Origin of the sequence: Paenibacillus sp. FSL H3-0329, assembly GCF_037963285.1 — a bacterium.
GTDB lineage: Bacteria > Bacillota > Bacilli > Paenibacillales > Paenibacillaceae > Paenibacillus_AQ > Paenibacillus_AQ odorifer.
The window spans coordinates 1,903,160-1,960,830 of sequence record NZ_CP150150.1 but is presented as its reverse complement, the minus strand read 5'-3'; the positions used below and the strand labels follow the sequence as shown (position 1 = coordinate 1,960,830).

50 protein-coding genes and 1 other annotated feature (2 of these 51 running past the window's edge) are annotated in these 57,671 nt (G+C 44.4%); of the genes, 5 read left to right on the top strand and 45 right to left on the bottom strand.

Annotation, left to right across the window (positions count from 1 at the left end; genetic code table 11):
• From NSQ66_RS08400 to NSQ66_RS08265, 28 genes are all read right to left on the bottom strand, one after another.
• Positions 1-836 carry the start of a hypothetical protein gene (locus tag NSQ66_RS08400; protein WP_076141380.1) on the bottom strand. The gene continues 1,891 nt to the left of window position 1, outside the view, so only the first 836 of its 2,727 coding nucleotides appear in the window; it begins with the start codon at positions 834-836; the stop codon falls past the left edge of the window.
• A gap of 13 nt (positions 837-849) precedes the next feature.
• Positions 850-1,713, bottom strand: coding sequence for a copper amine oxidase N-terminal domain-containing protein (locus tag NSQ66_RS08395; protein WP_076101575.1), 864 nt, complete (start codon positions 1,711-1,713; stop codon positions 850-852).
• A 42-nt stretch (positions 1,714-1,755) separates the two neighbouring features.
• On the bottom strand, positions 1,756-3,672 hold the full coding sequence (locus NSQ66_RS08390) for an Mbeg1-like protein (protein ID WP_038569548.1): 1,917 nt from the start codon (positions 3,670-3,672) through the stop codon (positions 1,756-1,758).
• Positions 3,672-4,502 (bottom strand): hypothetical protein, encoded by an 831-nt coding sequence (locus tag NSQ66_RS08385; protein ID WP_038569547.1) that lies wholly within the window; start codon positions 4,500-4,502, stop codon positions 3,672-3,674. Before NSQ66_RS08385 ends, NSQ66_RS08390 begins: the two co-directional genes overlap by 1 nt.
• A 40-nt stretch (positions 4,503-4,542) precedes the next feature.
• Positions 4,543-5,682 carry an Mbeg1-like protein gene (locus NSQ66_RS08380; RefSeq protein ID WP_038569545.1) on the bottom strand — a complete coding sequence of 380 codons (1,140 nt, stop codon included), beginning with the start codon at positions 5,680-5,682 and terminating at the stop codon, positions 4,543-4,545.
• A 95-nt stretch (positions 5,683-5,777) separates the two neighbouring features.
• Entirely contained in the window at positions 5,778-6,077 is a 300-nt protein-coding gene (locus NSQ66_RS08375; RefSeq protein ID WP_038569544.1) for a WXG100 family type VII secretion target, read from the bottom strand.
• Between the two features lie 46 nt (positions 6,078-6,123).
• Positions 6,124-6,471: a WXG100 family type VII secretion target gene (locus tag NSQ66_RS08370; RefSeq protein WP_162164277.1), complete on the bottom strand. Its 348-nt coding sequence runs from the start codon at positions 6,469-6,471 to the stop codon at positions 6,124-6,126.
• Positions 6,472-6,487: 16 nt separating this feature from the next.
• Positions 6,488-10,372: a type VII secretion protein EssC gene (essC, locus tag NSQ66_RS08365; protein WP_076141379.1), complete on the bottom strand. Its 3,885-nt coding sequence runs from the start codon at positions 10,370-10,372 to the stop codon at positions 6,488-6,490.
• A 5-nt stretch (positions 10,373-10,377) separates the two neighbouring features.
• A complete protein-coding gene (locus tag NSQ66_RS08360; protein ID WP_036684488.1) occupies positions 10,378-11,205 on the bottom strand; it encodes a DUF5050 domain-containing protein in 828 nt (275 codons plus the stop codon).
• Positions 11,206-11,219: 14 nt separating this feature from the next.
• Positions 11,220-11,468, bottom strand: a complete 249-nt coding sequence (locus NSQ66_RS08355) for an EsaB/YukD family protein (RefSeq protein ID WP_036684490.1) — start codon at positions 11,466-11,468, stop codon at positions 11,220-11,222.
• On the bottom strand, positions 11,468-11,965 hold the full coding sequence (locus NSQ66_RS08350; RefSeq protein ID WP_036684491.1) for a hypothetical protein: 498 nt from the start codon (positions 11,963-11,965) through the stop codon (positions 11,468-11,470). The genes NSQ66_RS08355 and NSQ66_RS08350 overlap by 1 nt, the downstream gene beginning before the upstream one ends.
• A 14-nt stretch (positions 11,966-11,979) precedes the next feature.
• A complete protein-coding gene (locus NSQ66_RS08345) occupies positions 11,980-12,462 on the bottom strand; it encodes a hypothetical protein (RefSeq protein ID WP_036684493.1) in 483 nt (160 codons plus the stop codon).
• A gap of 17 nt (positions 12,463-12,479) precedes the next feature.
• The gene (locus tag NSQ66_RS08340) at positions 12,480-12,674 is read right to left on the bottom strand and encodes a hypothetical protein (RefSeq protein ID WP_036684494.1); all 195 of its coding nucleotides are present in this window, start codon (positions 12,672-12,674) and stop codon (positions 12,480-12,482) included.
• Positions 12,675-12,703: 29 nt separating this feature from the next.
• Positions 12,704-13,504, bottom strand: a complete 801-nt coding sequence (locus tag NSQ66_RS08335; RefSeq protein ID WP_218641693.1) for a hypothetical protein — start codon at positions 13,502-13,504, stop codon at positions 12,704-12,706.
• Positions 13,505-13,581: 77 nt separating this feature from the next.
• The gene (locus NSQ66_RS08330; RefSeq protein ID WP_036684498.1) at positions 13,582-14,565 is read right to left on the bottom strand and encodes a hypothetical protein; all 984 of its coding nucleotides are present in this window, start codon (positions 14,563-14,565) and stop codon (positions 13,582-13,584) included.
• Positions 14,543-16,015 carry an ATPase, T2SS/T4P/T4SS family gene (locus NSQ66_RS08325; RefSeq protein WP_036684499.1) on the bottom strand — a complete coding sequence of 491 codons (1,473 nt, stop codon included), beginning with the start codon at positions 16,013-16,015 and terminating at the stop codon, positions 14,543-14,545. The genes NSQ66_RS08330 and NSQ66_RS08325 overlap by 23 nt, the downstream gene beginning before the upstream one ends.
• Before the next feature lie 13 nt (positions 16,016-16,028).
• Complete coding sequence (locus NSQ66_RS08320; protein ID WP_036684503.1) at positions 16,029-16,856, bottom strand: hypothetical protein; 828 nt, start codon at positions 16,854-16,856, stop codon at positions 16,029-16,031.
• A complete protein-coding gene (locus tag NSQ66_RS08315; protein ID WP_036684504.1) occupies positions 16,835-17,716 on the bottom strand; it encodes a hypothetical protein in 882 nt (293 codons plus the stop codon). Before NSQ66_RS08315 ends, NSQ66_RS08320 begins: the two co-directional genes overlap by 22 nt.
• On the bottom strand, positions 17,716-19,080 hold the full coding sequence (locus tag NSQ66_RS08310; protein WP_038569542.1) for an AAA family ATPase: 1,365 nt from the start codon (positions 19,078-19,080) through the stop codon (positions 17,716-17,718). Before NSQ66_RS08310 ends, NSQ66_RS08315 begins: the two co-directional genes overlap by 1 nt.
• Positions 19,081-19,302: 222 nt before the next feature.
• A complete protein-coding gene (locus NSQ66_RS08305) occupies positions 19,303-20,214 on the bottom strand; it encodes a 5'-3' exonuclease H3TH domain-containing protein (RefSeq protein WP_051491346.1) in 912 nt (303 codons plus the stop codon).
• A 48-nt stretch (positions 20,215-20,262) separates the two neighbouring features.
• On the bottom strand, positions 20,263-20,628 hold the full coding sequence (locus tag NSQ66_RS08300; protein WP_038569540.1) for an arsenate reductase family protein: 366 nt from the start codon (positions 20,626-20,628) through the stop codon (positions 20,263-20,265).
• Between the two features lie 193 nt (positions 20,629-20,821).
• The gene (locus NSQ66_RS08295; protein WP_036684512.1) at positions 20,822-21,808 is read right to left on the bottom strand and encodes an RluA family pseudouridine synthase; all 987 of its coding nucleotides are present in this window, start codon (positions 21,806-21,808) and stop codon (positions 20,822-20,824) included.
• A gap of 1 nt (position 21,809) precedes the next feature.
• Complete coding sequence (locus NSQ66_RS08290) at positions 21,810-22,376, bottom strand: cob(I)yrinic acid a,c-diamide adenosyltransferase (RefSeq protein ID WP_036684514.1); 567 nt, start codon at positions 22,374-22,376, stop codon at positions 21,810-21,812.
• A 170-nt stretch (positions 22,377-22,546) separates the two neighbouring features.
• Complete coding sequence (locus NSQ66_RS08285) at positions 22,547-22,804, bottom strand: aspartyl-phosphate phosphatase Spo0E family protein (RefSeq protein ID WP_036683524.1); 258 nt, start codon at positions 22,802-22,804, stop codon at positions 22,547-22,549.
• Between the two features lie 181 nt (positions 22,805-22,985).
• Positions 22,986-24,206: an aminotransferase class I/II-fold pyridoxal phosphate-dependent enzyme gene (locus tag NSQ66_RS08280; RefSeq protein WP_036683526.1), complete on the bottom strand. Its 1,221-nt coding sequence runs from the start codon at positions 24,204-24,206 to the stop codon at positions 22,986-22,988.
• 13 nt (positions 24,207-24,219) lie between these two features.
• On the bottom strand, positions 24,220-24,720 hold the full coding sequence (locus NSQ66_RS08275) for an Lrp/AsnC family transcriptional regulator (RefSeq protein WP_036683529.1): 501 nt from the start codon (positions 24,718-24,720) through the stop codon (positions 24,220-24,222).
• 259 nt (positions 24,721-24,979) lie between these two features.
• Positions 24,980-25,363 carry a spore coat protein gene (locus NSQ66_RS08270; protein ID WP_076126401.1) on the bottom strand — a complete coding sequence of 128 codons (384 nt, stop codon included), beginning with the start codon at positions 25,361-25,363 and terminating at the stop codon, positions 24,980-24,982.
• A gap of 30 nt (positions 25,364-25,393) precedes the next feature.
• A complete protein-coding gene (locus NSQ66_RS08265; protein WP_036683535.1) occupies positions 25,394-25,627 on the bottom strand; it encodes a spore coat protein in 234 nt (77 codons plus the stop codon).
• Positions 25,628-25,802: 175 nt separating this feature from the next.
• On the opposite strand from NSQ66_RS08265, the gene NSQ66_RS08260 reads away from it, so the two are divergent.
• The gene (locus NSQ66_RS08260) at positions 25,803-27,053 is read left to right on the top strand and encodes an FAD-dependent oxidoreductase (protein ID WP_076141378.1); all 1,251 of its coding nucleotides are present in this window, start codon (positions 25,803-25,805) and stop codon (positions 27,051-27,053) included.
• Between the two features lie 426 nt (positions 27,054-27,479).
• Here NSQ66_RS08260 and NSQ66_RS08255 read toward each other — a convergent pair whose 3' ends face one another.
• From NSQ66_RS08255 to NSQ66_RS08245, 3 genes are all read right to left on the bottom strand, one after another.
• On the bottom strand, positions 27,480-28,025 hold the full coding sequence (locus tag NSQ66_RS08255) for a hypothetical protein (RefSeq protein ID WP_051491295.1): 546 nt from the start codon (positions 28,023-28,025) through the stop codon (positions 27,480-27,482).
• 211 nt (positions 28,026-28,236) lie between these two features.
• Positions 28,237-28,656, bottom strand: a complete 420-nt coding sequence (locus NSQ66_RS08250) for a DUF350 domain-containing protein (protein ID WP_036683543.1) — start codon at positions 28,654-28,656, stop codon at positions 28,237-28,239.
• Between the two features lie 31 nt (positions 28,657-28,687).
• Positions 28,688-31,054, bottom strand: coding sequence for an endonuclease MutS2 (locus NSQ66_RS08245; RefSeq protein ID WP_036683546.1), 2,367 nt, complete (start codon positions 31,052-31,054; stop codon positions 28,688-28,690).
• 152 nt (positions 31,055-31,206) lie between these two features.
• Here NSQ66_RS08245 and NSQ66_RS08240 point away from each other — a divergent pair, with 152 nt between their 5' ends.
• Positions 31,207-31,554 carry a phage holin family protein gene (locus tag NSQ66_RS08240; RefSeq protein WP_036683548.1) on the top strand — a complete coding sequence of 116 codons (348 nt, stop codon included), beginning with the start codon at positions 31,207-31,209 and terminating at the stop codon, positions 31,552-31,554.
• Positions 31,555-31,625: 71 nt separating this feature from the next.
• Here NSQ66_RS08240 and NSQ66_RS08235 read toward each other — a convergent pair whose 3' ends face one another.
• The gene (locus tag NSQ66_RS08235) at positions 31,626-32,693 is read right to left on the bottom strand and encodes a GGDEF domain-containing protein (protein WP_036683551.1); all 1,068 of its coding nucleotides are present in this window, start codon (positions 32,691-32,693) and stop codon (positions 31,626-31,628) included.
• Between the two features lie 315 nt (positions 32,694-33,008).
• Here NSQ66_RS08235 and NSQ66_RS08230 point away from each other — a divergent pair, with 315 nt between their 5' ends.
• On the top strand, positions 33,009-33,362 hold the full coding sequence (locus tag NSQ66_RS08230; RefSeq protein ID WP_235219496.1) for a cupredoxin domain-containing protein: 354 nt from the start codon (positions 33,009-33,011) through the stop codon (positions 33,360-33,362).
• Positions 33,363-33,500: 138 nt separating this feature from the next.
• Here NSQ66_RS08230 and NSQ66_RS08225 read toward each other — a convergent pair whose 3' ends face one another.
• From NSQ66_RS08225 to pheS, 3 genes are all read right to left on the bottom strand, one after another.
• A complete protein-coding gene (locus NSQ66_RS08225) occupies positions 33,501-35,591 on the bottom strand; it encodes a hypothetical protein (RefSeq protein WP_076101561.1) in 2,091 nt (696 codons plus the stop codon).
• A gap of 199 nt (positions 35,592-35,790) precedes the next feature.
• Complete coding sequence (gene pheT, locus NSQ66_RS08220) at positions 35,791-38,235, bottom strand: phenylalanine--tRNA ligase subunit beta (RefSeq protein ID WP_036683558.1); 2,445 nt, start codon at positions 38,233-38,235, stop codon at positions 35,791-35,793.
• Positions 38,236-38,417: 182 nt separating this feature from the next.
• Positions 38,418-39,452, bottom strand: coding sequence for a phenylalanine--tRNA ligase subunit alpha (gene pheS, locus NSQ66_RS08215; protein WP_036683561.1), 1,035 nt, complete (start codon positions 39,450-39,452; stop codon positions 38,418-38,420).
• Between the two features lie 60 nt (positions 39,453-39,512).
• Positions 39,513-39,798, bottom strand: a binding site (T-box leader).
• 588 nt (positions 39,799-40,386) lie between these two features.
• Between pheS and NSQ66_RS08210 the strand changes: the two genes are divergently transcribed.
• Positions 40,387-42,000 carry a sensor domain-containing diguanylate cyclase gene (locus NSQ66_RS08210; protein WP_076141377.1) on the top strand — a complete coding sequence of 538 codons (1,614 nt, stop codon included), beginning with the start codon at positions 40,387-40,389 and terminating at the stop codon, positions 41,998-42,000.
• A gap of 63 nt (positions 42,001-42,063) precedes the next feature.
• On the opposite strand, the gene pulA is transcribed toward NSQ66_RS08210, so the two are convergent.
• The 7 genes from pulA to NSQ66_RS08175 all read right to left on the bottom strand — a co-directional run bounded on the left by pulA (position 42,064) and on the right by NSQ66_RS08175 (position 52,648).
• On the bottom strand, positions 42,064-44,451 hold the full coding sequence (gene pulA, locus NSQ66_RS08205; protein WP_076141376.1) for a type I pullulanase: 2,388 nt from the start codon (positions 44,449-44,451) through the stop codon (positions 42,064-42,066).
• Between the two features lie 383 nt (positions 44,452-44,834).
• On the bottom strand, positions 44,835-46,547 hold the full coding sequence (gene ptsP / locus NSQ66_RS08200; protein ID WP_036683566.1) for a phosphoenolpyruvate--protein phosphotransferase: 1,713 nt from the start codon (positions 46,545-46,547) through the stop codon (positions 44,835-44,837).
• Complete coding sequence (locus NSQ66_RS08195; protein ID WP_036683569.1) at positions 46,540-46,815, bottom strand: HPr family phosphocarrier protein; 276 nt, start codon at positions 46,813-46,815, stop codon at positions 46,540-46,542. The genes ptsP and NSQ66_RS08195 overlap by 8 nt, the downstream gene beginning before the upstream one ends.
• Before the next feature lie 98 nt (positions 46,816-46,913).
• Positions 46,914-48,983 carry a glucose-specific PTS transporter subunit IIBC gene (gene ptsG / locus NSQ66_RS08190; RefSeq protein WP_036683572.1) on the bottom strand — a complete coding sequence of 690 codons (2,070 nt, stop codon included), beginning with the start codon at positions 48,981-48,983 and terminating at the stop codon, positions 46,914-46,916.
• Positions 48,984-49,248: 265 nt separating this feature from the next.
• The gene (locus NSQ66_RS08185; RefSeq protein ID WP_036683575.1) at positions 49,249-50,127 is read right to left on the bottom strand and encodes a PRD domain-containing protein; all 879 of its coding nucleotides are present in this window, start codon (positions 50,125-50,127) and stop codon (positions 49,249-49,251) included.
• A 401-nt stretch (positions 50,128-50,528) separates the two neighbouring features.
• On the bottom strand, positions 50,529-52,112 hold the full coding sequence (locus NSQ66_RS08180; RefSeq protein WP_283160350.1) for a flotillin family protein: 1,584 nt from the start codon (positions 52,110-52,112) through the stop codon (positions 50,529-50,531).
• Positions 52,112-52,648 (bottom strand): hypothetical protein, encoded by a 537-nt coding sequence (locus NSQ66_RS08175; RefSeq protein ID WP_036683577.1) that lies wholly within the window; start codon positions 52,646-52,648, stop codon positions 52,112-52,114. Before NSQ66_RS08175 ends, NSQ66_RS08180 begins: the two co-directional genes overlap by 1 nt.
• Positions 52,649-53,414: 766 nt before the next feature.
• Here NSQ66_RS08175 and NSQ66_RS08170 point away from each other — a divergent pair.
• A complete protein-coding gene (locus NSQ66_RS08170) occupies positions 53,415-53,639 on the top strand; it encodes a hypothetical protein (RefSeq protein WP_339279648.1) in 225 nt (74 codons plus the stop codon).
• A gap of 253 nt (positions 53,640-53,892) precedes the next feature.
• Here NSQ66_RS08170 and NSQ66_RS08165 read toward each other — a convergent pair whose 3' ends face one another.
• From NSQ66_RS08165 to galE, 3 genes are all read right to left on the bottom strand, one after another.
• Positions 53,893-55,056 carry an iron-containing alcohol dehydrogenase gene (locus tag NSQ66_RS08165; protein ID WP_036680996.1) on the bottom strand — a complete coding sequence of 388 codons (1,164 nt, stop codon included), beginning with the start codon at positions 55,054-55,056 and terminating at the stop codon, positions 53,893-53,895.
• A gap of 163 nt (positions 55,057-55,219) precedes the next feature.
• Positions 55,220-56,800 carry a UDP-glucose--hexose-1-phosphate uridylyltransferase gene (locus NSQ66_RS08160; protein WP_036680995.1) on the bottom strand — a complete coding sequence of 527 codons (1,581 nt, stop codon included), beginning with the start codon at positions 56,798-56,800 and terminating at the stop codon, positions 55,220-55,222.
• A 54-nt stretch (positions 56,801-56,854) separates the two neighbouring features.
• Positions 56,855-57,671, bottom strand: partial view of a UDP-glucose 4-epimerase GalE gene (gene galE / locus NSQ66_RS08155; RefSeq protein WP_036680993.1) — the 3' portion only. Its footprint extends 170 nt past the window's final position; the window shows 817 of its 987 coding nt (coding positions 171-987); its start codon lies beyond the right edge, outside the window — the gene reads right to left on this strand; it ends in the stop codon at positions 56,855-56,857.

Sequence of the window (57,671 nt, the reverse complement as noted above, 5' to 3'; positions counted from 1 at the left end):
ACCGCGCCGGTTGGCAAAGTTTCGAAATGAGGGGATAAATCATTTACCTGCAAAATAAACGGTGCGATAGGAATGCCTAAGTAAGTAATATTTCCGTTGGAACCTTGGATGTAAATCCTGCCTGATCCCCAAGACAGATAGGTAGGCGGTTGCAGGACGTGGACATAATCTATCCATCGCCCTCCCTTAGACGGTGTAGTATTCTGAGTGTATACAACCCTGTCTTTATACTCCTTGTCTTGATTGTTATAGATGAACCGTTCATATTTCTTTCCGGCATAGCTCAAGTTTAATCCAGTAACAATCGCCTGCTCAAAAGTCCCGCCGGAATTTGCTAGATACTCAATATCCCGACCTACAAATGCATCAAAATCATTTTTTCTAATTTTGTAGCTTGATTTTACGCCAGAGTCCTTCCAAGGTTCCTTAATCATATTAAAATTCTGAATTTGAATCCCGCTCCATCCAGCATACCATGGAGCTCCCTCAGTTGAGACCGAGTCCCCATCAATCGAATACCCGGAAAAAGCAAACATATTGCTATGCTCCAGCCATTCATGATTTCCACCATAAACAATCTCAAAATTACTATTGTTAGATTTTATCTGGTTTTGCAACAAATCCTCTCTTAACTTTCCTTTATTAGTCTCCATTGTGTAATAATTAGATTTTTTATAGAGCTCCGCCATATCTTTATTGATCTTCTCGATAACATCTGTCGCTGTTTTTGGAAGATTGTTAGATGTATCATTCACTGACTCTTCAGAGAAAACTGAAGAAGCTATAGATTGGAATAAGAATATTGTCACTATACTAAGCCATATCGATTTTTTCATACCTTCACCTCTCCTACTTCGGCCATACTGCGATTCCTATATCCCCCATACCAGGAGAGTCTACATCAATTTTATAATCTTTGCTTTGGAAGACTTTATAATCTAGCTCATCCATTCTTTTTGTTTTTGTTCTAACATACTTCATAATCGAATCTACGACATCGCCCTCAATGTTTTGTCTAAGAATATTCTCCGCTTCCTTCGCTTCCAGTGCAGGGTCAGAGCCTATATTAGTAAATGTAATTGTGATTTGAAAAAGATACTGACCTGCTTTCCGATCATCATTGTTGTATACTGTCAGCTGTGAATCGGTAATATAAGTCGACTCTAGATTGGCCCCCAATTGAGTATACGGGATTTCAAACCCATGAATCGTTACCGTCTTCGCTCCATTCGTTGATTCTCCCGTAGCAGGCTTATCAGAGGTAGCTATTTCACCTGAAGGAGTAGTGATGTAGACCGTCTTCACAGCATCATCCCATTTCACGTTTACACCGAGTCCTTCATATACAAATCGAAGTGGGACAAAGGTTCTTGACTGTTTGAACAATGCTGCCGTGTCCATTTGTTTTGTTTTTCCATTGAGCTCATAACTCTTTTTCCCGATATAGACACCCATTGTTTTGCCTTCAAGCGAGATTGTTGCCTTTTTGGCCTTACTGTCCCATAACACCTTAGCTCCAAGCGCTTCACTTATAAAACGCACGGGTAGCTGTACTCTTTGCTGCGCATCGATAAAAGGCTGGGCGTCTGGAAAAATAACTTTTTCTCCATTTACTACTACCCTCAATGGAAGACTTGCTGCAAAACCTGAAAATGCAGAAGTCATCAGGGATACCATTAGTAATAAAAGTAGAGAACTGATTAATTTTTTCATATAATTACTCCTCTCAATTTATCTTTCTATTTCCTGATATAATTAGTTAAGATGTATTGTGGTAGTACTTGCACGGGCAGCTGCAACAATTTTGGATTCAATCTCTCGATATTTTGTAACTGTGTATCTTAAACCTGCAGTTTTTCCGTTAATCGCTGTTGTTACACGATTTTTCTGTGTCCGGACTTCATTGCTTAAACGTTGAACTTCTCTTAATTGAGCTTGAACATAAGATTCACTGTAAGTCCTGCCCACGTTAGAACTGACTCCAGAAGCTATAGATAATATCCTCTCGACGGCTTCAGCAATGCTCTCTTCCTTACGCACCAGACTTTTCTGCAGACTCTCCAGTTTATCCATATTCGCCAAAATCTTGGCTCCTTGAATGACACTAGCAGATGCAACTGCAATCTTCGTTATGGTTTTCGTTACGGTCGATTTGACTTTGCTGATCGCTGAATCTTTAATCGTGCGTACGCCAGCGATAAATTCTTCCTTAGTTTTCTTAATTTTAGATTTTACACTTTGGAATATATCCCCCATTTTCTTCATTGCTTTGTCTTTTACACTAATCCAATATTCCTTCTGAGCTTCAATATACTGAATGGCATTCTCTACAAAACGATTAAAGCCCTCTTTTAATTTCGTCATAAAATCAGAGACTGCGTGCTTTACCTTTTGTGAAAACTCCTCAATTTTATCACCGATCAAATTAGTCACTCGGACAGCTTCTGTCACCATATTCGTTACAAATTCAACACTTTGATTATAAAAGGAGACCACTCTCTCCTTGATATCCTCCACCTTTTGCTCAATCCAGGGAATCACACTGTCAATTACAAAACCAATCACATAAAGCGCAACCAGAGCTTTTATAGTGACAACGAGCGCAGCTAACGCTGCAGTAATCGCCGCAGTAACAACTGCAACGGGCCCAACAGTCACCATTAAAAGCCCAACTACGGCTATTCCCGCAAACGCTAATGGTCGCAGATCTACTTCCCCATCCAATACTTTAAAAATCCCTTCAACCAATGCTTCCTTTAGTGGCCCCGGCACAATTTCTAAACCAACTGTAATATTATGCACAAGGTTAGGAACCAAAGCCCGAGTCTGTGACTCTGAACGTTGAAAAGACTCATTGTTCCCGTCGATCTTCAGTGAGAATAAGGAATGATGTGGCAGCACGGTATTCCTTTCAGATTCAGTATCAATGTAAATACCTGCTGATGGATTTTGAAATAAGGCCGGAACGATGTCATTTTTATTTCTGAACTCTTTAATTTTGTCATTCTCATTCAATTCATCTATAGTGGCCCTGTGTTTATCAAGCAAGATTCCATTAAATCCCGGTGCATTAAACGTTGATGCGGAAGTTAGTTGATTCCGTAAATTCTCAGGTAATATAAAAGAGGAATATAGGGCTAGATTACCTCCTAGCGAGTGCCCAGTCAGAAACAATTCATAACCCGCATCTATTTTGAAATTATCCATATATTCTTTAGCTTCCGCCTGTTGTAAAGATTCAAGGGCATATGCAGTTGTTCCGTTGTTTTTCCAGTCATTATGGTAAAGCGGGTTATCCATTGGTTCACTACCCCGGAACGCCGCTACCTTTGCCCCGTTCTTGGTATCTACTGTAAATGCAACAAAACCTGATTCCTCTTTTTTATTATGAGAGACGATATTGGAGATTTCCCAATTCTGATAATCAGATATATTCATCTGCTCTATGAGATCATTCCACTGCTTGTATTCTTTGACTCCGTTAAGATCGTCAGGAAAGCGTTCTTTTAATTGTTGCTGACCTGCGGGAGAAGCGTAGAAGTTGAGAACTTCGCCGAGAGTGATTTTTTTATATAATGCATATGTTTTTTCCAAATCCTTAATGTTGAGTATATCTAAATAAACAAGTTGTGAGATCTGCTTTAACTCTACCTCTGTAAGCGTATCGTCCATTACAATCCCCCTCTTTGTTCCATTCTTTTTATTCTGTCCTCTTTCCATATATCAAAGAATTCTCTAATCTTGTCTTGAGATTCTACAATCTTTCCATCAACTCCTAATTTGAATCCAGCCATTGTAACTATATTAATAATTCCTGTTTTTTGGGTTTCGTCACTAAAATATATGTCAACACTTTCCTCTGCCTTTTTGACCTCTTCTAATCGACCATAGGCCTCTGGAGTGAGGTATCCTATCCCTATCAGACTACTCACATATTTATTTTCTGCTAGTATTTTTGCAAAATCCATATATTTTCTCATTTCTGCCTCTTGGTCCATATCTCCATTACCATCAACATAGTTATCACTATTTAAATAGACTGAAATCACCAGCGTATTCGTTGGATATAACTTCAGAAATTGCTCGTAGGAAATCTTTGTATCGTTATGCTTGGGGTAAACCAACCCCGTTTCGTTGGCAACGATAATTTTACTGTCAGGCCAAATGCTAGCAGCGATTGCTTGAATCATTGGTTCGTCTTTTTTTGCTACCACCTGGTTTAAATAGTTGTCATACACCTTTTCCAAATCCTTCGTGATTTCCACCCGTACATTAATCGTGTCATCCTTCTTAGGATGCACAGTCGCCTTCAATGTATTGTTGTTCATCGTTCCCCAACCGCCGCCTATGCCATCAAGGATGAATTCCTCGCCATACTTTTCCTGCAAGGAGCTCAAAATTTTCTTTTCACTTTTCTCCTCTCTAGAGCCACATCCCATAAAGCTGAACATTGATAATATCAACATCAGAGTCAACACCTTCCTTGTATAAATCTTTTTCATGCTGGCTTCACTCCTTTTTGATGGCGATTCCAGTTAGTAATCAGAACTCAAAATCCAGCTTCAATTCTGGAAATTTGAGCATTTGATTCATGGTTGTTTCAACCACCTTATCGAGATGTAATGTCATTTGGTTCGTTAGTTTCTCCATACGTTCCATGAGGGCATTTGTCAGTTTATTCAACCATTCCTCTACATGGTCCATCAGCTTATCCCCTACCGGACTGCAAATCAGCAGGATGGATAAGACAGCTTGCGTGATTTCATTAAGCTCTTCTGCTATTCCCGCTGCCTCTAGCATGGATGCTTCAGATAGTTGTTCAAATTTCGCACGGATGTCATCGAATAAGAAGGATTCCGGAATATTATTCATTTCGGTTCTCCACTCGCTGAACTTCGCATCCAACATTCGTTCATATTTGTGGGCAATTTCAATCAGTGCACCTCGCACTTTTCCTACATCCAACTGATCTATTAAGGTAAATATCACGTAACCCAAATGATCCGATGCAGATTCTGTTAGTCCGACGGTATCCCCAAATCCACTCATAACAGCATCAAAAACAGGCGTATGCTCTTCCGTTAGGATATTAATCTTGGATAGCAAAGCATAGGCATTCCCTTTTTCACCTATAATCACGCTCCCCTCAGAGTCAAAGGTATAGCGCTGCCAAAGCGAATCAGGAATTAGAAATTCCGTTTCTTCTATACCCGATTTAGCAAATACAATCTCTTCGTTGTGTTTGCCTAACGCGGATACAAGACTGTTATAAGCCACAATATTTTTAACCTGAAGCTTTCCCCTTTGCTCCGCAGTCAGAATGTTTGCTATACCTGGTGCGTCGAATACCACACCACCAATCCCCTCATTAACCGCTGCTGCATAAAGAGCTAAGGCACCGCCCATGGAATAACCAGTAACCTGGCAATCCTTCTCCCCTTTGTTTTTTAATAAAAATCTTGATGCTTCCTCCGGCATGCTGCTCTGACCGCTTAACAGAGACTGCAGATCCGCAAGCCAATCTTTTCCTTTATATGTAAAGATAATTAATCTATCATCATGCTCATCTCTATAGGCATAGGCTGCTGCACCAGCAAAAGCCAGACTATCCGTCAGTTCGAGACCGTCTGCTGCTTCTACAACTGATGCCAGTGTTATGTATTGTTGTTCGGTCAGCTTCACTTACAGATCCCCCCAAATAAATTCACTTCATACTTACTTAAAATCATACTAACAAGGCAGATAGCTCAAAATCTGCCTTGTTATGTATGCCAGCATTATTTTCCACGCAGTTTACTTGCCATTTCTTGCTCGGCTTCTTGCTTGATGTTAGCAATTTGCGTTAGGTTCTTACTGATGTTCTCTACACAGAGAACCATTTCCTTAAAACTAGGCATAAGTCCATCGAATTGTTGTATAAAAGCAGTTTGTGATTCTCCTTGCCACCAACCGCTAACAGCATGAATTTCAGATTGCAATTGTTTGATAAGAGTATCTGCATTGTTTGCTTTGGTTTTAATAGACTTAGCTACACCTAGTGCCTGATCCGGATTAAATGTAAGATTGTTTCCCGCCACATTATTCACCTCCTTTCAAAGCATTTCTATCTCAACACCCCTGTCATTACTTCTGGCTTTGCTTTTGCTTTTCTAATTGCTTTTGTTTCAGTGCCTCTTGCGCCGCTTTCTCTGCTAGTCTTCGCTTTTCTTCTCTTTCCTGTTCAGCACGGATCACTTCTGAAGCCACTCTTTGGACCCCACTTTCGAGCCTATCCAGCATTGTAAGCAGGGTCTTCATTTCGCTATCCAGCTCGTTGTATTCACTTTGAAATGCTTTAGAAGCCGTACCGGTCCAATAGCTGGCCGATTGTGTATAATCACTTTGCAGTTTTTTTGAAGTACTGTTCACTTCATTGATTAGACTATGGATTTGTGAAGCGTTTCCCCTGATTTCTGATGGACTAACTGACACTAGCTGCACCTCCATCCTAAACTCCTACTCCCGCATTAACTCGATTCTCCTTACTCCATACGGCACATCTTAATCCGGTATATTTATTCTTTACAATGAGATAGCCATCACCTTGCTCCCCATCTTTCTCCTGGATTCCGTAAGGTAAGGACACATTGTAAAGATTTTGTTCTTTCATTCTACCTAGCAGGATCCCGGTCTGTTCCTCTCGGATAGTCTTGCCCAAGGAATCCCAATTAGAGGTAAGATCATTTGTGTTATCTGCCGCTAGAACAGCTACCTTCATGCCGCGTTCTTGCTTCACAATTCGTTCAATCAGCTCATGCAGCATATACTTGTCTCCGCTCGTAAATTCACTTAGACGATCAATAACGAAGATTATCTGCTTCCACTGTTTCATCAGAGCGCCAACGTCACCACCGGACATTCTGCATGAGAGAAGCTCACTGCGTCTAGTTTCCAATTGTTCTTTGATCCCATCAATGAAATTGTCCAAATCATCCACGTTCGATAAATCCGTTACGTAAGACTGTTGTATCAGTTCATAAATGCCCATAGCAGATGAATCCAGCGCATATACCTCTAGATCCTGCTTTTCGCTCAGCAGCTTCATCCACGATACAAGTAAAGTGCTCTTTCCTGACATAGCCTCTCCAGCTATCATCAGCACTGGTGTTGCAAGAAGGTCTATAAACACAGGCTGTAAATCATTGTTGCCCAAGCCTATTGCCAGTTGCTCTGTATTATTATTGAGCTGCCGCAGATCAATCGTAGAAGGCATCACCGGAATTGGTGCGGCTCCAGTTAGATTCAAAGCCTCCATTCTCTTCAAGATGAGCTCGGTAGCGGTATGTTGATATTCAGGAAGCGAAGTCTGAAATTCCAAAGGCGGCTTGCCTCTTACCAATCCTCTGCCTGCAACCTTAGCGGGTTCCAAGCCTTCCGTTCGTCCTACAATACCATCATATTCACTCTTCTCAGTCATCTGGAAGCTGATCGCCATTTTGAAGTTAACCGAAAATTTATATCTGACCAAAGCACTATTGGTTGCTGTAGCGACCATATAAATACCGTATTTAAAACCTTCACGAGCCAGCAGCACCATTTGAGCGTCAAAATCTTCGTAGGTCTCCGATAAAGCAAAGTAGTTGTCGATTATGACTATAAATGCGGGCAGTTTTCGTCCACTTCTACGGTAATCATTGAACCCTTCACTTCCATTATTTTGAAACAGCGTTCTTCGATCCTCCATAACCCTGAACATAAAGCGCATAAATTGGTCAATTTTATCTTCTTGCTCCAGTGTCATTACCCCACCGACATGAGGGAGTTTCTCCATAGCTTTGAGTGAGCTTCCGCCAAAATCCATAATATAGATATTGACGTCATCCGGCGGATACATTAGAGCCAGCGATAAACATAACGTTTTGAGGAACACGGTTTTACCTGTACCCGGCGTTCCATAGACAAACAGATTCCCCTCAGATGCAAAATCTATCTCCAGCGCTTCCTGTCTCTGTCCTCTTGGATCATCCATGATCCCCACTGGCACACTGAGCAGTTTCTGCTGCTGCGGCCATCTACCATCTGCTAAGCTATTCGGCAGCAATAAATCGAGGTAGACTACTTCAGGCAGTGGCGGTAGCCAAGGCCCTTTCATTGGAGAAATCCCATATTGCTTGGCGGTTTCTGTAATGTATTCAACCATGGCATGCAGTTGGGAAGCAGACTCATTTTGGGAGAATTTCTCTTCCTCAAGCGGAAAGATCTGCTCGCTTCTACCATTCAGAGCTACCTTATAGATTCGTTTGGTCTTGTTCTCCTGTTTCTGCAGTTCGCCTTTCGGATCATAATCAGCACCAGAATACGCAGATTGGAACAACTCAAAGATCTCATCATTTCCGACCTGTATATACGCCCTTCCCGGTTCCTTAATCATGGCCGCATCAGGACGTTTAATAACATCCCGACTGTCAGCCTCATCCTGCACTTTAAGACATATTTTAAATTTCGAGTTACTCCATATCTGGTCATCCACTACGCCGGCAGGCTTCTGGGTGGCAAGGATCAAATGGACGCCAAGGCTTCGACCTACCCGGGCCGTACTTACAAGCTCTTTCATGAAATCCGGTTGATCCTGCTTAAGCTCCGCGAACTCATCCGCAATCATAATCAGATGGGGAATGGCTGGCATGTCACCTTTTACATTTTTGCTATAAAATAATTTCTGGTATTTATCAATATTGTTCACGCCATATTCCGAGAAGACACGTTGCCGCCGCATGAGCTCACTTTTGATAGATAGCAGCGCTCTCGTCGTTTGATTCCCATCCAAATTCGTAATGGTACCGACCAGATGAGGCATTCCCTTGAATACATCTGCCATGCCGCCCCCTTTATAATCAATAAGAACAAAAGCAATATCATGCGGATGGTAATGAATGGCTTGGGATACGATGATACTTTGTAATAATTCACTTTTGCCAGAACCTGTTGTCCCGGCTACAAGACCATGGGGCCCGAACCCCGTCTCATGCATGTCTAAATATAAAGCTTCTCCACCAGCCCTCACCCCTATAGGTACACTCATGCCCATATAGGTTTTGTTGCGGGTCCAGTTCAACATTACATTTACTTCAGATACCTTTTCGTTCTGTAGCATTTCCATCAGTGTGATGGAGGATGGAAGTGAGAAATTAGCACTTGAATTTTTGATTCGTAGCGGTGCGAGCTTTCTGGCGACTAGATCTAAATCTTTTATATCTGCCTGATCCGGAGTAAATACGATCTTCTCCCCGGTTAATCGATTGGCCATTTCACCGTTTTTTCCGTTTAAATGAATAACCGTTTTACAGTTCATGGGCAAATAAGCGGAATTCTTGGCGATAAAAAGGGTTGATACTCCAAGCTTTACACTGCCGTTGTACAAATATTTACTGATTAGCTCATTCTCAAGTAAGGAAGCGTCCTCTACAATAAAGAGATAATGGGGCAATACACCACCGCTCAAAGACCTCATCTCCCGCTCCTTCAAAGAGCCATAAATCTCGGACAAGGTCTGATGGGCAATGGCTTTACCACATAAAAGAAATCTGATATTAAAACCGTCATCCCATAGGTGGGGTACAAATTTCAGCCAATCCCATTTCTCCAATTCATCCTCTGCGGCAAGAACAATAACCCTGACATCGTCATAACCATGATGAGTCACAAGCTGTAGCAGCATCAGTTTTATTAGCACAGCTGTTTTATCGCTTTCACCGGCAATCCCGCATATTTCGGTAGTCAACAGATTAACCGTTATAGGAACGTTCGGGACCTTCTCAAATTCCATGGCCAATCTCTGCGGCTCCATCAGCAGCGGGTCTGTTTCAAGGATGATCGCCTGTTTGGTGTATTTGATGTGCAGTTCCAGGGGTACACTTCCCACCCCGATCCGCAGAGCCAGAAAATCATTATGTGAAGGCGTTTTTTCCCATAGCTTGTTATCCCTGCGCGAGATTCGTTGCACACATTCCGCAGGATCCGGGCTCATTTCATTCATGGCTTTCACCTGTTGTTCGCGAGCTATCGACAAATCGCTGCGGACATCGGTTATAAATTGAAGATATTTTTCTTCCCGTTCCTTCTTCTTTAGCTTATATTTCCGAATCTGAGAAGTTGCTCCTGTCAATGAGCCAATCAGTGTCATTACTGTGGTCGCAACTGAGATCAGTAAATAGATGGACTGTGAAGTCATTGCGATTAATACGGTAATAATCAACATTACGATAGGTGGAAGCAATATTCCGAACCAAGAGATCTCTGGTTTCTCGTTAATCATAGGTGGATTAGGAACATCAATTTCTCCCCGGGGCATATCCGGTAGAAAACGGGGCTGACGACTGAATTCATAGCTCATTAGATCTACCTTCCTATAAAGGTTATTGTCTCCGCCTCTCCACCAAATAGAGAGATTCGATGCCATTCACGACCACTGCAAAAATAAAGATCATTGTCCAGAACATGTAAATAGTCCGCGCTTTCCCCAGATATTCGAATACTCCCTCCATGCAATGGATCTACGCGATATATACTGTTGTCATTTAATCGGTTAGCACAATAAATATATTTGTCATCCGTGCTTATACTAAGGGCAACTATATTGTCTACCATAGTTACCGTATGACGCTCCACATCAAGTAGCGTCAAGCGATGTCCATTCTCGGCATCTGAAAAACACAGCTTATTTCCTATCCGAATCAGTAAACTTGTAACCAATTCACTAATCTTTTCACTTGCCTCACCGGATTCTGTGCTCCTCTTAATCCCATTTGGTGTAGCATAGTAGATTTGTCCTTCGTACAAGAGAAAACTCTCCACATGCTCATCAATCAGCCTCATATCACGTTTACCACTAGTAGAACAGCGATATAATCGATGGTCCTCCTCGTGAATATAGTAGATCCAATCTTCATGTCGCTGAAGCTGATAACAAGGTTTGTCTAACAATACTTCTGAATGTTGCTTTACAATATCAAGCTTACAGAGCACATTTCCCTTTAACTGATCACTGTAATAAAGGAAATTGCCAGCCTCATTCATGAACCAGAACAAACCCTCATAATGAATAGGCACAGCTTGATCATTCGCTCTGTCCAAAGAATAGGTTCCTGAATAGTTTTTAATATCCGTAATAAAAAGAGATTCATCAGCCTTTAGGATTAATCCGCCACTTTGCAGGTTGCCATTCATTTCATTGCCCCTTCTCAGATAAGTGTGAGCAGTGCGCCTTGGGCTACACCTTCTTGATCCAAGGTTTTACTATTACTTAATATTCTGCCTAATGGCTCAGCCTGAAGCTTAGCCCCGCTTCTCTCCTTTAAGCTCAAGGACTCCGTTAACATGTCTAACAGTTCTTCTATAGTCACAAACACCGGGACTTTTAGGTCCATTCTTAGACCTGTATCCGTTTGAAAAGTAACCATGATATAGTCCATTCTGATTATTCCTTTCATCAATTCTTAACGGAGAGAATATATTTCCTCTCGCTAATTAACTGATAATCTACTTCTTTGTCTGCTTCTTCAGCGAGCTTTAAGTATCTGGTTTTAAATTTGTATGTTGCCTGTGCTTTCACATTAACTTCTGATACCCATTGGCTGGTTTGGGTGTTCTCTATGTTAGAAAAATCTAAATTTACCGTAAAATCATTGTATCTATCATCATTGGAGGTAAATGTAAGCACGTTGCCATTATCGGTCTGTTCCGATACATTTAGAGCACTTTCGAACGCATCTGAAAAGTATTCTTTGAACCTCTCCTCGTTAATCACCGCATCCAGTCCACGTAGCAGTTCATACTCTAAACTCCGATCCTTGGCTGCCCGGCAAGCATTAGAGATCGCAGTGCTCAGCACTACCTTCTCTCTAAATACAATGCCCATCTCCACCAAAGGCTCCACAACAATTGACACTAGAATAATCAACAATACTCCTACTGCAATATTTTTCACACAAAGTCATCCTATCAATCTATATAGTAGTCCAGATCCTTATAATGTTTCAGGCCTGTCGTTGACATGGAGAAGTGGACCGGAATTTCACGCTCCAGCTTCTTTCCCCATAAAGTGATAGAGAAAGGATATACAGCTTTAATCTCAACCGTAAGCGGTTCGCCTCTTTGCCGATAAGGTTTATTCCATTCGTTCCCTTCATCGTAATATGAGGTTTCATCATCATTTCCAATCGCATTATCATGATCTGCATTAGTGACCGTAATGACAATATCATCGGCTTTATCTCGGTAAATAGGGCGCTCCTGTAATCTCTCCATAACATCCTCATAATACGATTCCTTCAAGTAGTTATCACCAGCTACAATCTGCGAAACACTATACGTCTCTGTGACCAGCGTTAAATACCATGGGAAAAAGAAAGCCAAATTTACAAACAGCAAAATCGTAACCGAGGTCAGAATGGTAAGTAATACTGCCTTTGCTATCCCTTGCATTGTGTTTTCACCCCAAATTAGCTAACCATCTTTCCAATCAAATCATCGAATAAGAATTCCCAAACATCATCGACCCATCCTGTCAGTACTCCACCCTTTAGATAGGTCACTACCACTCCAATTAAAATAATAACGCCAACCGTGATGGCAATTTGCTTGATCCCTACTTCTCCTTTTTCCTCCACTAGCAATTCCTTAAGATCTGTCTTCATTCGTTTATCCCCCTATAAATAAATTTGGCTTATTGAAACATCTTCATTGAACTCAGAATGGTAAACAAATAGTACATAACGATATAAATAGCCAACACTATAATAAGTAGAAACTGGATCCTTGCGCTGCTGCGCTGCCTACTCTCCAGCTCTTCTTCCAAAGCCCTGATTCTGAAGCCATCTAATTCATTCTTGAGATATGCCATCTGAGACACATTATCGTATCCTTTAAGCCTCGTCTCCATAATGTCGCAGAACTTGATCACGTAATGCATCGGAATCCGTTTCTTTAGCTGCTTAAAAGCGAATTCTTCTCCGTAATCAATATTGTCCAGCATCACACCGAGCTCCTCGGCTATATCAGGATTTGCACTAGGAATGTAATCCTTAAGCACATCTGAGAAATGAATGTTAACCGACTTTATATACTGGTAATAGACCATACTATAAAAGGCTGGGAAATCCAGGGATATATTTTTGTTCTTCTTATCGATAATCTTCTCCAACTCGACCACCGGATAGAGCCAGCCCAGCATGATGAAGATGGCAGAGATACAGCCAAGCAGGATGTTCACCTTCCATAGCAACAACATAATCACAATAGCACTTAGCGTGTACATGAATTGCTCGGTCCGTATTTCCTCTGGAGTTTTTTGTAGATCAAGTCGGTCAATGATTTTCTTGAATCTTAATCTTTCAGCACTTCCCAATAACCCTTTAACATATTTCATTGCAATTCTTCGTTTATATTGGTTGAACTTCTCTTTTAGCGCCGCATTTTTACGCTGCTTGATATATTGACGTGCACGTTTTTTCTGTTTTCTGCTCACAGGCTTGAAGAAGGGGTATAACAATATCTTGATCAAATAAAGGATGGAGAGCATGGCTATCAGCTTAACTAGGAATATCATTTGCGCTCACCACCCATGCCGACGTTCCCTTGGAGTACCTGACTGCGTGCAAAGCTTAAACAAATGACACTAATCAATATCGTGTTGATCAATTTCCCAACATTGCTTTCAAGCATAAATTCTCTAAAATCCTTTACAGTTAATGCGTACAAGAAAAAAAGCACAATGATTCCGGTTTTAAACATAAAATCTCGATTCATCTTTCTAAAAATCCGTTCCTTTTTAGAGTTAATCTCGCGCAGCACGGCATTTTCATCTACAATATCGAGGAAAATGTCTGCCATACCTTTTCTTTCGTTATATTCGAAGACCACTGCTTTTTTTGTGAAATTATCAAATTTGGGACCAAGCTGTCTATTTAATAGCGTAATAGCTTGCTTAAAGGAATAGCCGTTGTTGTCGCAATTATCTATAAATTGCTGAAAATATGGCCTAAGATTAGGACTGATATATTCATCGCTCTCCATCACCTTTTTAATGGCTACTAGTACACCTTCACGGGCTAACGGACAAATCACATCTTCGGCATCCATTATATTTTCAAGCCGTTCTGCTTGGATGGCTCTAGACTGCATCACGAAAAAAGTAAACAATCCTACAAAAATTGAAATCGTAATCACAAGCGAAAGCGTAACGCTTTTCATAAGCAGAACCACTAGCAGAGCTATAATCGCAAAGCAAATGCACAGCATTGAGGTAAAGCTCTCCAGCGTAAACGGCATATTAAAGTCTAAAATCAAACCCTCTACCATTCGATTGTATTTCGCATAAATATTTTCCTTCTGCCTGACGATTCGCTCCTTCTTGATCCGGTCAACATAACGCTTCGTGTTATACTTGCCTAGGTACTCTGCGAGGGTATCCATAACGTCGAGAACATATCTTACAGAACCCTGAAAAAACTTGACCTCAAAGATGGCGTTAAATAGTACAAATGCAGCCATACCAAGAAGTAGACTAATGATTAAAGTTGTATTCATCGAATTCGTACACCTCTGTTTCGCCCTCCAACGGATCCTTGGTAAAGAACTCAAACCTGCTTTTCTTAATTCCGGCCTTGAGCATTAGCTGCTGTACATTCTCCGAGATCTTTCCTACACGTAAATGTCTGCCAACAATTTTGATCATCTTCTTGCCTTCAATCATCTCTTCAATCACATCATCACAATCAAATCTATAGATTTGATTAATCAGTGGATTCAAGCCATCTGAGCCCAAAATCTCTGAAATTGAAGTCACTTTACGAGTACCATCTGCCAGTTTCTCTTGAAAGATTACAAATTTCACAGCACTGCAGATATTTCGTAGAGCAAGTTCCGCTGGCTCATTAGAGGCCATTAGATAGGCCGTTAGAAATCTAAAGATCGCTTCCTTATCCCCCTCTGCATGAAGTGTGGAAAAGAAATAGTGTCCCGTCTGTGCTGCTCGAAGCGCTGTGGCGAATTCACCGGGTGTTCGAAGCTCCCCTGGTCCAATCCAGTGAGGTGATTGTCTCATCGCATTAATAAGCAAATTTTCCATAGTCGCTGGGCTTGAGTCATCATCATCAGGGACCGACTCGTATTGCAACACATCATTCAGCACTCTACCGTGTTCGCTGTTATCTTCTCTTTGAATCAATCTCATCTCTGAAGGATTTTCAATGGTAATGATCCTTGATAGAGGATTGATCTCCTTCACAAGAATTTCATTTAGCGTAGTCTTTCCGCTTCCTGTCGGTCCCACTGTAATCCAGGATAAGTCTGATTTCGGGATCAAAGACAATAATTTATACATATTTGAGGAGAAGGATTTATTCTCAATGAGCATTTTCGGAACAATACTCTTCTTGCTGAACTTTCGGATCACAAACGCCGGTTGGTCATACGGTGAGATCTCAGCATGAGTGGCATTCACACGATACCCCTCAATCGTTCTGGCATTTACCATGGGTATCTTTGGAATCAGCCGAACCTTGGAGATACCTATAAGCTTGGCGATAATCCGTTCCATATGATCACGATCTGTAAAATTTTGATCCCACTGCAGGCTTCTTCCGCCGCTTTCCACAAAGATTTGATCAGGCCCGTTGGCTCTGATTTCATCTATACTAGGGTCCTCCATAGCCTTGGTAATGGGACCATAATGAGTGATTTCATTGGTGAGTGCGTTTTTCAACTCTGCTAGATCATAAAATCCCTCGACAGAAGGTTTCTGCGCGTCTACAAATTCATTTATGTATGCCTTAGTCATTTCGCGTTTTCGAGCAGGGTCGTTTTCTCGCCTATAGGCATGTGTCGTTATTTTCGTAATATATTTTTGGCATAACTCCAAAGCCTCATCAAAGCTTATGGTCGTATATTTACTAGCCAGATCCTCCATGTTCTCCTTCGGCCCTACCTGATGCAGTACTTTTTGCTGCATATCGCTAATTTTCGCACGTGTCAGCAAGTCGCTCTCCCCTTTACTGATCCGCCAACCGATCGGCCAGCTTTTGGATCTCTTTTTTAAAATATTTATTAATTAGGGGGTTATCTTTTATGTACAGCCTGCCCTCATGTGCACGAACTACGGCATCCTTCACAAGTGGCAGTACAGAAACTATGTTAAAACCCATGTCCTTCATAACCTTATAATCAAATTCAATATGCTGAATATTCATCATCACCACACTGGTGAACTTAGCCGTACTTATCCCCACCGATTTAGCATAATCCAGCAGCTTCACCATATTTATGGTAGCTTCCATCCTCTCTGTTGCCGTAAAGAATCCTATGTGACAATACTTCATGGCACCCAGACAAAATTCCAATGGAGGGTTGTTGGGAATGTCGATCAGCACAATATCAAACATCTGCTTAAGTGTAGTAATTACACGCTCTAAATTTCCAAACTCAAAATCAAAATACTCCTCCATTAGATCCTGTGGACTAGCTGATAACAGGAACAGCTTCTCGTATTTGGTCCGCTGCAATTCATCTCGGAAATCTACCTTGTCGCTTTTTAACACCTTAATTAATCCTTGCCCCTTCTTATGTGCAGGGACATCTAGAAATTGATATAAGTTCGGATAAAACACCTTAAGGTCAACCACACAAGTATTTAGACCCTTTTGAGATAATAAATATCCTAAGTTGCTTATGAGCATGGCATTATCTACACCATCACAAGCAGGTATAAAACCTACTACACTATAAATCAGATTATTCTCTTGAAGTTCGGCACCGACGAGATCCTTAGATGATATTTTCTGAAAAATGCTGTCGATTCCTAATCCTCTTTTCCGATCCACGATTCCACCTCTTTCTCCAAAGTGGGCAGTTGGTCAATGATGACATCACTACTTTTTCTGCTCAGTATGGTAATCAGAAATGAATTTCCATTAAGTCCTTTGTATTTGGCATAATTGTTAATTTGTGCACTCGTCCCCTCGAGGAGTAATGCTTTAGGTTGAATGTTCTTTAAGAAATCTTTACTCTTCATAACATTTTGTTTCTTATCCTCATCCAGTTTCTGCACCTCTTTATATACTTCGTAGATGGAATGACTACTTGCGTTGAGCATATCCTTCACAACAATGCTTTCAAACAATACTTCAGTTTTTTTGATCGTATTCGTGGACTCGGAATAAATAGCGTTTGGATTGCCACCCGGGGCATCCTTCTCCTCTACCTCATAGGACACACGGATACGAACACGGTCTCCTGGCATTAGAATATCTCCACCAACCTCCAGAAAATTATAAGGAAGCGTCAAGACCTCATTTTCCTCATTCACTTGATACAGCCATTCATTTTTTTGCGGTTTTTCATCCAGCAACTGATCTTTGTAGAGCACGCTGTTTTCTCGAAGATAATATGCGGACAGTTTATCCTTCACCGAATCTATATCTTCAGACAACACCATGTCCTCCGTGTATTCTTTTTTGATAATATTGTATTTCTCAATCATAGGCTCCGTAATGACTACGTAAGCCGGAATACCATCACTCTGCTTCACCCGCAACACCTCTACCACATCGCTGGCATCTTTGCTGGCTTTCGTAATGAACATATAAGAAACCACGATGATCAATAGACTAAAGAGCAATGCTGCAACCCGCTTGAACATTTGCTTATTGGGTGTCGCGTTTTTAAGCCCACTTAAATCCATTAACTACTCCCCTCCAGTAATCTAAGAAGTATATTTCCATATGCCCGCTCATGGTCTTTGTTTGAATATACAAGCGGCACATCGGTTTCAATCTGAGTATCAAAGTCCGTGTCATAAGAGATATGACCTGCCACTTTCATTCCGTATGTAAAGCTTTCTAAAAGACCGGATGTAGCAACTGCACTTACCTTGTCTGGTACGAAAATTTCACCTTGAAATCTGGAACGGTCATTATATTTGGTGACAATTACTTTTGATTTAGCATTCAAATAGGCCGTATTTTCCTTATTCAGTGTCTCTTCCACATTCCTCAGAGTGCTTAAAACAGCATATAGATTATTGGGAATACAGAGGCCAAAGCTGTCGATATGGATTAATGCTTCTCGAAATCTGTCTAATAAGTTCAGTGGTAGATCCAATAGGATCAAATTAAATTTGTTTCGGAGTAAGGACAACAGACCGACAAGTTTAGAGCTGGTGTAAAATTGCTGGATTAACTTGGGATCGGAAAAGCTGTAACCCAGTCCAGCCAGCCATAGGTTTTCTTTCAAATGAAAAGCCGTAGTCAAATAATCCTGAGGTCTTGCTAACGTTCGGATGAGAGATGCATTTATATCTTCATCCCGCTTGGTTCGTTCATGAAAGCTGCTAAAATACATATTCGTACTTCGATATTCGATATCCATATCCACGATTAATACATTCAGCCCCCGTTTACTCGCTTCACTTGCAACATTGATAGTTGTGCTGGTAATTCCGCATCCACTATGCCCGGTTATCGCTACAATACGACTAATCCCTCGGCTAATCTTATCAAGCTCCCTAGTAAGGGTATCCGTAGCCTGTAATTCAGTTGGGGCTTTCGGTTTCGGTTTAAAGCGATCCAGAAACGACCCTTTTCTGTCTGTACTCTTTTGGTGATTACTCTTATCGTCGTGAGGTCTGGAATGTTGTTTCAATTGAGGTTTGGTATCGGATAAATACTCAAGAGCTTCCTGAAATAGTACTGGTGTAATGCGTATGTATTCGTAATTCTTAATTTGGAGATTCGGATATCTATAGCTGAGATTCTCCCATTCTGTATCTTTCCTTATGTACCTGGTGAGGATTAAAATCTTTACATTTGACTTTTGATTAGCTACGAGCCAATTGATTAGGTTATTTAAATCACTCCTGTTCTGTTCCATCCTCAGAGATAATGCATCATCTGTTATTAATATGCTATCTATAGAAGGATTGATGTTTTGCAAAAACTCCAAAACACCTCCAAGGACTAATTCAGACTCGTTCACTACGTCCATGGTCCGACTGCAATAATTACCTACTATCTTCTGAAACTTGTGCGTGACCAAAAGTATCTTCATCTCATCATCACCTACTATGGAAAATAATCCCTATGTATTTCCTTTGAAATTTCATTAAACCAATATCCATGATTAGAAACCTTAATTTGTAATTCAGTCAAAAAAAGACATATATTGATAAATTTCCACATGAATTCGACAACAAAAAAAGCAGGTCAAGGATAGTAACCTTGACCTGCCATTATGTTTATTCACATTTTCATCAGAAGAGAACCTCTCTCCTTAACCCAGATCACCTAACTCAATCTGTACAATTCCCCGTTCGTCCTGCACCTCAGCGATCAAATGCATCAGGCTGCCGAATTCCAGTTCTTGAAATTTACGCACGGCTGTTTCCCGCTGTAATTGCCATAAAGCTTCTGCCAGCTCACAGACCACAGGCACATCACAACGGATTTCAGCCAGCTCCCTTGATAGATGCAGCATATCTAGGTCGGCTTCAATTTTGGACCGTACACCTTTAGGGAGCAAGTGAAGATTCTCAATTACACCTTCAACTGTACCGTATTCTGTTAACAGCTTCAGCGCGGTTTTCTCACCAATCCCTTTTACACCAGGGTAATTATCACTTGTATCGCCCATAAAGCCCTTCAGGTCAATAACCTGTCTAGGGGTTAGACCTTTATCCTCAAGCAATTCTGCAAGGTCATAAACTTTATAGTTGGAGCGTCCTTTTTTCATAATGACGACTTTAACATTCTCATCAATAAGCTGCAGCATATCATGGTCACCCGTCAGAATGTAAACCTCAGAATTATCGCTGTAACAGGATGCCAGCGTACCTATGCAATCATCTGCTTCATAGCCGGCAAGACCAATGTTTGGCACACCTAGCTCAGCCACCACTTCTTTTACTAGGTCAAACTGCGGAATTAATTCCAGCGGAGCTTCGATCCGATTGGATTTGTATCCATCATATTTCTCGGTGCGGAACGTTCCTTTGCCCATATCCCAGCAGCATACGACGTGAGAAGGCTCAAACGTACTTACTGCATCAAAAAAATACTGCAAAAATCCATATACCGCATTCGTTGGCAATCCATCTTTTGTCTTGCGAATATATCCTCCATAAGAGGTCGCATAAAAGGCCCGGAACAGCAGAGCCATTCCATCTACAAGCATTACCCGGCCCATTGTTTCTGTTCTCACTTATAAACCTCTCCCTTGATCGTTGTATTGATATTAAACATTAGTCCAAGTATCGGCATATTGGTCTTCTTTGAATCCCACCGTAACTTTAACTCCATCGGTGACAATCGGACGTTTGATCAGCATCCCGTGGCTTGAGAGCAGCTCTAACTTCTCCTGTTCCGTAAGCTGGGGCAGCTTGTCCTTCAGACCTAATGATTTGTATACTTCACCGCTTGTATTAAAAAACTTCTTCAGCTCAAGGCCGCTGTTCGCGAGCAGCTCACGCAGCTCGTCCACCGTAGGTGGCTGCTCTGCGATGTGCTGAAGCTCCAGCTCATGACCTTGTCCCTGCAACCATTTCACTGCGCTGCGGCAGGTGCTGCATTTGGGATATTGATATACTTTTAATTTGCTCATGCTGTGCTCCTTTAATAATCGGCTAATAATACCGTAACTACAAGGAATGTTTGGACTTCCGGCCGCTGTTGTCTACAGATTTCATCAATTTTACCGTTAAACACGGTTGAAATCCGCAGACAAAGGCGGTCGCTATCGCTCCTACAGTTCCAAACTTCCCCTTCGCCACTCTATCGCCTGAATCATAATTTTATCACAAATTCGCTGTCAGACCTTGCTCCAATATTTTCTCCAAGACTGCCATGTCAGGTGGCAACGGGGCTTCGAATATCATTTCTTGCAGAAGCACCGGGTGCTTGAACGTCAGACGCACTGCGTGCAGTGCCTGACGCGGTATGGAAGCATCGAGTGCTGCAACGGACTCCAACTGCTCGCTTTGCGTTGAAGTAAATTCTGGTAGATTGTACAGCTCATGACGATACATGCTGTCTCCAATCAGTGGACAGCCGATAGAGGTCATATGGACCCGAATCTGATGCGTACGTCCACTCTCCAGCTTTAGTTCAACTCTGGAGCCGGCCGAATACACCTGCTTAACCTCATAGCGGGTTAGGGAAGGATATCCATCCGGTGTCACGATACGCCGATGTGGCTCCTCAGGATCACGGTCGATAGGGCCGTCGATATCACCGGATAGCTCCGCAGGAACCCCATGAACAAATGCAGCGTAACGCTTATCCACAGTACCGGCGATCATCTGCTCGGAAATATGCTGATGGCTGTATGGATTTTTGGCGATCACTAACACACCGGAGGTTTCCTGATCCAGGCGGTGAACAGGCCGGAAACGGAAGCGTTCATTCTTCTGCGCCCAATAATAAACCACGCCATTGGCAAGCGTGTCGGTGTAATGTCCATGTGTTGGATGAACTATAATTCCCGCTGCCTTGTTAACCACTAGCAGATGTTCATCTTCAAATAGAATCTCGAATGGAATCGGCTGCGGTAAAATATCATCCGAAGTCTCCGTTTCCATGCGGATCTGCACGGTATCTCCTGCCTTAACATGCACACTAATGTATACACGTTCACCATTTAATGTAATGCCTTGTTCCGTCTGCTTCAGCCGGGAGAGTAGCTTGCGTGAGACATCCATCCGTTTGTGCAGGATTGTCTTCAGCAGGAAGTCATCCTCTTCTGGCGGTATGATATAAGTAATGGGTGAATAATAGCTTGTCATATTAGTCTCGAAACACCTTTTTACTACGGATGTATTCTACATCAGTAATCCCTGACCGTGTATTAGCCGTTCTAGCCAACGCGAAAAAATAATCCGACAATCGATTGAGATAAATCACCGCTTCTGGGTTTATGTCCGCATTTCGCCCTAAGGTAACTGCCCGGCGTTCCGCACGACGGCAAACCGTGCGGCATACATGTAGAACCGAAGCCAGCTGACTACCTCCTGGCAGGATAAATTTCTCAAGTGGTGGATTCTCCTCTTGTAGAGAATCTATCCAGCCTTCCAGCCGCTGAGCCATCTCACTTGTCACCATATATTGACCACCGTCAGCAAGTTTAACAAATGCTAAATCCGTACCGCAATCAAACAGCTCATGCTGTATTTCGAGCAATTGCTCGCGGACATCGTCGAAATTATCACTTTCCATCAGGCTTCGTGCTTGCCCTACAAAACAATTCAGCTCATCGATCGTTCCGTAGGCCTCGACGCGGACATCATCCTTGCCGACCCGGCCGCCAATCACTGAAGTCTGACCTGCATCACCCGTACGTGTATAAATCGCCATGGTTTAAGCCTCCTATCCATTCTTGAAATCACATACTGATAGTTTAAGCTTTCTGCTATAAGGAAGGCAATAAAGATAGCAAATTAAGAGTATACACAATAACACCGTCATTAGTAAGAGTGAACAACAAAAAGAGGACCCTAGGGTCCTCTCAAGAGCATTCAGCAGCACTATTTTCCAGCCGGACGCCCCTTCATGTACTCATTTATTTTGAGGTCCAATAAACTGCTAATTTCAATCACATTATCCGAAGTGAATGATTTTTCCTGCAGGAAAAGCTGCTCCATCTTGCTGCGGAGTATTCTAATTTCATCTTCCAGAGAGAGTATGCGAGCAGAAGCATCACCCTTGGGGGGTATTTTCCCATTTCCAGAGAAACATTTCCCACCATAGGAAGGTAAGTAATAATCGGCGCTAAGCACAATCATCCCTCCCAAAAGTATTATTGAGCGCGTGCTGCAAAATAGCATAAAAGTTAAATAAAGCAACTTCAAAGCAACGCTTAGTTCCAGAGTAAATGGATCCTTGTAAGTTCTATTATAGGGGCTAATTACTCTCAAAGTAAAATAATACCATAGGATTGTATGATCGGCTATAGTTCAATTTTCACTAATCCGTTCTCTCACGTGTAAGCTTTGTGACAAAAGCACCAATGCGTTCTACTGCTTCGTTCAGTTGAGATACTGATGTGGCGTAGGAACAGCGCAAGTAACCTTCTCCACCTAATCCAAAGACACTTCCAGGCACAGCCGCAACCTTGTATTCAAGCAAAAGCCGCTGAGCAAATTGATCAGAAGTCAGCCCTGTCTTGCGCACGCTTGGGAAAGCGTAGAAGGCGCCCTGCGGCTCATGGCACTCCAGCCCCGCATCGCGTAGGCCTTTGACGATCAACCTCCGCCGTTGATTATAGGAATCTACCATCCGGTCCTTCTCTTCCATACCATTGGTCAGCGCTTCAAGTGCAGCCACCTGTCCCATAGAAGGAGCACACATGACAGTGTACTGGTGAATCTTAAGCATTGCAGCGATAAGATCCGGGTGACCACAAGCATAACCCATCCGCCATCCGGTCATTGCAAAAGCTTTGGAGAAGCCGCTAACCAGAATCGTACGGTCTATCATGCCTGGTAAAGAGGCAAAGCTGACGTGATTAATGCCATAAGACAACTCTGCATAAATCTCATCTGAAATCACTATAAGATCATGTTTCTCTACTACCTTAGCAATCGGCTCCCAATCTTCTCGGGTCATTACACTTCCCGTAGGGTTACTTGGGTAACACAAAATCAGAACCTTGGAGCGCGGAGTGATTTTGGCTTCCAGGCTTTCCGCAGTAAGTTTAAAGTTATTCTCACCAACCGTTTCAATACCTACAGGTATCCCTCCACCAATCGCGGTAATCGGCGAATAAGAGATATAACAAGGCTCCGGAATCAGAATTTCATCCCCCGGTGAAATCAGCGCACGTAGCGCCAAGTCGATGGCCTCACTTCCGCCAACGGTTGCAATAATTTGATTGGCAGGATCATATTCCACAGCAAAACGGCTGTGTAAGTAATTTGCGATCCCTTCCCGCAGTTCAGGCATCCCTGCATTGGATGTATACCCTGTAAACCCTCTTTCCAGCGAATAGACACAAGCCTCTCTGACATGCCAGGGGGTCTTAAAATCAGGCTCTCCGACTCCCAGAGAGATGATATCCTTGCTACCTGCAGCCAGATCAAAAAACTTGCGGATACCCGAAGGTTGAATTTGCTGTACCAACGGGGCCAAATAAGAATCCATTGATTTGCTGTCTTCTCCAGTTAGCTGCGATTTATTCGTGATCATATGATTACTTCCTTTATGGAGAGATCATCAGACGGTTGTCTTCTTCATGCTCTTCGAAGATGATCCCGTCCTGTTTGTATTTTTTAAGGGTAAAATTCGTTTTGGTTGAAAGTACTGAATCGATTGGAGACAGCTTCTCAGATACGAAATTGGCCACTTCACGTAAATTCCGGCCTTCCACTTCCACCAGAAGATCATAAGCACCAGACATCAGATAAACTGATTTGACCTGTGGATACAGGTAGATTCGCTCGGCAATTCCTTCAAAACCACGCCCTCGTTCAGGCGTAATCTGCACCTCAATCAGTGCGGTTACCTTCTCATCGTCCACTTTATCCCAGTTTACAACGGCAGCATATTTTACAATGACATGATCTTTCTCCAACTGCTCAATCGCAGTCTTCACATCTTCTTCCTCCGCGCCAAGCAGCGTTGCCAAGAGTGCAGTAGATCTTCTCGCGTCTTCCTTAAGCAGTTCCAGCACTTTCCTCTTAAGCTCATTCATTTCCTTCATGCCTTCCCTCCGGATAGTTCGCTAATGACGGTACGCTATTAATGCGTCGCCCCGCGAAAAGAGTTTAATACTAATATGACATGAAATGTGCATCTCTGCAAACAAAATAACCCTATAGGAGCTCCCATGAAAGGCTGAGTTTATATAGAGCATACTCAAAAATATAGAAAAAACGCCCGTTCTACCGGATTTAACCAGTAAAAACGGGCGTTAGCTCCACACACATGAAGCGATTTGCTTCATTCGCCAACCATCATGGTTACATTAAATGAGAAGGCTGATGTTGTCCGTTAGCCGGAATATGAGCATTCTGAGCGTATGCGCCAAATTGCCCTGTTTTTTGTTGAACGAATTGCCCTGTTTGCTGTTGCATTTGCTGTGCGGTTTGAAGCTGCTTGTCCACATCTTGGCGCAATGCTTTTGCAGGTGCAGGATACATATTCAATTGAGACATATGCGTGTATAAATCACCTTGGAGTTGCAGTGTGTCCATGGTCATAGTATTAAAAACCCTACGAACCGCTGGACATGCTGATTCTGTAGCAGCTGTAGCATATTCGCGTACGGTCCGCTTCAAATCACACAAAATGGTGTTTAGTAAATCCTCATCCGGCATAAATGCTCCAGTATTTTGCGCGTTCATTAAATAACCTCCTTAGAATTAATATTGCAATTATTGTGGGCTTGTTGGCGCGTATTGTTGATGTTGTTGGATTAACTGAGTGAGCTCAGTCATGTGCTTGGTGTGATTTTGCATATGCTGCATACAAATTTGACGAACCTGTTGATTCTGTGTTGTCGCAGCCGTTGCTGCACATTGCTTAAGAAGCAAGTCCTCATTGGAGATGGAGTCAGCAATATATTCCAATTCTTTACCACTTAGCGCTTGCATTTGCGTTGATTGCATTTGTTGTAGTCCCTCCTTGTAGTTGATTCAAACAGGCATTAGTATGCCGCTTAAGCGCGCTATTTATTTGCCGAAAAGCACTAGAGAGTTATGACAGAAATAAGAACACGCTGCGAATGAGACGATAAATTGCCGCCAATACTAATCACGGCACGAATGAAGGAGCGAACAATTCATGAATTTAAATAGTGGAAGCACACCTTGGTCTAGCACTTTACAGAACCCTCCGACTTACCCCACTCTAGAAGGTACTATTCATTGTGATTGTCTGGTTGTAGGCGCGGGAATGGGTGGAGCTATGGCTTCCTACCGTTTGTCCTTAAGTGGAGCGGATGCTGTTCTGATTGAAAAAAAACGGGTCGGTAGCGGCAGCTCGCATGCTAACACAGGGCTCCTGCAAATTTCCAACGATAAATCATTAACCTCATGTATGAACACTTTTGGGCAAAAGAACGGTTTGCTCTTTTATCAGTTATGCCAAGCTGGGGTTAGGAACATTCTGGACCTGCCGGACAAGCTCGATATCGATCCACAGATCATTCCACGCAGCAGTCTTTTATATGCCAGCACATCAGAGGATGTACCTGCATTGCGGGAAGAATATGAGAATCTCGCAGCTAATGGTTTCGATTCTGAATTCTGGGAAGAGGAAAAGATTGCAGCTCTATACTCTTTTTCAAAACCAGCAGGACTTTATTCACGTGGGGATGCCGAAGCGAATCCTTATCGAACGGTGCACAGCTTAATCGCCAAGGCAGCGTCGAATGGTGTACGCGTCTTTGAACAGAGCGAAGCGAAACATTATGAGTTTACTAAGGATGGCGTGATTTGCCACACAGAAAATGGCCGGATTATTGCCAAGGATGTTATTTTTGCAATGGGTTATGAAACACAAGAGTTCAAAAAAGACCGGGGCGCTGAGCTGATCAACACGTATGCAGTGATGACCAAACCTTTAAAGGATCTTCCAAAATGGCATGAGCGTAGCCTGCTGTGGGAGACAGCCCGCCCTTATTTATATTTTCGGACAACTCCTGAAGGCAGGATTATTGCGGGAGGCAAGGATGAGCAGCTGACAGACCCTGAACGTCGTGAGGTCCGGGTAATCTCTCAAGGTCAAAAATTGCTTGAGGAGCTTGAGGCCTTATTTCCAGAAATCAAAGGCATTGAGCTGGAGTACTCCTGGGGTGCTGTGTTCGGTTCTACTCGTGATGGACTCCCATATATCGGCCCCCATCCAAAGTTCCCTCACTGTTATTTCATCGAGGGCTACGGAGGCAATGGGACTGTGTACAGTATGATCGCTGCGGAGTTGTTAACGGATACGATTGCCGGCAAACATCGGCCTGAGTTAGATTTATTCTCACTCACCCGGTCAGCCAAACCCTCTCCTTCTAAGAATTTGGACGTGATGAAACAAAGCTGATTAGCATAGAAAATAAAAAAGGGACCCTCCCACGTAGCCGCTCACGGCTTTTGGGACAATCCTGCTTTTAATTGCCTGCTTTAATCGTAAATCCATCATTCCATGAGCTTGCGGACTCAATTGACGTTATTTACATGTTTTTAGCCTTTAAAACAAGGTTTCGGACTCCAGTGATACTATCCTTGGAAAGAGGCCCATATTTAGGCGTTTTTCAGACCAATAGCTGCACTGGAGTCCGATAGCACTCCAAATATCGAATAATGTGGCGCTTAAGGTCGGCTGTGTCCGTTTGCGGGTTACTATGCGCATCCGTCAGTGATTACATATACGCACGATTTCGACAACGGTCAAGTAAGGTCCAAAAAAAGGAGCACGCCCCAGCAGCTATAAGCTTATGGGACAGCCCCTTTTTTTATATGCTTAACCTTACGCCTGAGCGTTGCTCAAATTGCGTACGAGCTGAATACGATCTTCCTGTGCCAGACTGTGCTGAACATGGAAGCATGAAGGACACACGTAAACATTGAGTGAGAATGGAGCGGTTAATACCGATTTACCTAATGTTGCTGGAGCAGACGGCTCAAAGCTGCTCACAGGCTGCTTACCCGCAAGGATCGTAAGCTCATGGCATTGAGTACATTCCGGAGCCTCCTCCTGAATGGCTAGAATAGCTGAAACACTCTCTTCGTACTTGTTCAAATCATAATCATCGCCGAATTGATTAAGCGTATTATAAATTGGAACTACGCTGTCTTTATCAGGCTCTCCCCAAAGATCATCGTCATTAACAACCTCTTGTTTGGGTTCTTCTACGACTTCCTCTACTTCTTCTTCTTCGATGCCGTCAATCCCAACAGTGACCGTGCGGTATCCGCTAAGCTCATTGTTACAGTGAGGACAATTCTCCTCAGGTCCAAATTCCTCATCCCATACAATTTCAGTATGACACCAAGGGCATACAGTTGTTTCCATCTTTTTAATCTCCTTCATACTTTCACTTTTAAATTTAATTCATCATTAAATAAATAATACCGACTGCTATAAAAGCAATCGCTGACAGAAACAGAACTCGGGTGAGAATCTTCATGATTTCCTCCTAAGATACCCCACAAAGAGTGGGACTGCTCATTTCAAAGCTTGTCCAGATCATAATCCTTTGCAGGGTGTCCTTATAAGGACGGATTTAAAAAATAGCCGCACCAATTACATAAGACAACGATACCGAGATCAGCATGGCAATAAGTCCAACAGCACGGTTATCCGCAGCGATCTCCTCGTCAATAGAGAATACAGGGGTCAGAAATTCAAATAAAAAATAGGCAAGCAGCAGCAGCAAAAAACCGACGACGGACCACTTCATTGTCTCATAAATTGAAACACCAGCTTCAATACTGAAACGCAGTACGTTGCAAATCCCGAAGATTTTACCGCCTGTGGCCATTGCCACTGCCAGGTTTCCCTTACGTATTTCTTCCCAGCAATTATATTTCGTTACCATTTCAAAAAAAGACAGAAATACAACCAGCCCAAGAATCGCCACTGCGAAGTAGCCAAGCAAGGCACCTAGCGGATGACCCAGCAAAAGATCAATATCTTCTTGCACGCTTTCCCCTTCTTTCTGCCGGGAAATCCCGCTATTGCAGCTCAGCCACAGTTACGCCCGCGCCGCCTTCGTTATAATTCCCGAGCCGATAACTCTTCACATGCTTGTGCTTACGCAAATATTCCTGAATTCCTGTGCGCAGCACACCCGTTCCTTTACCATGAATGATGGCGATTTGGCCCAGATTACCTAAAAAGGCTTCATCGATAAAACGATCTGTCTCCATGATAGCTTCCTCCAGGTTAGTGCCGCGCAAATCCAGTTCACTGCGAATGTTCTCATCACGGGAACGTTTGACGGTTGTCGCATGGCGAAGGGCCGTTGGCGCAGCTGTTGCCTTCGAGGAGAGCAATTCCAAATCATCCAGCCTTACCTTCATCTTCATAATGCCAAACTGCACCAGCGCCTCTTTAGTACCGCTTAGCTCCACCACAAAGCCCTTTTGGTTCAAGCTGTCGACTTTCACTTCATCTCCAGGACCAATTGTCCGTGGGGCCTTGGCAGTCTTGCGGGTAGCAGCCTTCTTGCGCGGTGATGGCTCAGCTTCATCCAGACGTCGCCGCGCTTCAATCAGCTTATGCTCTTTAACTGAAGCTCCTTCTTCCATAGCCAAGCGGCGCAAATCACTGATAATTTCCTCAGCTTCCTTACGCGCTTTGTCCAGGATCGCGCTGGCGTCCTTCTCTGCCTTCTCGAGGCGTTTCTCGCGCTGGCTTTCCAGCTTCTCAAGCTCTTGCTGTTGTCTGCTGCGTAGCTCCTCCACTTCACGGCGGATGCCCTCTGCACGTTCATGCTCCTGTTCCGCTCCCAGCCGATTCTCTTCGAGAGAAGCAATCATATGCTCCACGCGCAGATCTTCTTCCTTCACTTCACCGCGGGCATGCTCCAGAATCGCATGAGGCAGGCCTAGACGCTCAGCAATCGCAAAGGCGTTGCTTCGTCCCGGTACGCCGATCAACAAGCGATAGGTTGGGCTAAGGGTCTGGACATCAAATTCCATACTGGCATTGATGACTCCCTTACGCTCATAAGCGTAAGCTTTCAATTCGCTATAATGTGTTGTTGCGACCATCCGGCATTCGATCCGGTGAATATGCTCCAGAATGGCAATTGCCAGCGCAGAGCCTTCTGCCGGGTCGGTTCCAGCACCCACTTCATCAAGCAGAATAAGGCTCTTAGGAGTCATTCTACGCAGAATGGAGATAATATTAGTCATATGACTAGAGAAGGTACTCAGACTTTGCTCAATGCTCTGTTCATCGCCAATATCAGCATAAATGGCATCAAATACACACATCTGGCTGCCTTCCTCTGCTGGAATAAACAAGCCGGACATCGACATTAAGCTTAACAAGCCGATGGTCTTGAGGGTAACGGTCTTACCACCGGTATTCGGTCCGGTTACGATAATTGAGCTGTATTGATTGCCCAGCTCCACATCCAAAGGAACCACATGCTCCGCTGGAATAAGCGGATGCCGCCCTTTGCGCAGCTTAAGATAACCGCGGTCATTCATACGCGGCTGAGTAGCCTTCATATCACGAGCAAGACGCGCCTTGGAGAAGATGAAGTCCAGTTCTCCCAGAATATCAATATCGTAGGTCATTTCTTCCGCAATGTCGGCTACAAGTGCCGTCAGCCTGTGTAAAATGATCTCGATTTCCCGTTCCTCACGCAGCCGTGTTTCACGAAGTTTATTATTCATCGCCACAATAGACTCTGGCTCGATAAATAAAGTCGCTCCTGATCCAGACTGATCATGTACGATACCACCGAAATGGGCACGGTACTCCGCTTTTACAGGAATAACAAACCGATCACCACGAATGGTTACCAGCTGATCCTGCAGCATTTTTGCTACAGAAGACGAACGAATCATCGAATCCAGCTTCTCACGAATCCTGGTCTCTCCTCCGCGCAATTCACGGCGAATGTTAGCCAGCTCAGAACTAGCTGTATCAAGTACATCAGCATTCTCGTCTATACATAAGCGGATGGCATCTTCCACATGTTTTTGCTCCGATAAAACGTCGCTCAGTGAGAACAGGAGCTCAATCTTTTCTTCCTCATGCATAGCTGCCAGGAAACGTTTGACTCTGCGTGCGCCGCCAATGGTATTTCCAACGGCCAGCAGCTCAGTTGTCCCCAGCATTCCGCCTATAGACGCACGTTTTAGTGCAGCTCGAATATCGCTTACCCCGCCGAACGAAGGAATACCCTTCAGGCGGTCCACATTAGCCGCTTCATCCGTGGCTTGAAGCAGCTTCTTCACGCCTTCGAAATCGCCGGAGGGTCTTAGCTGCTCAGCAGCCAATCTCCCCATGGGGGTTTGCGTATATTGCATTAATTTATTTAAAATCTTGCGATATTCAAGCGTATGCAAAATTTTGTCGTCCAATTACAGTCACAGCTCCCTTCATAGATGTTTCCATTATACAGAATTCAGGTCAATTTCGCTATTTGGGTCTTATTTTTAAGCATAGAATCACGTAATAAGGTCACAATAAGAACTGCACATATCCTTAGCATGGGCCAAAGGAGGTTAGTACAGTGAATTTCTTAAGTCATGTTGGTCGTTTTGTGGTCGCAGCGCTTGTTCTGATGGTTGTTGGTTGGATTGTTCCACAGTTCACGGTTGGTGGGTTCTGGAGCGCTCTAATCCTTGCACTGGTGATTGCGCTACTCGGCTGGGTAGTCGAAGGAATCTTCGGCAAAAAAGCAACGCCTTTCGGTCGCGGTATCGTCGGCTTTATTGTCAGTGCGGTAGTTATCTGGGTCGCTCAATTCGTAGTCAGCGGAGTCAGCGTATCCATTCTGGGTGCCATTTTAGCAGCTCTGGTCATTGGGATTATCGACTTGTTCCTGCCGGTATCCACTCCATTTGAGGCCGCTAAGTAACAAAAGCTCTTCACAACACAGACCCCCTTATTCCCGGTTCTTCTCCGGCAATAAGGGGGTCTGTGTTGTTTTTATGCAAAAGACACAATCTCCTCTTTATGACTTTCAGCACAGTTGACCACTCTGTTCTTGCCTTGCTTTTTAGCGGTATAAAGCGCCTTGTCTGTTTTACGGAAGAGAAGCTCTTTCCCATCACCAAGCTGATAATCACAAATTCCAATGCTAACGGTGATCGGCTTGTTCCCAGCCTGCAAATGTTCAATTTGAGCAATATTTTTCCGTAATTTTTCTACTGCATCATAGGACTCCGAGAAACTTTTATCTGTAAAAATCACAGCGAACTCTTCCCCGCCATACCTAGCCGCAAAATCATTTAATTCAATCATACCGCCTACCTTGTCCGCTATCACCTTAAGCACAAGGTCTCCAACCCTGTGTCCGTAGGTATCATTCACTTGCTTGAAGTTATCAATATCGAAAAGAGCCAGCTGCAGTTGAAGGTTGTTGCTTTCACATTGCTCCAATAATGAATCCAAATATTCATGAAAGGTTTTATGATTATAGAGTCCAGTAAGTGCGTCTATCTTCAGCAGCTTATCCGAAATAGCCCTCTCCACCATTAGATCTTGGCCCGCCTTCGTTAATCTCTCTAAATTTATACGCGCTTCACGAGCACGAATAATTACTGCAATAGCCATCAGCACAAATACCAAAAATACACACTCTACCATCAAGAATTCAAGCAGCGGTTTATGTAGGAATGGCCGTTCCAACCCAAAATATACCCCAGCATAAAACACAATACTAAATAACCCCATTATGTACAGGAGCTTACGATCAAAATAAATAAGAGCAACCATAATCGGCATCATAAGTGTCATCTGAGCACCGTCAACAAAAGGCTCTAATACAAAATACATAAGGTAGGACACTAAAAAACCACAGCTAACCACCCCATATTTAGGGGACTGTTTACTATAACGCAGCCACAGCTCCGCAGTAATCATAAGGACCACAATTAGTAAATTACAGGCTATAAATAAATGCCATAGGTTCGTGTCCATTGTTGTTTTTATTTGGAGTCGGTCAATATTCGACAAAAACAGCAACTGTGAGATTAATAAAAGAATGACTACCATCCAATAGCCTTTTAAGATTCTACGGTGCCAAACCTCCGTACTTAGCGCATCGTTAATACTTGTAATATGTATCCCCTACTTTTAGACGTTAATGTAATAGCTTTCATTATAATAAATTTTAGTTATATTTTCATCATTTTTTTGCAATTTACGACAAAGTTTGAACAGTCTGCCTGTTCACAGATTTTTCACATTTAATCAAAGCACTTTCTTAAATTTTAAGTTATGATGTCTACATAATTGTCACATTTTCACTATACTTGGACTTCTTGGGAGGGGATTTAGATCATTAAAAAATTTGCAATTCTACTTTCAATGGTGTTCGTTATAGCACTTACAGCCTGTGGGAACAGCAATGATAGTGCTGCTGGCAATGCTAACACATCGGAGCCGGAGATCGAGGCAGAAACAGAACTCATAATTACAGCTACAAATTACAGCTTTGATCAGGAAGAATATCATCTAAAAAAGGGTGTGCCCGTCAAAATCATTTTTAAAAATGATGACGGCAATCACGGTATCCTTATTCCTGAGTTCGAGCTGCAGCTTAATGAAAAAAAATCCTCAAAGGTGATCGTACCAGAGGAAGCTGGAACTTTCGAAATGACCTGTTCCATTATGTGTGGCTCCGGACATAGCGGAATGAGAGCTACTATCATCGTGGAATAGATTACACATAAACAGCCGATTATTAGGGATTCTCCCTGATATCGGCTGTTTTTTTAATCTGAGCTCATTAATAAAGAGTGCTGACCCGAAATAGATCTCTCTACTCATCAGGTCAGCCCTCTTACTTGCATCCGGCATTCAACTGTCCTGCTCGATCAGTTGAATCCATTCATTATATTCATTTTGCAGCTTGGCATATTCCTCTTTAAGGTTACGATGCTCGTCCGTAAGCTTGTCAAGCTCTTCCTGACGCATTTCAAACTGGACCTGCAACAAACGAAGCTGTCCTTGAACCATTTCATAGCTTTCACCAACTTCACCTAACTGCTGAAGCACCTCGCTACGTTCACGATCAATAGCTTCCTGCTTCATCTCAGCCTCGCCGGCTTCCTGCTGCCAAATGTCGATCTCCTCGCGCAGCTTCGCTTCGAGATCCGTCCACTGCAGCTGCCGATCGGATAGCTCCTCGTACTTGTGCTTCCAAGAAGCTCCGTACGCCTCTGCTTCCTTCAGCACTTCCTGTTGCTCAGCAACAGTAGCAGCGGCTTCACGACTAGCTTCAGACAGCTCTTCTAAGCGTCGTGTTGCCTCTTCGCCTTCTTCCTGCAGCAGTTGATATCTTTCCTGCAGGCGTTCTCCTTCTTGCAGTACATCATCGTATTGAGCAATCAATTCCTCATAACGCACACGAAGCGCAGACAGCTCCTTCTGAACCTGCACACCTTGCTCCCGAAGTGCCGCTGTTTCGCGTTCTGCATCTGTACGAAGCTGAACCTCCTGATCCAGCTGCTGTACTAATCCATCGGCTTGCCCACGTAGTGTGTCGATCTCTTTCTGAAGCAACACGGATTTCTCCTCAGACTCCAGCAGATTCATTTCCAGTTCACCAATATCTTCCATGCGTTTATCCGAAAGCTCCTGCCAGTTAGCCGCCTCTGCTGCTGATCCCGCAAGCTCTTCCTGAACACGGTGCAGATTCTCACTCGTCTCCTGTAGTGACGCTCTTAGCTCTGTAGCTTCATTCTGTGACTGTTGATAACGCTGGCGTAACTCTTCCAGCTCCTCATTCAACAGTGTGCCCAGCTCAGTAGCCGTGCGCAGCTCTTCACTGAGCTGTTCTTCACGTTTAACGATCGCTTCATATTGTCCAAGCAGCGTCTGTCTTGCATCTCGCTCACTCTTAAGACTGGCTTCAGCCGCCCGTAATCTGGACTGAAGTTGCCCGGTCCCACCACGAAGCTCCGCCAGCTGTTTCTCCAGCTCTTGAATGCTTTGCTTATGTCTATGCTCTTGAGTGCCTTGTGACTGCCGCAGTTCCTTATTCTTGGTTTGCTCCCGCTGCAGTGCTTCACGTTCTTCCGCCAGCTCTTTGCCCAACTTCGCTTTGGTACTCTCAAGCTCTTTACCTAAGGTCAACTTGGTATCCTCAAGCTCCTTACCCAGCGTCAATCTGGTATCTTCGAGTTCTTTACCTAATGTAGACTTGGTAACCTCAAGCTCTTCCTCCAGTGTTGACTTGGTCTCGGTCAGCTCAAGCTGCAGAGCAGACAGCGTGTCTGTCTTCTCCTTGGTCAGCGTCTCTCGGATGTTCTCCAGCTCTTGCAGATGAGCAGCCTTCTGCTCCTCCAGCTGCTGCAAGCGGATGGCTTCCGCCTTCGCCAGTTCCTGCCGCTGTTGTTCACGACTAGCTGCCCGCTCTTCTTCGTAGCTTGTCCGCAGTTCTTGCAGCTCTATCTCGCGCTCAAGCAATTCTTCTTCCAGCTTCTTGCGTGCAACTTCCACAGCTTGCACTGCCTCCTGAAGCTGCTCCGCATGTACCTTGCGTTCATTCTCCTGAATCTCCAAATGCCGCTTACGCTCTTCCTCCGCAGCAGCAATCAGTCGCCCAGCCTCTTCTTTGGCCGCAGCTTCAAGTCGCTCAATTTCTTCTTGCCGCTCCCGCTGTACCTCCAGCAGGCGAGATACTTCCAATCGCAGTTCACTGCGTTCACCTGTCATCATGTTTAGTTCATTTTTGAAGTCCTGAACCTGAATAGCCTGCTCCGCCATATGTACAGCTGCAAGCACCGCTATACGCGGTGTGTCCAGTCTGGTGTGAGATTTAGAAATCGTGCGCATATGTTCATCAACATAACGGGCCACTTGTTTCATATATTCAGTACTGCTTCCGACGAGTTTATAGGAAGTTCCATATATCTCCACGGCGACACGTGTCCGGTCCATAGCCACAGTTGTGCCCTCCTTTGTATGTGTGCGGATTCTAAGCTAGTTTCACTTCTTCTATTGTAGCTTTTTTGGTAAGCATTTGGCAAAATCCCTAATATTCAATAGATTATGGCTGATATTCTCCGCTTTGCACTCTACCTAGAAAAAACCGCAGCGAATCTCAGTTTCTAAATGGATTCGCTGCGGCTTTACACAATTCCTGCTACTTTCTTAATTCTGCACCAAAAGTTTGTTGAAGAGATGCTAATACCTTCTCATGCACCTCTCCTACTTCTTCATCAGTCAATGTATGTTCACTATGACGATACAGCAGTGAGATCGCGATGCTCTTCTTTCCACTCTCCAGCTTACCGCCAGTGTACACGTCAAATACCTGTACGGACTGGAGCAAAGTACCTCCGTTATCACGGATGGAAGCCAGCAGATCGCCCGCTGGTACAGCGGAATCCACGACCACAGCAATATCCCGTTCCATTCCCGGGAAACGCGGAAGCTCATTATATTGCAAACGGCTTTGCGCACTTTCATATAACGGCTGCAATAAAATTTCTGCCGCATAAGTATCCACCAGATCCAGCTGTCTTTGCAGATCCGGATGAATCTGCCCCATCGTTCCGATCTTCACACGGCCCTCGTTCCCGAGTAAATATACCGATGCGGAACGCCCAGGATGAAATCCTTCTGGACTGTCTCCCACATAGACGATTTTATCAGTCAGCCCTAAATGAGCAAATACCGTTTCCAGCGCACCCTTCAAATCAAAGAAGTCCACAGGCTGTGCCGAAACATTCCATTGCTTCACTGTTAAGCTTCCGCTAAGCAACAGCCCCAGCACTGGCAGTTCGCGTGGTTGGCGAGTCAGCTGTTCTTCATCCGTGAAGAAGACGTTGCCGATTTCAAACAATGCCAAGTCGCTTTGACGACGATTGGTATTGTAGCTGGCAATATCCAATAGTTGCGGAAGAAGGCTGGTACGCAGTACGCTGCGTTCTTCACTCATCGGCATAGCCAGCTTCACCGCTACTGCTCCTTCTGATAACGCAGGGAACATTGTGCTTTGTTGCGGCTGGATGAAGGAGTAACCCATCACCTCTTGGTAACCGCCATGTGACAATAAGCGGCGCAGTTCACGACGGAGCGCTTGCTTGTGAGTTAGTGCTCCTGGCGTTGTAATTCCTTCAATTAGAGTCGTTGGAATATTGTCATATCCGTACAGGCGGGCAATTTCTTCAATAAGATCAACATCATAGCTGATATCGCCACGTCTGGTTGGGACTTGAACTTCAATCAGCCCTTGTGCGGTATCTCCGCATTTGAAGTGTAGGCGGCCAAACAATGTCTTCACTTCCAGCAAGGACAAATCCGTTCCCAGATAACGATTCAGTTTCTCTAAGGACAAGGTGAGAACCTTCTCTTGAACAGCATCAGTTCCTGCTTGCACGATGCCTTCATGGACCGATCCGCCAGCATAACGTGCAATCAGCACTGCTGCACGGTTCAATGCAGGAATAACTGCACTTGGATCCACTTCCTTCTCGAAACGAAGGGAGGCTTCAGAGCGAAGTCCCAATTGACGCGAGGTTTTACGAATCGTACCACCATCAAACTTAGCAGATTCCAGAACAAGGTTTACCGTCTCAGCAGTAACCTCTGTATCCCGTCCACCCATTACTCCGGCCAGACCTACAGCTTTAACTCCATCAGCGATAACGAGCATTTGCGGCTCTAGCTTACGCTCTTGACCGTCAAGTGTAACCAAAACTTCACCTTCATGGGCAAGACGAACGCCGAGTTCTCCACCTTGCACTTTATCTGCATCAAAAGCATGCAGCGGCTGTCCATATTCCAGCATCACGTAATTGGTAATGTCCACGATATTATTAATTGGACGAACCCCAGCAGCCATCAGACGATTCTGAATCCACAGCGGTGATGGTGCAGGTTTAACACCTGCAATATAACGAACTGCATAATGGCTGCAGTATTCTTCATCTTCAATCTTGACGGAAATGGAATCCGCAGCAGGACCACTGATCTCAATAATTTCGCTTTTTGGATCAGGCAATTTAACTTCACGCCCAAGAATCGCACTTACTTCATAAGCAGCACCAATCATACTGAGGCAATCCGAACGGTTCGGAGTCAGATCGAATTCCAGAATCTCGTCATCTAAGCCGAGGACCTTGGAAATATCCTGACCAATCTCTGTCCCTTCAGGCAGCACAAGAATACCTTCTTGTTGCTCTTTTGGAAGCAATTTATCATTCAGTCCCAATTCTTTGGCCGAGCAGATCATCCCTTGCGATAGGACGCCGCGCAGCTTGGCTTTTTTGATATCCAGTCCTGGCAGCTTAGCACCGACCAGTGCTACAGGTACAGTTTGACCTGCAGCTACATTTTTTGCGCCGCAGACGATTTGTAGATCCTCATCTTGGCCCGCATCCACGATACATACGTTCAGCTTGTCGGCATCAGGATGTTTTTCCTTTGATTTCACATAGCCGGTTACGATGCCGGAAATGCCTTTATTGCGGCGCTCTACGCCGTCAATCTCAATGCCGGCAGCGGTAATCTTCTCCGCTAGCTGTTCGGCGGTTACTCCTTCAATCGATGTATAATCAGCCAACCATCCGGTTGATACTTTCATATCCGCTCACTTCCTTTATGTTTCAGATGTATTTATTTCACTGTCGTTCGTGCTGCTTCCTGTGGGAGAACGGATGAAGTGCACTCAATTTCAGCTACACACTATTAAGGACGGTCCCTACAAGGAAATCAGATGCTCCAAAACCCATTCTCCAGCCACTAACAGCCAGCGCACCACAATAACTAAACGCCCTTGAACTGCTTCACAAAACTCATATCATTACTATAGAAATGACGGATGTCATCGATGCCGTATTTAAGCATTGCAATCCGCTCTACACCCATTCCGAAGGCGAAGCCGCTGTATTCAGCAGGATCATAGCCACCCATTTTCAGTACATTCGGGTGTACCATACCTGCGCCAAGGATTTCTAACCATCCACTTTGCTTGCATAGTCTGCAGCCATCGCCACCACATTTGAAGCAGCTTACGTCTACTTCAACACTTGGCTCCGTGAATGGGAAAAAGCTCGGACGAAGACGAATGCCTGTATTCGGTCCAAACATCTCCTGCACAAATTGTTGCAGGGTGCCCTTCAGATCACTCATTCGAATGTTACTTCCAATGACCAAACCTTCGATTTGGTGGAACTGGAAGGAATGCGTTGCATCATCATCATCACGGCGGAATACTTTACCCGGACAGATGATTTTAACAGGAGCTTCACCGTTCATAGCCTGCATAGTACGAATCTGTACTGGCGAGGTTTGAGTGCGCATTAGCAGGTCATCTGTTAAATAGAAAGAATCCTGCATATCACGTGCCGGGTGATTCTTAGGCAGATTTAGAGCTTCAAAGTTATAATAATCGGTCTCCACTTCCGGACCTTCAGCTACACGGTAGCCCATGCCGGTAAAAATATCCTCAATCTCCTGTACGACTCTGCTAAGCGGGTGAATGCCCCCTTGCTGTAAACGGCGACCCGGTAAGGTTACATCTACTTTTTCAGCCTGCAAACGTTGCTGGGTTTCCTGCTCTTGAAAAGCCTCCTGCTTCGCGCCGATAATCTCCTCAATAGCACTGCGAACCTGATTCGCCACTTGCCCGATTACCGGACGCTCCTCAGCACTAAGTCCTCCCATACCGCGCAGAACCTCTGTAAGCTCACCTTTTTTACCGAGATACTTCACTCTTAAATCATTTAGTACCTGCGGATCCATAACCTCCTGCAGCTTAGCCAGCGCTTCAACCTTCAATGCTTCCAACTTCTCTTTCATGGCCGTGTACAGCCCCCTTCAATCATTGTCTAGTTCAACAAAAAAAGGCCTTTCCTCCCGGTAAGGGACGAAAAGACCGTGGTACCACCCTTGTTAGACAAGCTGATCTGTTCCCCTTAAGAGCTTCATTCCCTCTTTTGGCTGGACAGATACCTATCTCACTTTATACAGAAATAACGGTCTGTGACCGGTATCCCCTACCCTTCCCTATTAGACAGCTTAAGGAATTCAGGGAACTGCTCCGGAGTGAACTTCGACAGCTCTGCTTCTTAGAAACGCTCTCAATCCGCGGCGTCTCCTCCCTGTAAGTCAGGCACTGTGTACTCTTCTCCATCACTGCATTTCACAATTCATGCTAATTGTCAGGTATCTCTTTACTACAAGAGATATGTCTCTTTATTATATGCAAAATCTGTCGTTTTGACAAGCTGGATTGGCATCGGGGCGGGCAGGCGTGATTTTTGGAATGATGCCTGCGAACAAAGCCGCACGACTTCACCCCATTCACGCACTGCGTAACAAATAATGAATGATTAGCTTTCCTGTAGTCATTATGACTAAGGGCAGTTTTTTTCAGCAACTGTAAGCCGTATCATTTATGATCGAGTGGGGTAATAGGATCCATCGGTTTGAATATAGATAATTCAATAGGCCCATACATTAAACTTTAAATTTTGTCTTTTGGATTATTATGAGTAAAGATTGCTCTATAAGCAGCACGTCCTATATACTTGATATACTAGAAACTACCATTTACTCACACGTACACTTTCCTATGTTTTCCCACTATGTATACAACACCTCTTTTATTCCAAAAGCACCTTCAAACATCAGTGACTGATTTAAATTACGCCTGACCATAGATTGACTTCTGCAGGTTCTACTTAAGCAGCAATAGATTTACTTAATCATCTTATACAGGGAGAAGATGACTGTGGCAGGGTTCTTCGAATTTAAGGTAACACGCAAACTATTCTATGTCTTCGCTGCAATCTCCGTCCTTCTGGTCGGGATCAGCGTGTCCTCGCTACTCTATTTAAATCACACTATTAATAGATTGTCAGATTCTCTTTATGATGATATATATCAGAACTCTAAGCTCATACTAAGCGCCGATCGTGATCTGCATCAAGCTGCTGTAGCCTTGCAAATCGCAATGGGTCCAAACCTAACAGCCGCGGAAGGTGAACAGTTCACTACGGAGTTTATAGATAATAATCTTCAAGCGCAGGAACGAATAAGTCTAGCAAGAGCAAATATCAACGCTATAAAAAAACCTTACAGTGATATGAAACAAAGTGTAATTATCCTTTCCGAATTAAAAAACGAGCTGCACTCCTTCGAAACTACCATTGTCATGTGGAAAAATTCAGGGCATACGCTAATAACGGAACGGACGAAGAGTAGCTGGAATCCGGATTCATATTCTGCGCTCACCCTAAACTCGCAATTCAATGAAGCTAGAGCACATCTCGATCAAGCAGAGGACTTGATTGGCAACTACGCCTTGCAAGTAACGGACGGTTTTAAGGATAAAAAAAGCGCTTTGTTCTCCCTATATTCGCTCCTCTTACTTGTGTTTCTCCTGGTCATTATTTACCTTGGACGCAAAATCATCTGGCTCCAGAATGAAATGCTGGAAGAACAAACACTTTATCAGCTAATCGGTGAAACCATGTCTGATTTCATTATTTTGACGGATCCTAACGGGTTGATTCTATACGCTTCCCCCTCACACTCCAGTATTCTAGGCTATGTGCCTAAAAAAGGAGATCCGTTATCCAACTACATACGTGAACCGGAGATTGCCTGGGCTAAATTAAAGAGCGTGGTTCAGGGAACCCCGCGCATTTCAGAACTGCGCATGCGCGGAGCAGAAGGCCAATGGGTATGGCTTGAAACTAAGGTGTCACCTGTTCTCGGCAGCCGTAAATTCCCAGCACAATTCATGCTGTTATCTCGAGAAATTACCCAGCGAAAACAATACGAAGAACGACTACATAAGCTAGCCTTCTATGATCATTTAACAGCGATTCCCAACAGGGCTCATTTCAAAATGTATATGGAGAACCTTATCACACAACCCGAAGAACGGAAGCAAAAAATTGCACTGGCCCTGCTGGATTGTGACAGATTCAAGCAGCTAAATGATACCTTAGGCCATCTGGCTGGAGACGAATTTCTTCAGCTGCTCTCCCGTGAACTTCAGCATACAGTCAAAGGAATAGGTCAGGCCTTCCGGATCGGCGGAGATGAATTCGCAGTTGTACTGCATCGATTCACTTCTCCAGAGATGCTTGATGAAACGCTGCAGCGGTTACTTAAACTGTTCAATAAGTCTTGGTCTGTTGATAACGGGTCCAGCTTCCACACCTCCGCGAGTATCGGAGTAGCTTTATTTCCTGAACATGGAAGCAGTATCAATGAACTGCTGCGTGCCGCCGATTTGGCGATGTACCGCTCCAAAGACCATGGTGGCAATAAAGCCAATCTTTACTATGAGCTTGTGGACGAAGAGTTTGCTGACCAGACCATTGTAAAACCATAAAACCAAATAAAAAGCTGTCTCAGGATACAATCAACCCTGAAACAGCTTTTTTTTGTATTGCCACTAACTGCTTAACCGAAGATGATCCTCTGAAATTCCATCAATCTCCTGATCACGATCCCGAACTAAGACCTTGGTTAACTCTCCATTCGTAGAACAATCAATGAAGCGGTCTCCGTCTCCATCTTTTTCTTCCCAATCATTAAGCCGCAAAATATATCCGATGGATTGGGTATCTGGCAGCACTTCGATGCGGGCTACTGCACGCCCGTTCTCCATATATCGGAAATCGCATTGTCCATCCTGGATTCCTGTATCCCAAACCCAAAGATTCCAGCCTTGGTAATTCCGATCTGGGCGTTCATAGTGTATTTCGATGATTTTAGAGCGTGGGGCTGGCTCACCACATTCATCATAAAGGACCATCATCGACAACCCTTCCACCTCTACCTCATTGCCTTCGATTCTGCGGATGGCTTCTATCCCGGCACGGGTATGGTCTACTACTATACTCCACCCGTTAGAAATCTCAGGAAGAGCCACCGTCATTCGATCATTATTAGCATTGAAGATAACGGTTATATTGTTCCAAAGATCGCCTCCTGCATGGCCTCTAAGAAGATACGATACTATTCCGCCATCACATCGCAGAAATTCCAACGAACGTTCAATTTCCTGGCGGCCATGCAGACGAAATGCCGGATGTGTGCGCCGCAGCTCGATCAGGCCTTTATAATATTGAAATACGGGCTTAAATACGCTTTTCATATTCCAGCGGATCGAGTTGATCGCGTCACCGCTGCGGTAGCTGTTATGATCTCCAAATTTACTGCGCAGGAGCTCATCTCCAGCATGCAGGAAAGGTATCCCTTGCGATGTCAGAATAATTCCGTTAGCAAGCAAGGAACGACGTACAGTTTCATTACCGAGAATGTTCTCCGGATCTACATTCACGTATGGATTGGCAAGGGCCACTGCATCTTCCAGATCCTCGTTATCCATGTTGGCGATTACCGGAAAATCAGCTTTCTGGCTCCCCCCTTGAACGATAAGCAACTTATCCCATAAATTCAAATTATCATGGGCAGTTACATAGTTCACAGATTCCACAGGCGAGTCCGTAAACTCATGAATTGCTCCTTTAATTCCGGCTGCAATAGCACCTTCTTTGCCGTATTCGCCTGTCACGAACCCTCTTCCGAAGCCATCACTATCCCCTTTGATCGCTGAACGAAAGTTATCGTTGAAGACAGCATAACCCTTACCCCGTTGTACACCTTTTAGCGTTTTAGTGGCCAGCGGAGAATCTCCACCCGTCCAAGGTTCACCGTAAAGCAACAGATTCGGATTCACTTCTAGACGGAGCTCTTCCGTAATCTCCCGCATGGTAACACTGTCCATCAGACCCATCAGATCAAACCGGAAACCATCGATATGATATTCCGCAGCCCAATAAGATAGGGAGTCTTTAATAAATTTACGGACCATCGGACGTTCTGTAGCCAGCTCATTGCCAACCCCGGAGCCATTCGACAAACGTCCCATAAAATCGCGGCGATAGAAATAATCTGGGACAAGCGGCTCAAAAGGTCCATTCTCCACAGCATAAGTGTGGTTGTAAACGACATCCATAATTACCGCGATCCCGCGGCTGTGCAAGGCCTGCACCATCTCTTTAAATTCACGGATCCGCAAGCCAGGATTGGCAGGATCGGTGCTGTAAGATCCTTCAGGTACATTATAATGCTGGGGATCATACCCCCAATTGTAGTCCACATTAGCTATGGAGGAACCCCGATTAACCACCTTCAGCTCATCCACGGTCTGAAAATCAAATACCGGCATCAGATGAACATGGGTAATCCCTAATTCAGCCAGATGATCAATCCCCACTGTATTTCCTGCCGGATCCTTTAAACCAAATTCGGTAAATGCTTTGAATTTACCCTTATAATACATACCAGAGCTCTCATGTGAGGAGAAATCACGAACATGCAGTTCATAAATCACTGCGTCGGCAGGATGCTGTAACGGAGGCGCTACATCCTGATCCCAATGTTCTGGATTCGTATCCTGCAAATTAACGATTGCCGATCTTAAACCATTAGCTGATACGGCTGTTGCATAAGGATCTACTGCTTCTGTCACATTACCATCTGCAAAAACAGCACGGTACATATAATATTTCCCTTTTAGATCACCTGATAACTTGGTCTGCCAGACTCCGCCATTACTACGCTGCATATATACAATCCGACCACTGTCCACAGCGCTCTTATGTGACTCAGCATTCAGTCGATAACCACCTGTTTCGTACAGGACAAGGGACACAGCAAGAGCCGTAGGTGCCCAGACTTTAAAGACACTGTACTCCGTTGAATACGTCAAGCCTAAATCCTTACCCTCATAGACTTCCATCATCAATTCTGCATTTATATAATTTTTACTCATGAATTAACACCATCCTATGGCTCCCCACCTAACCTGTGGGGTTGCTTATAAGTCCATATATTACCAATTCATTACATATTAATACTTGCACAGCGCTGCAAGTCGGCAAATGGAGTATAAACTTTCTATGGATCCTTACTTACTATTATATGTACGACATATTTATAGGTTTGGGTTCCTTATCGACTTTATGCTCATTACTAATACTATCGGTATAGACATCTGCGCAATAAAGAAAATAAACAGTGAACAGTAAATGAGGTCGAATTAAAGTAAATTATAGATTAAAAAACATAAAAAAGCCGACCTCCAGCCATCGGAAGTCGGCAATAGTAGTTGGAAAACAGTAGAACGCTAAAACGGATTAATGCATGCGTAAAAAGTTACTTAGCGATACTTTGAACAAGTGCAGCTACTTCTTCAGCCGTGCCAAGCTGCAAAGCTTTTGCAGCCAAATCCTTCATGTCGGCAGCCGACAATTTAGAAATTTGACTGCGCGCTGGCAGAATGGAAGTTGCACTCATGCTGAATTCGTCAAGACCAAGACCCAGTAGCAGCGGAATAGCTGTTGCGTCACCAGCCATTTCACCACACATCCCTGTCCATTTACCTTCTGCATGGGCTGCATCAATTACATTTTTGACCAAACGCAGGATGGCTGGATTGTAAGGCTGATACAGGTAAGATACCTGTTCATTCATACGGTCAGCAGCCATTGTATATTGAATAAGATCATTCGTACCGATACTGAAGAAATCAACTTCCTTAGCAAACTGGTCAGCCAGTACAGCAGTTGATGGAATCTCAACCATTATGCCGAGCTGAATGTTGTCTGATACTTCCTTACCTTCTTCCCGAAGCTTAGCTTTCTCTTCGAGCAAAAGATCACGCGCAGCACGGAATTCACCAAGCGTAGCTATCATAGGGAACATAATGCGAAGATCCCCGTGAACACTTGCTCTTAGTAATGCACGTAGTTGAGTACGGAAAATATCCTGACGATCCAAGCACAGACGGATCGCACGGAAACCAAGGAAAGGATTCATTTCCTTCGGAAGGTCCAGATAAGGCAGCTCTTTATCGCCACCGATATCCAGGGTACGTACGACTACCGGCTTACCCTTCATGTTCTCAAGTACAGTACGGTAGGCGTTATATTGGATTTCCTCAGAAGGCAGCTTATCGCGACCCATGTAAAGGAACTCAGTGCGGTACAGACCTACACCTTCGCCACCATTCTCAATTACACCATTCACATCATTTGGTGTACCAATATTGGCAGCTAGCTCAACATGTTTACCGTCTGCTGATACTGTTGGTTCGTCGCGAAGTTTCTTCCATTCTGCGATTTGCAAGTCGTAAGCTTCCTGCTTGCGAGTGTACTCTGCCACTTCAGCTTCGCTAGGATTGATCAGAACGTCCCCATTCAGACCATCGACAATCACCAAATCGCCAGAATTCACTTCGGACAGAACCGTTTTAGTTCCAACAACCGCTGGAATTTCCAAAGAACGTGCCATAATCGCAGAGTGGGAAGTCCGTCCACCAATGTTCGTTGTGAAGCCTTTAACGAACTTACGATTAAGCTGTGCTGTATCCGATGGTGTTAGATCTTGAGCAATCACGATTACTTCTTCACTGATTTCTGCAGGACTTACATAATGAATGCCCAGCAGGTGGTTCAGCAAGCGCTTGGTAACATCACGCATGTCAGCTGCACGTTCCTGCAGATAGGCACTCTTCATATTTTCAAACATCTCAATGAATTGCGTAGCCACTTCGTTTAGCGCATAGTCCGCGTTAACCGATTCCTCACGGATTTTATCAATTACAGGATTGATCAGCTCTGGGTCATCAAGAATAAGCAGATGTGATTCGAAAATCTCAGCCTTTTTCTCTCCCAGCTCTGCCAAAGTACGCTCTTTAATCGTTTGCAGCTCCACTCTTGATTTGGCGAGTGCATCATTCAACTTAGCGACTTCTGCTTCAGTATCACTGATACCTGTCTTCGTAATCGTATAATCCGGATGTTTCAGGATAAAAGCACGGGCTACTGCAATCCCTGCTGAAGCCGCGATTCCTGAAATCTTATTCATGGATTTCCCCTAGCCCTTCTTTAATCATTACTTCTTGAAGAGCGTTCAAAGCTTCTGCTTCTTCGCTTCCTTCAGTAATCAAAGACAAAGTATCTCCAGCTTCAAGACCCAATGACAATACGCCAAGAATGGATTTCAAAGTTACTTTTTTACCTTTAGCTTCTGCAAATGCTTCTGTACCTTTGAATTTTGTTGCTGTATTTACCAAGGCAGTTGCTGGACGTGCGTGAATTCCATCTTCATCGACAATTCTGAATGTTTTTTGCATAATATTATCCAACTCGCTTTCTGTTATTAGAGTATTTTAAATTTATAGTGAAAGCTTCGCTTCCTTGTATGAACAAGGAAGCATCGGCCCTTGCACTTTTACTGAATCGTAATGATGTCTTGGTCTCCTATAGAAACCTTACCCGGCTTCTTCAATGTTACAGAAGAGCCTTCTGGTAAATTCGAGAAAATAACAGGTGAGATTACAGAAGGTGCATGTGCTTTTACATACTCTAAATCCACTTCCATAATCGGTTGCCCAGCCGCTACAAGATCGCCTTCTTCAACTAATACCGTGAAGCCTTGACCTTTAAGCTTAACCGTATTAACCCCAATATGAACGAGCACTTCCTTGCCTCCGTCAGACATAATACCGATGGCATGTTTGCTCGGGAACACGTTAAATACCTTACCGTAAACCGGTGAAGCAATTTTCCCATCTTCGGATAGAAACGCGAAGCCGTCGCCCGTCATTTTTTGGGAGAATACTGGATCTGGCACCTCTGTGATATCCAACAATTCACCGTTTACTGGAGATACGATATCTTCCTTGATAATCGCTTCACCAGCTTCACCTGCCTGTTGTTCTTCTTCTGGCTCTGGAGTAACCACTACTGGAGCTGCTGAAGCCGCAGGTGTCTTTCCGTTAATCACATCTTGAATCTGCGATTTAATCGTGTCTGAACGTGTGCCAAAAATCGCTTGAACGTTATTACCCACTTCCAGCACACCTGATGCACCAAGTTTCTTAAGACGGTTCTTGTCTACGCCTGCCTTATCTTTAACTTCAACACGAAGGCGGGTAATACAAGCGTCTAGATGAGTGATGTTTTCTTTACCACCTAGAGCGGACAAAATGTTCCGCGGTAGATCATCACCGGCTCTGGAGACAGACTCCGTATTCACTTCTTCTTCTTCATTCGTATCTTCTTCACGACCCGGTGTCATAAGATTGAATTTCCGAATTACAAACCGGAAGCCGAAGTAATAAATTAAGGCAAGGGCCAGACCTACCGGAATAACCAGCCACCAAGCTGTACGGTTCGGGATAATACCGAAGAGCACAAAATCGATAAAACCACCCGAGAATGTCATCCCGATTTTAACATCAAGAATATGCATAGTCATAAAGGACAGACCTGCAAACACAGCATGTACAGCGAACAGCAATGGAGCCACGAATAGGAACGAGAATTCGAGCGGCTCAGTAATCCCTGTCAAGAACGATGTCAATGCCGCGGAAATCATCAAACTTCCGACGATCTTTTTATTCTGTGGTTTAGCTTCATGATAGATAGCCAAAGCCGCTGCTGGAAGACCAAACATCATGAATGGATATTTACCCGTAGTAAATGTCCCTGCTGTGAAGTCTACTCCATCGCGAAGCTGCTGCATGAAGATCCGTTGGTCACCACGTACCAATTCTCCAGCTTTATCAACGTAGGTACCAAATTCATACCAGAATGGAGAGTAGAAAATGTGATGCAGTCCAAAAGGAATGAGCGAACGTTCGATCGTTCCGAAGATAAACGCTGCAAGCGTTTTGTTCGTATCAATCATACTTTGTGACACATAGTTCAGACCATGTTGAATAGGTGGCCATACTATTGTCAGTAACAAGCCCAAGATTAGAGCTGTTACCGCCGTCATAATCGGTACGAAACGTTTACCTGCGAAGAAACCTAGGTAAGAAGGAAGCTCAATTTTGAAGAATCGCTTGTACATGGCCGAAGCCAATATACCGACGAGTATACCTCCAAACACCCCTGTTTGCAGTGTTGGAATCCCTAATACGCTGGCATACGAGAAGTCGCCTTGGCTTAGAACGTAATCATTAACACCAATAACTGTACCCATCGTAATGTTCATTACGAGGAAACCGATAATGGCAGCTAGACCCGCAACACCTTCACCCCCGGCTAAACCTATCGCAACCCCCACCGCGAAGAGTAAGGCTAGATTATCAAATACAATTTGTCCTGAATTCATCAATACGTTGGCAACAGCCTGAACAACATGGTTCTCCAGTGCTGGAACATATTGCAGGAAGTCTGGGTTTACCAGCATGTTTCCTATTCCAAGAAGCAAACCTGCCGCAGGCAGAATAGCTACTGGAAGCATCAGAGCTTTACCAACTCTTTGTAAAACACCAAACAACTTTTTAAACATTTAGGTTACTCCTTTCATTAATTTCACTAAAACAGATGCCAAAAAAGGCATGAGCAACACAGTATAGAAGTTGTAATCTAACGCTATCGTTAGATTGCCCCAAGAAGGGGGTTAACAACCAAAATACTGTAATTCACTCATGCCTGATCGAATCAGTTACACGCTCGATATTCTGTTTTGTTGATGACAGTGAACATTGTAGCATCGTTTTTTTTAAGTAGCAAGCGTTTTTTTTGAAACCATGATTTGTTACAACTTTTGCACTTTAAGGAGCTTCACCATTCTTGTCCATATCTTGTTCGTCCACTTTTTTCTGGGCAATACGCTGCAGGTGAATCGTCAAATAACTTACCTCAGCTTGATACACGGGAATTCGCACACGCTGTTCGATAATTTTTGTTAATTTCCAAGCCAACGAATACATCTCAGGATACTCCCGTTTCATGAGTCCATCCAGGGTTGAGGTCTCTTGTACCGCCTCTCCACGGCGTAATCTTTCTAGAACAAATCGCAGATGGGTTACCAGTCTTGAGTAATCAAGTGAATCCCGTGGGATTCGATAGTCCAGATAATTCTCGACTAACCCAACCAGCTCTCCAATCAAGAGAGAATGTTGTCTAACCTCGGAAATTTGCCTATTACTAAGTGCGCTGACAATATGAAGAGCCACAAAACCTATCTCATCCACCGGCAATTCCACGCCCATAGCCTCATTGATCCGTCCAATCGCATATTCTGCCATCTTATATTCCTCAGGATAAATCTCCTTAGTTTCATACAAAAATGGATTATGAATTGGGATATCTTGTTCAAAACGACGGATAGCAAAAGAAATATGGTCGGTAAGTGCAATGTGAATATGCTCATTAAGCGGCTGACGGTTACAATGCATAATATGTAATACTATTTCTTGAACGACCTCAATCAACTTCTCATCCACTTGGGGAAGAAGCTGTTTATATTGTTCCTGCTCCTCCTGGCTACGAAGAATAAACATCTTCTCCACGGAGGATAGATTAATCTGATCACGCAGCTTGCGGTTAAACCCTATCCCTTTACCGATAACTACAACCTCAGAATATTGAGGATGCTGGGCAATGATAACGTTGTTATTTAACACCTTCGCCACTGTTATGCTACTCATTTTTGACACCTCTTTTATTTCTAAACACCTAACTTCCAGCAGCATTCGCAATAAGAAATCGTACGATAAATACAAGCTTTGCTACCATCATAACACCAAGAATTGCATATTAGAAGAACACTCTGTGTCCTTACTAATCTAGTAGATCAGAGTGAACAGCCTTAAAGGCTTTTATTTTACCTGAAAAAATCTTTAAACACCAGTGAAAGCGACGATGTCCATTTATACAATAATTCCCATGGTATTTCGATAAGCTATAAGCCTTCACCAAAAATCACCTGTATACGCACGAGCTGTTTATCATGTTGTCTGTTTTAGATCAACACATAAAGATTAAGGTATGACCAGCAGCTTTGCCAGTCATACCTTAAGTAAATTAAATCAATATAATTTGCATTAAACTATTTTTCCTTTTGTTCAGGCAGAGAAGTTAAAGTCTCGCTGGCTGCACTGGATGTTACTGATGGCTGAATATAAGTTACAGGGGCAACTGCTGCGGTTGGTGTAACTGATGCTCCTTTGCTTCCGGAAGCTTTAGTGGTCAGCCCCTTGATCAGTGCCTCTACATCAATCCCTGAGACGCTCTTCAGCATCTCTGGAGCGGTGGACATTAGCTGAGTCACATAATTGCTGACCCGGGCTGCACCTTCCCCATTACCGGTATCTACAACGGTAAGTTTATCAATAGATGCTAGCGGCTTCGCAATTTGGCCAGCCAAATCAGGCAGCATTTTGACGATGATGTCGAGCACCGCTGCTTCGCCGAATTTCTGGAAAGCTTCCGCCAGTTTCTCTTTGGCTTCTGCTTCCGCTAGACCGCGCAACCGGATAACCTCAGCATCCGCTGTACCTTTAGCCAGCTCTGCATCCGCCATCGCTTGACCTTCAAGACGCTTCTGCTCAGATGTCGCTTTTGCTTGCGTTTCAATACTATATTGCAAGGCATCTGCCTCACGCATTCTCTTCGCCTTATCGGCTTCCGCCGCTTGCTCTACTGCATAACGATCCGCTTCTGCTTTTTTCTTCACTTCAGCATCATACTGCTTCTCGCGAACTTGAATTTCTTTGGCTTGCAAATCGATTTCACGTTCCTTACGTACCAGCTCAACCTTCATCTGTTCTTCAACAACGGTCTGCTTTGCACGTGCCTCTTGAATATGATAAGCCTGGTCGGCTTCCGCTTTCGCTGTATCCTGATCCCGTTTAAACGCAGCCACCTTAAGCTGGTTTTCCTTAGAGGCTTCGGCAATATTCGTATCCCGCAGCAGCTCAGCTTTTTGCCCTTGCTCTTCTGCGTTTGCCTTTTGAATTCTCGCATCCCGCACTGCTTCTGCTTCAGCGATCTCTGCATCCCGCTTCACAGCAGCTATCCGCGGTTTACCCAGTGCCTCTAGATATCCATGTTTGTCTCGCACATCCTTGATGGTAAAGGAAACAATTTGCAGACCCATTTTCTTAAGATCACGTGCCGCCACGCCTTGAACCTCTTGCGCAAAGCGGTCACGGTTACGATATACTTCCTCAACGGTCATCGAACCGAGAATGGCCCGCAGATGACCTTCAAGAACTTCTTGTGCTTCGCTCTTCAGTGCTTCAATCGGTTTGCCCATAAATTGCTCAGCAGCTGTCGCCACATCTTCCGTTGAGCTACCCACTTTAATGATCGCTACGCCGTCGGCAATAACCGGAACCCCTTGTTCGGTGTATACTTCCGGGGTCGTCACATCGAGTTTATGAGAAAGAAGCGACATAAATTCAGCCTTCTGAAAGACTGGGAGTATAAAGGCACCGCCCCCGCGTACAATCTTTATTTTACGACCAGAACCATCGTCTGAAATATGATTTTTCCCTAAGAACGACCCCGTTACGATCATCCCTTCATCGGGTCCAACCGTTTTGTAACGTGCCCAGAATGCGATACCTAGCACAAACAAAACAGCAACGACAACAGCAGGGACTAACAAATACTCAGGAATACCGAACATTAAAGATCCACTCCTCTTCTCTTTTCGAATTCTGACACCAATGCAACGCCTTCTCTAACCTCCACTACAACAACTTTAATCCCTGCCGGAAGCAGCTCATGATCAAAGCTTGCTGCCGTATGCAGGCTATTGCCGGCGCCAAACTTTACCATAATCTCACCATAACCAGTGGCGGGAACAGGAATTGTGATTTCCCCGATCTTACCAGGCAGATCACTCATTGAGAAACCATTGGACATTTCGCTTTTTTCCATGGGCTTAACCACCCCTAGATACATAAGTACTCCCAAAAAAGCGGCGGCTAACAAAGACAAAGCAATGATCGCCCCAGCTTCCAGAGCGCTGTACCGGGTTAGAAGAATGCCCGCTCCGCCGAACACGGTTATTCCTCCTGCCAGCACGGTGGGATTCAGAAAATCTACAGATACGAAATCAAAGGCCCCATGCAAGGCATCTCCGATCACATCGCCCACCAGGACGCTGACTATGGCAAATATGACGCCTAGCGCCAAGCAGCCTAAATACAGCGTTTGCATTTTTATTTCCTCCTGTCTTCTATCAGGACTGTCATATTACATTAAACGTACAAAGTAGGTCCTTGGTTTCACAATCTTTGGATATTCACCCAAATAAGTTCCATTCAGAGGATAAGCATGCGCACATTGACACTATTTTATTACATGTGCTGGGGTTGTCCTAAAGGACGTCCAATAGTTACTGAGGCGCTGATTTTTGTTGGTAACACTCTCGCGCGTATGAAGGGGTTATGCTGTTTACGCGCCTTCGGCCCATCGGACTCAGCAGACCCTATTTGCCGTTTTATCCGACATTTGGTATGCTATCGGACCGCATAGCCACTATTGGCATTGAAACCAGCAAATATAAGAGCATTTCCAAGCAATAGTGTCTCTGGTGTCCGAAAACTTGCTCAAAAGACTGAAAATTCGCATATAACGTCAGTTGGGTCCGTAGGTAGGGCGTATAAGGGTAGGCCGTATATTGGTAGAGGAATCAGTTGAGGGAGATTACAAACACTAGTTGGTTGGGTAACACTCTCGCGCGTATGAAGGGGCTATGCTGCTTATGCTGCTTATGCTGCTTATGCTCCTTCGGCCCAACGGACTCAGCAGACCCTATTCGCCGTTTTATCCGACATTTGGTATGCTATCGGACCGCATAGCCTCTATTGGCATTGAAACCAGCAAATATGAGGTCATTTCGAAGCAATAGTGTCTCTGGTGTCCGAAACCTTACTCAAAAGGCTGAAAATTCGCAAATAACGGCAGCTGGGTCCGTAAGACTGTGGAGGACGGTCGACGGATTAGATTACGGGAACGAACAGTGATAGATGAGGAGCGGTCAGCGGCAGTGGGTATCTGTCAGCGGCAACGGAGGTTAGTCAGATGCAGTCGAGGTGTGAACAGCGGTAGCCGGAGGTTTGGACAGCCGCAGCGAGACACGGTCAGCGGCAGCGGAGGTTTGGACAGCCGCAGCGAGACACGGTCAGCGGCAGCGGAGTTCGGATAGCGGCAGCGGAGGTTTGGACAGCCGCAGCGAGATACGGTCTGCGGCAGCGGAGGTTCCGCCAGCCGCAGTGGAGTTCGGTCAGCGGCAGCGAAACCTTGTGATGAGAGCGACAGAAAAGTACCGTAAGAGGAGCAAGTCACACTAGACCATAAACACCAAGAAGCGATTCCTCCATAACGAGGAATCGCTTCTTTGACATGCTTTTGCGGCTTCTAGAATAAAGAAATATGGTCTCTTTCCGTAGAAGAGTTACTTACAAAGCCATTTTATAAATCTCAACTACATCTTCACGCTCAAGCTTGCGGAAATTACCAAACGCTCCGAAACGAACAGCCTTGTCAGCCATACTGCCGATCTCGCTGTCATCAATATCATAATCACCAAGTGTCTTCGGAGCACCGATGGAATCCCAGAAATTACGCAGAGCCTCGATACCCTCCAACCCGATTTCTTCATCAGTCTTGCCAGCAGGATCAACTCCGAACACATTTACCGCAAGCTTGCGGAAACGTGCAGGGTTTGTGCTGAGGTTATATTTCATCCATTGCGGGAACAAAATCGCCAAACCTCCGCCATGCGGAATATCGTATACAGCCGATACTGCATGCTCGATATTATGAGTCGCCCAATCTCCGGCAAAACCCATGCTGACCATTCCGTTAAGCGCCATCGTACCGCAGTACATGATGGTCTCACGCAGCTCGTAGTTATTCAGATCTTCGATAAGCTTCGGCGCGGTTTCAATTACAGTGCGCAGCAAAGTTTCACAGAAACCGTCTTGTACCGGTGTATTGCCGTCTGTATGGAAATAGTGCTCCAGAACATGTGACATGATATCCACCATGCCATAAACGGTCTGATCACGTGGCAGAGAAAAAGTGTTCTCTGGATCAAGAATCGAAAATGCCGGGTAGGCATGCACGCTGCCCCAGCCCATTTTTTCCTTAGTAACCTCGTTTGTGATTACGGAGCCGTTATTCATTTCAGATCCCGTAGCAGCCATTGTCAGCACTGTGCCCAGTGGAAGCGCGTCTTGGGCCGCTGCTTTACGCTCTACAAAGTCCCACATATCACCATCATATTTCGCTCCAACAGCAACAGCTTTTGCGCAGTCCAATACGCTTCCGCCCCCTACTGCGAGAACAAGGTCAATATTATGCTCCCGGCACAGCTCTACGCCTTTATGTACTGTGGAAAGACGTGGATTGGGTTCTACTCCAGAGAGTTCAGTCACTGTAGCGCCTATTGAACTCAGCTCAGCAACTACTTTATCGTACAAACCGCTACGCTTGATACTGCCGCCACCGTACATCAAAAGCACATTTTTACCGTACTTAGGAACCTCCGTCTTCAAGGCTTCAAGGGTACCCTGTCCAAAAATCAGCTTGGTAGGATTATAAAATTCAAATTTACGCATATGTGTAAACCTCCAGTAGTTAATTCATAATGTCTTACTCCTTCGTATTATAAACCTCTGGTTACCCGCATTCAAATTAGGTGGCTGGATTTCGTCATTCCGAATAAAAAAAGATGCCCCAAGCCCATAGGCTTGAGGACATCCTTAAATCTAAATTCACTTACTACAAAGCACCGAAGCTAGTTACAAAACGGCGGAAAGCCGCTTGACCTTCTGGAGTCCGTTTGTAAACGCCAGCGTGTTCAAGAATATGCGTAAACTTGATGCCAACTTCGTTCTGCACAATCTTGAGCGCTTCCTCGTGTTGCAGTGCAGTTCCGAATCGCTCCACCAGCTCCTGAATCCAAGCCGCATGCTGCGCAAGAGAATGACTAGGGTCATTCTTCACCGCTTCTAACAGCGCTTGATCTCCTGCAAGAATACCTGCGATGGAATCAAGTTCTTCCTTCAAACGGCCCGGCAGAATCGCCAGTCCCATAACTTCAATCAAGCCGATGTTTTCTTTTTTGATATGATGCATTTCCCGGTGTGGATGAAAAATCCCTTCAGGATATTGCTCATTAGTTCGGTTATTCCGCAGCACAAGATCCATCTCGAAGCTGCCGTCCTCGGCCCGGCGGACGATAGGAGTAACGGTATTATGAGGTTGTACTTCACCGTCAACCTCACTAAAGGCTAGCACTTCCGCCTCTGGATCGCTGTAGGCTTTCCAAGCTTCATAAAGCGCATTTCCGCATTCCAGTAGAACCGCAGGATCTTCACCATTTAAGCGCAATACGGACATCGGCCATTTTACGATATTAATGCTGACACCCGGATAAGAAGCATGTGTAAATGTATCTTCCTTAGGCGCTTTTTGAATCGGGAACGTGTGGCGTCCGCCCTGAAAATGGTCATGCGTCAGAATAGAGCCGCCAACAATCGGCAAGTCTGCATTTGAGCCAATAAAATAATGCGGAAATGATTCCACGAAGCTAAGCAGCCGCTTCAAGGTATCCTTGGTAAGCTTCATTGGCACATGATCATGATGGAATACAATGCAGTGCTCATTGTAATAAACATATGGCGAGTATTGGAAGAACCATTTTTCATTATTCAGGTTAAGCGGAATGATACGCAGGTTCTGGCGCGGCGGATGATTGATCCGTCCGGCATAACCTACATTCTCACGGCACAGCAGACATTTCGGATAGACTGGCGGCGGGAGCAGCCGAGCCATCGCAATTTCCTTCGGATTTTTCTCAGGCTTGGACAAATTGATCGTCATTTCAATGTCTCCGTACGGCGAATCCTGCAGCCAGTAGACATTCTTGGAGATCCGATCCATCCGAATATAGTTCGAATCAATGCTCAATTTATAAAAACGGTCTGTAGCCGCGGAGATGCCTTTTTCAGCAGTCAGACTATAGAATTCAGCATTTACATCCGAAGGACGGGCCATGAGAAGTCCCATAATCTTGGCGTCCAGCAAGTCACGGTAAGTGTCACTATTCTCTGGGATCAATCCGATTTCAAAACCATAATCAATCAGTGCATCGAGTGGAGCCTGCGGCCCTTCCAATGCACTTTGATCGATGTCACCTACAAGCGGCTCACTGAAACCAAACTGTTCGAGCAGCACATTACGGCTATAATCTTCATCGGATGGAGCTATAAGCTGCTGGCGCAGTGCGAACAGAACAAGCTGCTCAATCGCATGTAATGCTTTCTGGCCAGCAGGCGTAATCTTATTCTCGTTGTGCATTTTAATTCTCCTTAAGTAGGGTCTCAAGTTCAAGATAAGCTAACCTAAAGTCCCTTATTCTCCGTATCCTTGCGGATTGGCAGAGTGCCAGTTCCATGCACTTTGAATGATATCTTCCAAATCTGCATGCTGCGGGTTCCATCCAAGGACGCTACGCGCTTTGTCGGAGGAAGCTACCAGCACAGCAGGATCGCCGGCACGGCGTTCTTGAATGACTACAGGAATTTCAAGTCCAGTAACCTTCTTCGCCGTTTCAATCACCTGTTTTACCGAGAATCCAAGTCCATTACCCAGGTTGAAAATATTGCTGCTGCTTCCGCTGCGCAGGTAAGTTACCGCACGGACATGGGCGTCAGCCAGATCGCTGACATGGATGTAGTCGCGCACACAAGTACCGTCTTCTGTAGGATAGTCATCTCCGAAAACAGCGATACTGTCACGTTGCTTCAAAGCCGTTTGCAATACCAGCGGCACCAAATGACTTTCTGGACGATGGTCTTCACCGATTTTGCCACTGGCATGTGCGCCAGCTGCATTGAAGTAACGCAATGCTACATATTTGATGCCCAGTACTTTATCAAACCAAGCCATCATCCGTTCCATGGTCAGCTTAGTTTCTCCATACACATTGGCCGGTTCAGTGCGATCTGTTTCTTCAATCGGCACCTTTTCCGGTTCGCCGTAGGTTGCAGCTGTGGACGAGAATACGATCTTGTTTACGCCAGCTTTTTGCATAGCTTCCAAAAGACACTGTGTACCATATACATTGTTGTCGTAATATTTTACAGGGTCCTTCATGCTTTCTCCGACCAGCGAGCTTGCGGCAAAATGGATAACCGCTTCAATCTCATTTTCAGCGAACAGCTTACCC

Bases quoted from the DNA above. Each gene is read 5' to 3' on its own strand.
- NSQ66_RS08160 (WP_036680995.1), bottom strand. From the start codon at position 56,800: ATGCACAACGAGAATAAGATTACGCCTGCTGGCCAGAAAGCATTACAT.
- pheT (WP_036683558.1), bottom strand. From the start codon at position 38,235: ATGAAAGTATCAACCGGATGGTTGGCTGATTATACATCGATTGAAGGA.
- NSQ66_RS08165 (WP_036680996.1), bottom strand. From the start codon at position 55,056: ATGCGTAAATTTGAATTTTATAATCCTACCAAGCTGATTTTTGGACAG.
- NSQ66_RS08390 (WP_038569548.1), bottom strand. From the start codon at position 3,672: ATGGACGATACGCTTACAGAGGTAGAGTTAAAGCAGATCTCACAACTT.
- pheS (WP_036683561.1), bottom strand. From the start codon at position 39,452: ATGAAAGAGAAGTTGGAAGCATTGAAGGTTGAAGCGCTGGCTAAGCTG.
- ptsP (WP_036683566.1), bottom strand. From the start codon at position 46,547: ATGAATAAGATTTCAGGAATCGCGGCTTCAGCAGGGATTGCAGTAGCC.
- NSQ66_RS08265 (WP_036683535.1), bottom strand. From the start codon at position 25,627: ATGCAATCAACGCAAATGCAAGCGCTAAGTGGTAAAGAATTGGAATAT.
- NSQ66_RS08310 (WP_038569542.1), bottom strand. From the start codon at position 19,080: ATGAAGATACTTTTGGTCACGCACAAGTTTCAGAAGATAGTAGGTAAT.
- pulA (WP_076141376.1), bottom strand. From the start codon at position 44,451: ATGAGTAAAAATTATATAAATGCAGAATTGATGATGGAAGTCTATGAG.
- essC (WP_076141379.1), bottom strand. From the start codon at position 10,372: ATGAGCTATGAATTCAGTCGTCAGCCCCGTTTTCTACCGGATATGCCC.
- NSQ66_RS08360 (WP_036684488.1), bottom strand. From the start codon at position 11,205: ATGAATGGCAACCTGCAAAGTGGCGGATTAATCCTAAAGGCTGATGAA.
- NSQ66_RS08305 (WP_051491346.1), bottom strand. From the start codon at position 20,214: ATGGGCCGGGTAATGCTTGTAGATGGAATGGCTCTGCTGTTCCGGGCC.
- NSQ66_RS08285 (WP_036683524.1), bottom strand. From the start codon at position 22,804: ATGATTGTGCTTAGCGCCGATTATTACTTACCTTCCTATGGTGGGAAA.
- NSQ66_RS08175 (WP_036683577.1), bottom strand. From the start codon at position 52,648: ATGCAAACGCTGTATTTAGGCTGCTTGGCGCTAGGCGTCATATTTGCC.
- NSQ66_RS08260 (WP_076141378.1), top strand. From the start codon at position 25,803: ATGAATTTAAATAGTGGAAGCACACCTTGGTCTAGCACTTTACAGAAC.
- NSQ66_RS08300 (WP_038569540.1), bottom strand. From the start codon at position 20,628: ATGAGCAAATTAAAAGTATATCAATATCCCAAATGCAGCACCTGCCGC.
- NSQ66_RS08295 (WP_036684512.1), bottom strand. From the start codon at position 21,808: ATGACAAGCTATTATTCACCCATTACTTATATCATACCGCCAGAAGAG.
- NSQ66_RS08330 (WP_036684498.1), bottom strand. From the start codon at position 14,565: ATGAATACAACTTTAATCATTAGTCTACTTCTTGGTATGGCTGCATTT.
- NSQ66_RS08280 (WP_036683526.1), bottom strand. From the start codon at position 24,206: ATGATCACGAATAAATCGCAGCTAACTGGAGAAGACAGCAAATCAATG.
- NSQ66_RS08270 (WP_076126401.1), bottom strand. From the start codon at position 25,363: ATGAACGCGCAAAATACTGGAGCATTTATGCCGGATGAGGATTTACTA.
- NSQ66_RS08235 (WP_036683551.1), bottom strand. From the start codon at position 32,693: ATGGTAGTCATTCTTTTATTAATCTCACAGTTGCTGTTTTTGTCGAAT.
- NSQ66_RS08315 (WP_036684504.1), bottom strand. From the start codon at position 17,716: ATGGATTTAAGTGGGCTTAAAAACGCGACACCCAATAAGCAAATGTTC.
- NSQ66_RS08395 (WP_076101575.1), bottom strand. From the start codon at position 1,713: ATGAAAAAATTAATCAGTTCTCTACTTTTATTACTAATGGTATCCCTG.
- NSQ66_RS08195 (WP_036683569.1), bottom strand. From the start codon at position 46,815: ATGCAAAAAACATTCAGAATTGTCGATGAAGATGGAATTCACGCACGT.
- NSQ66_RS08355 (WP_036684490.1), bottom strand. From the start codon at position 11,468: ATGAAAGGAATAATCAGAATGGACTATATCATGGTTACTTTTCAAACG.
- NSQ66_RS08275 (WP_036683529.1), bottom strand. From the start codon at position 24,720: ATGAAGGAAATGAATGAGCTTAAGAGGAAAGTGCTGGAACTGCTTAAG.
- NSQ66_RS08185 (WP_036683575.1), bottom strand. From the start codon at position 50,127: ATGAGTAGCATAACAGTGGCGAAGGTGTTAAATAACAACGTTATCATT.
- NSQ66_RS08290 (WP_036684514.1), bottom strand. From the start codon at position 22,376: ATGGCGATTTATACACGTACGGGTGATGCAGGTCAGACTTCAGTGATT.
- NSQ66_RS08385 (WP_038569547.1), bottom strand. From the start codon at position 4,502: ATGAAAAAGATTTATACAAGGAAGGTGTTGACTCTGATGTTGATATTA.
- ptsG (WP_036683572.1), bottom strand. From the start codon at position 48,983: ATGTTTAAAAAGTTGTTTGGTGTTTTACAAAGAGTTGGTAAAGCTCTG.
- NSQ66_RS08255 (WP_051491295.1), bottom strand. From the start codon at position 28,025: ATGGAAACAACTGTATGCCCTTGGTGTCATACTGAAATTGTATGGGAT.
- NSQ66_RS08345 (WP_036684493.1), bottom strand. From the start codon at position 12,462: ATGCAAGGGATAGCAAAGGCAGTATTACTTACCATTCTGACCTCGGTT.
- NSQ66_RS08230 (WP_235219496.1), top strand. From the start codon at position 33,009: ATGGTGTTCGTTATAGCACTTACAGCCTGTGGGAACAGCAATGATAGT.
- NSQ66_RS08340 (WP_036684494.1), bottom strand. From the start codon at position 12,674: ATGAAGACAGATCTTAAGGAATTGCTAGTGGAGGAAAAAGGAGAAGTA.
- NSQ66_RS08180 (WP_283160350.1), bottom strand. From the start codon at position 52,112: ATGTTCGGTATTCCTGAGTATTTGTTAGTCCCTGCTGTTGTCGTTGCT.